Below are 57408 nucleotides of genomic sequence, written 5' to 3'. Positions count from 1 at the left end.
ACCCAATGCCGGCATCATGCCCCTGCGTGCAGCGTTTGCCGAGCGGTCCGGCCGGCAGAACGGGGTGGAGGTAGCCCCCGGTCGGGTGTTCGTGACGTCCGGGGCGCAGCAGGGCCTGCATTTGGCGATGAGCATGCTTCTGGACGCCGGGGATGAGATCCTCATTCCCAATCCCGGCTACCCGACCTTCGCTATGACCGCAGAGCTGCTGCACGCCGTTCCGGTGGAGTATCCGCTGTATCCCGAGCATGACTTCCAGCCGCAGATCGCGGACATTGAGGCACTGATTACCCCGCGGACCCGAGTCCTGCTGCTGAACTCACCGTCCAATCCGCTGGGCGCCGTCTTTAGCGAGGATCTGGTGCAGGAACTGGTCCTGCTTGCCCGGCAGCGGGACCTGTGGATCCTCTCCGACGAGTGCTACGAGGCCTTCACCTACGACGTGCCGCACGTCAGCCCGCTGAAGTACGACGGCGCAGGGGCTGGTTCCCCGGCCATCGCCGGCGGGGAACGCGTCATTGTGTCCGTGACGCTCTCCAAGACCTACGGCCTGACCGGACTGCGGATCGGCGCCCTGATCACACCGGCCGGCCTGGAGAAGCAGATGAGCACGGTCATGGAGTCGATCGTGTCCTGCGTGGCCTCGCCCTCGCAGTACGCAGCGCTCTCCGCGCTCACCGGCCCGCAGGACTACGTCACGGAGGCAGCGGCGCACTACCGGGCCAACCGGGACGCCGCCGCAGCAGTGCTGGACGGCAAGGGAATTCCCTACCTGAAGGCACAGGGTGCGTTCTACCTCTGGGCCGACGTCTCCCATGCCACCGGCGGCGACGTGCGGTCCTGGACGCAGAAGTTTCTCGCCGAGCGGAGCGTTGCCGTGGCACCGGGCACAGCGTTTGGTTCCATCGGCGAGGGCTGGATCCGCATTGCACTGTGCGGCGACAGCGGTGAGCTGGTCGCCGGACTCGAGCGCCTTCCATCCCGCCCGCTGGAGTAACGGCCGCCGCTTACGGACCAAATACTCGTCTCCGTCCGGAAGGGCAAAAACCCTTCATCCTGATGTTTACCTGCCAACCAGCCGGACTTAGGCTGTGAATGCCTCGGCCGGGGGCGTGGCTGGGAACCGCGGAGGCCTCGGGGAAAGTCTCGCATTGCACCTGACCAATGCTGAGGAGATCACCGTGAAGAAATCATCGCCCGCCCTTGCCTCCCTGGCCGCAATAGCGGCTCTGGGACTCGTTGCCTCGCCGGCTTCCGCCGGAGGAGGGCACCACCCCAAACCGCCGGCCCCGGCCACTCCCGTCGCAGGAGAGGTCACAACCGTCGCCCAAGGGCTGCTCACTCCCCTGAGCTTTGCCGTCGGTAAGCGAGGAACACTGGATGTAACCCAGGATTTCGCCGGACTGCTCACCCGAATCACGCCCGAGGGCAGCACCGAAATCCTTGATGCCGCAGAGCCCGGCTCCGGCTATTCTTTCGGGGCAGTATCCAGGTCATCGAAGCAGCGCGGCATCACCTACTACACCACGGTCATCGGCGCCGCCACGAACGATCCTGCACAGAACATGTCCGCGCTGAAGTCGATCGATCGGGCCGGCAACATTAGGACCATCGCAGACATCGCCGGCTATGAGTTTTCGCAGAACCCTGACAGCGTCAACCACTACGGATTCGACAGCATCGATGCGGCTTGCGCTGCACAGATACCCGCAGGCATTCCGGTGTCCTATACAGGGTTGGAGGATTCCAACCCTTACGCTTCGCTCCCGGTGCGCCGCGGTGTGATCGTTGCTGACGCCGGCATGAACTCCCTGATTCGGGTGGACCGTAACGGCGGCATCTCAACGGTTGCAGTGTTGCCTCCGATTCCCCTCGCCCTGACCGCTGAGATAGCGGAAGGTCTCGGCCTGCCGCAGTGCACCGCAGGACTCACCTACAACTTGGAACCGGTACCGACCGACGTCGAACGGGGTCCGGACGGCTATCTGTATGTGACTTCGCTGCCCGGGGGCGGCGGGCTGAACAACGGGTCCGTGTTCAGGGTGAACGAACGCAACGGCGAGTCAGAACTGGTAGCCACCGGATTCGCAGGGGCAACAGGACTGGCAGTGACCAACGACGGCGATCTTTTCGTCGCCGAACTGCTGGGCAACCGGATTTCGGTAGTGCCCGCCGGATCCGACACACCGGAGCTCTTCTATGAAGTGAACCAGCCCGCAGCCCTGGAGCTCCACGACGGCGCTCTCTACGCCTCGGTGGATGCGCTTCCCCCCGGCGGAGTCCAGGAGCCGGACGCTGAGGAGCCGCCTGTCGTTGAACCGCCCGTCGACCCGGGTCCCCCGGCTGGACGAATCATCCGCATTGGCTTCGAGGACAACTGCGGCGGCGGTCGCGGCCACCACGGCCACCACGGCCAGCAAGGATCCGTTGCTGACTCGCTGGATGGGGAGCAGGAAGACCAGTAGAACCGCAGACAGACACGAAGAGGGCGGTTCCCCCGCAGGGGAACCGCCCTCTTCACTTCAATTCACTGCAAAGAACTACTTGGCGTCGGAGCCGGCCGGAGTTTCCTCGTCGGCTTCGTCCTCTTCCTCGTCGAAGTCCTCATCCTTGCGGTACGGATCAGCGTCACCGGCGTAGGTGGCGCCCTTCTTGAGGGCTTCGAGCTCTGCATCGCGGGCCTTGGCGGCACGGATCAGTTCTTCCAGGTGGCTGGCGTTCACGGGGATTTCGTCAGGGACGAATTCCAGCGTGGGCGTCAGGCGCACCGTGATGTTCTTGCCCACCTCGGCGCGCAGGATTCCGCGGGCGGACTCCAATGCGGCCTTGGTATCGGCCTGCTGCGCTTCGTCACCGAAGACGGTGTAGTACAACGTTGCATGCTGCAGGTCATTGGTGACGCGGGCGTCGGTGAGGGTCACAAACCCCAGCCGGGGATCCTTGATCCGCCGTTCCAGCGCCTGGGCAACCACAACCTTGATTCGGTCAGCGAGCTTTGCAGCGCGTGCTGGATCTGCCATTACCTCTCCTTAACTCAGATTCTTGGGATCGCACACGACGACGGCGCAGGCCGGCTCATCGTGTACGTCAGGTGTCGGTCAGGGCGCCGGGAAACGGCGGGCCGGGCCGACAGTCCTCAGCGGAGGCCGACACCGTGGTGCCGGCCCAACCGCCGGGGGCGGGGCCGCCGGAATACCGACGGCCCCACCGGGTTACTGCTAGACGCGCGGCTTCTCCCGCATTTCGAAGGTTTCGATGATGTCACCTTCCTTGACGTCGTTGAACGAGCCGAGGCCGATACCACACTCGAAGTCCGTGCGGACCTCGGTGGCGTCGTCCTTGAACCGCTTGAGCGAGTCAACGGTGAGGTTGTCACCGATAACCTTGCCGTCGCGGGTGACCCGTGCCTTGGCGTTGCGCCGGATAACACCGGAGCGGACGATCGAGCCGGCAATGTTTCCGAACTTGGAGGAACGGAACACTTCGCGGACCTCGGCGGTGCCGAGCTGAACCTCTTCGTACTCCGGCTTGAGCATGCCCTTGAGTGCAAGCTCAATGTCATCGATTGCTGCGTAGATGACGGAGTAGAAGCGCATGTCCACGCCTTCACGCTCGGCCAGGTCGGCAACGCGCTCGGCCGGCTTGACGTTGAAGCCAATGATGACGGCGTTGTCCACCGTCGCCAGGTTGACGTCGTTCTGCGTGATGGCACCGACGCCGCGGTGGATGACGCGCAGCTGCACGCCTTCGCCAACGTCGATCTTGAGCAGCGAGTCTTCCAGGGCTTCCACGGCACCGGAAACGTCACCCTTGAGGATGAGGTTAAGGGTGTCAACCTTGCCGTCGGCGACGGCCTGGTCGAAGTCCTCGAGGCTGATGCGCTTGCGGCGCTTGGCCAGCGCAGCGTTGCGGTCCGCAGCTTCACGCTTCTCAGCGATCTGGCGGGCGGTGCGCTCGTCGTCGGTAACGAAGAACGTGTCACCGGCGCGGGGAACGTTGGACAGACCCAGCACCTGGACCGGACGGGAAGGTCCGGCTTCGGTAACGTTTGCACCGTTCTCGTCGAACATGGCGCGGACGCGGCCGTGGGCCGTTCCGGCAACGATCGTGTCGCCGACCTTCAGGGTTCCGGACTGGACCAGGACGGTTGCAACTGCACCGCGGCCCTTGTCCAGGTTGGCTTCGATCGCGATACCGCGGGCGTCCTTGTTCGGGTTGGCGCGCATGTCCAGGGCAGCGTCCGCGGTGAGCAGCACGGCCTCGAGCAGGGCGTCAATGTTGAGGTTCTGGCGTGCAGAGACCTCCACGAACATGGTGTCGCCACCGTATTCTTCGGGAACCAGTCCGTATTCGGTCAGCTGGCCGCGGACCTTCTCCGGGTTGGCGCCTTCCTTGTCGATCTTGTTCACTGCGACCACGATCGGCACATCTGCTGCCTGGGCGTGGTTCAGCGCTTCAATCGTCTGCGGCATGACGCCGTCATCGGCTGCGACAACCAGGACCGCGATGTCGGTTACCTTGGCACCTCGTGCACGCATGGCGGTGAACGCCTCGTGGCCCGGGGTGTCAATGAAGGTGATCGGACGCGTGGTGCCCTCGTGATCGAACTGGATCTGGTAGGCACCGATGTGCTGGGTGATGCCGCCGGCTTCACCTTCAACAACCTTGGTGTTGCGGATGGCATCCAGCAGGCGGGTCTTACCGTGGTCAACGTGACCCATGATGGTGACTACCGGAGGACGTGCTTCCAGCTGGTCGTCGCCTTCGGCTTCAAGCTCGGCGTCGAAGTCGATGTCGAACGTGCTCAGCAGTTCGCGCTCTTCGTCTTCCGGCGAGACAACCTGGATCTTGTATCCCAGTTCCGAACCCAGGACACCGAAGGTCTCCTCGTCCAGGGACTGCGTGGCCGTTGCCATTTCACCGAGGTGGAACAGTACGGTCACGAGTGCTGCCGGGTTGGCCTCAATCTTGTCAGCGAAGTCCGTGATGGACGCGCCGCGGCGCAGACGGACAACAGTGTTGCCGTCACCGCGGGGTACTGAAACGCCGCCCAGCGACGGAGCTGACATCTGCTCCAGTTCCTGCCGCTTTGCCCGCTTCGACTTGCGCTGCTTGCCGCGTCCTGCGCCGCCCTTGCCGAAAGCACCGGCTGTGCCGCCGCGTCCGCGGCCGCCCTTACCGAAGCCGCCGCCAACGGGTGCGCCGCCGCCTGCACCGGGAGCTCCGCCCGGAGCGCCGCCCGGTCCCCTGCGGGGTCCGCCACCGGCACCGCCGCGTGCCGGGGCTGCCGGACGCTCGGTGCGGTTGGGCATCATGCCCGGAGTGGGACGGGGGCCGCCGGGGCCTGCAGGACGTGCCGATGCCGGACGCGGGGCGCCCGGACGGGGTGCACCCGGACGCGGTGCGCCCGGACGGGGACCACCGGAACCGGCTGCGGGACGGGGACCGCCGGCGCCTGCTGCTGCGGGACGCTCGGTGTTCTCGTCACGGCGGCCCGGACGGGGCATGCCCTGGGACGGAGCAAACGGGTTGTTACCCGGACGCGGTGCGCCCGAACCACGCTCGTTCTCGCCGCGGCCACGGGGGCGCGGCATGCCCTGGGAGGTTGCAAACGGGTTGTTGCCCGGCCGTGCTGCCGGACGCGGAGCGCCCGGACGGGGCGCGTTGCTGCGTCCGCTGTCGCTGGAAGCGGCAGGCTTCTCAGCCTCCGGAGCCTTGGGGCCCGGACGTGCACCGGGCTTGGCGCCCGGCGACGGAGCGGCAGCGGCGTCTGCTGCGGGAGCTGATGCTGCCGGAGCTGCCGGTGCCGGGGCTGCGGGAGCAGCTGCTTCGGCGGGGGCCGGTGCAGCGGGAGCCGGAGCAGCCGGAGCGGATGCAGCAGGTGCAGGCGCAGAGGGAGCCGGAGCGGGTGCGGCCGGTGCCGGAGCAGCGGGTGCTGCCGACGGGCGGGGGCCGGGTGTTCCGGCCTTCTCGGCCGGCTTGGATTCGGGCTTCGATGCGGACGCCGGGAAAGCGCCGCGAAGCTTCTTGACTACGGGTGCCTCAATCGTTGATGAGGCGGAACGGACGAATTCGCCCAGTTCCTGCAGTTTTGCAACTGCGTCCTTCGAGGTGATGCCGAGCTCTTTGGCGAGCTCGTGTACGCGGACCTTGGCCACATTTCTCCTGTCTCGGTCCGCACCGAGCCAGGTACGAACCGTCTATTTCCTGCGGGCTTCCACTGCAGGTGCAGCAAAGCCCATCACAGAGCACAACAAAGCACTCATCGCTGGGTACTCATCGGGTTTCCATCAGATTTCTGACCCGCTTTCAGGTTGGACGGTTTCGAGTCCGCTCCCGGTCGGAGCGTCCTCAAGAGCCTTGAACCAAGCTTCCGCATCTGCCGTGTCAGCCGGCCCCCGAAAGGCCCGGTTGAACGCATGCCGCCGAAGCGCTGCTGCAAAGCATGCTGATCCGCGGTGCACCCAGGCCCCGCGGCCAGACATACGACGACGTTCGTCAACCCGGACGGCAATCCTGCCGTCCGTGCCAACTGCTGCCAGTCGCACCAGAACAGCCTGGTCATCCGTTTTCCTGCACCCTATGCATGTCCTTTTCGGGACGTGCGCTGCAGCGCCTGAGGCTGCAGGGGACAAAAAGAAAGCGGACGGTGACCCGGCCTTGTCCATTCTAACGCGTTTCTCTCCCTGTGCCGCATCCACGCGCAAGACCCTCGCGCTTAGGCGCTCTTGGCGTCGGAAACGATGTCGATCCGCCAGCCGGTCAGCTTGGCTGCCAGGCGGGCATTCTGTCCTTCTTTACCGATGGCCAGGGAAAGCTGGTAGTCGGGAACAACAACCCGCGCCGAACGCGTGTCTTCGTCGGTAATGGTGACGGAGTTCACGCGCGACGGCGAGAGGGAATTGGCGATGAAGGTCGCCGGATCTTCATCGAAGTCCACAATGTCGATCTTCTCGTCATGCAGTTCGGTCATGACCGCGCGGACCCGCGAACCCATCTCGCCGATGCAGGCACCCTTGGCATTAATACCCGGGACGTGTCCCTTGACGGCGATCTTGGTCCGGTGGCCTGCTTCGCGGGCCAGGGCAACAATCTCGACGCTGCCGTCGGCGATCTCGGGGACCTCCAGCTCAAAGAGCTTGCGCACCAGACCCGGATGGGAACGGGAAAGCGTAATGGACGGACCCTTGAAGCCGCGGCGCACGTCGACGACAAAGGCACGCAGCCGGGAACCGTGGGTGTATTTCTCGCCCGGTACCTGCTCTGTGGGAGGCAGCAGCGCCTCAACGGAACCCAGGTTGACCTGGATCATGTGCGGGTTGTTGCCCTGCTGGATCTGTCCGGAGACGATTTCGCCCTCGCGGCCCTTGAACTCGCCCACGATGGCGTCGTCTTCGACGTCGCGCAGCCGCTGCAGGATGATCTGCCGTGCGGTGCTTGCGGCGATGCGGCCGAACCCGGTGGGAGTGTCATCGAACTCGCCCACGGCCTCGCCGTCGTCGTCCAGCTCCGTGGCCCAAATGGTGACGTGCCCATTCTTGCGGTCCAGCTCTGCGCGGGCTTTGTCCTGCGCCCCGGCTGTCTTGTGGTAAGCCACCAAAAGCGCCTGCTCGATGGTCGGAATCAGCAGATCCAGGGGGATCTCCCGTTCGCGTTCCAGCAGCCTCAGCGCACTCATATCAATATCCATTTAGGCCTCCTCAGCTGTGGTTTCTTCATCGCTGTCGGCATCGCCGTCCAGCGGTACGTCGTCTATGTGCGCAAATTCAACTTCAACGCGTCCCTTGCGGATGTTGCCGAACGGCACAGTGGTCTGCGCGCCCTGCTTGGGCTTCATGCCCTTTTTGACCGGCAGTTCCGGGATCAGCGTGATTCCGGTGTCCTCAACTGAGACCAGGCGGCCCATCACGTCGTCGCCGTCCACAATGTTCACGCTGACCATGCGCCCGACATTGCGGCGCCAGTGGCGCGGCTCGGTCAGCGGGCGGGACACACCGGGAGAGGAAACTTCCAGGTGGTAGGGGCGTCCGTCGTCGTTGGGGTCCGCGTCCATGGCTTCGGAGACTGCGTGGGCCACGTCAGAGATCCGGTCCAGGCTTACGCCGCCGGCCTCTCCTTCGGGGAGGTCCACGATAACGTGCACCGTGCGGGTGACGCCGGCCATTTTGATCTCGATGTCTTCGAGGAAAAGCTGCTGCTGTTCAACCGTGGGGGCGAGGAAGTTCTTGAGACGCTGGGTTTCAGCGGTGATTTCTGCGTGCATGGCCTTCTTGCGGTAATCCGATGACGTGTCTTTTTTGGGGCTGGGCCGAACCGCCATAGGTGCCTCCCACTAGATGATGTTGTACGTACTAGCGTACCGACTTTCCTGAGTCCCCACGGCATCGCAGCAGACGGGGGCCCGTTTCATGGCATCATCGAAGGTAGTGAATAAGCCCCCGTCCCGCACAGCGCCCGCGGCCGGCCGCGCCGGACGGGCGACGGCGGTCCTGGGCGGCGTGAGGCGTACCACTGTTCTGCTGGTCCTGGCAGCCGTGGTCCTCAGTTTCAATATGGTCGCCGGAAACGGTACCTCAGAGGATCGTCCCGCCAGTTTTTCCGAGGTTGCGCAGACCGACGCGCGTGCCGCGGCAATGGAGCTGGCCCGGCAGGCGCGTGAGCTGTCCGATTTTTCATCCGAGGATTCCCCCGAGGCCGGGCTGTCCCGCCGGGAGGCCAAGGCCCTGACTGACGAGTTCGGCGGGCAGGCCGATGTTCTCGCTGAGCAGTCGGCTCTCCTGACCCGCACCGGCAGCCTCCGGCGCGGCAGCCCGCCCTCCGCGGTTTCGACCGCAGGATCGGCATCCGGTGCGGACGCCCACCCTGCTGCCGCATATGTGCAGGCGCTGGCGGCATCTGCCCGGAGCAGCCTGGATGCGGCGATGCGGGCCGACGGCGGCACCGCACGGTTGCTTGCCTCCACCGGCGCCGCACAGCAGGTCCTGGCCCGACGTGCAGCCGAGGCTGCGGGCCTGGATGTCCCCGAGGAATGGGAACCTGCCTCAGTTGTCAGCGCGAGCAGCAAATGCACGGACGCAACAACAGGCTCCGCCGGCCGTGGCAGCGTATCGACGCCGGCATCAGGTGTTGCTTCACCGGGGGCGAAGGAGTCCCCGGAAACCGCACGGGAGGACCGGCCCGATGCAGCCGGCGCCCTCCAAAGTGCCGTCGACACGGAGTACGGCGCTGCGTACGCCTACGAGGTTGCCATGGCACGCACTTCCGACGCAGATTCCCGTGTGGCCCTGGCTACGGTCCGCGAAGACCATCTGGCTGCCGGTGAACAGGGTGTGGAGCTGCTGCCCGAACTTTGCCTGCCGGCGCTTACCCCGGCACCCGCATACTCCCTGCCGGCGTCGTTCGGCGATGATCCTGCCGAGGCCCTGGCGGATCTGGAAGCATCCCTGCCGGCCGTTTATGCCGACCTGGCCGGGCTCGGCACGGGCAATCTCCGGGGTTGGGCCATTGACCGGCTGGCGGAACTGAGCACGGATCTCTACGGAAAGGGAACCTCCGTGCCGGCAACCCCGGGCTTGGATGCCGGACCTGAGGGGCTGCCGCGGGCAGCCGGCACCCCTTAGCCTGTAGTCATGCCAGAAAGCTCGCCTCTTTTGTCCGACCCCGCTGCCGGCGGGAAGCCGTGACGTTGCCCGTTTCCATTCCCGCTGCGCTGCGGCGGCAGTACAGCAGCTCCAGGGCCGGCCGTGACTGGCTCTCAGGGCTTCCGCAGACGATTTCCGAGGCAATGGAGCGTTGGGAGCTCTCCTCGGATCTGCCCTCGGGAACCGAACCGTGGCACGGCCACGGAGCGCTGGTGCTTCCGGTGTCCTCTCCCTGCGGTCCCGCCGTCCTGAAAGCCGCCTATCCGCACCCGGAAGCACTCACCGAGCCTGCAGCCCTGGGCTTATGGTCCGGACACGGCGCGGTGCGGCTGCATGCCAGCCATTCCGACAGCGGCACGCTCCTGCTGGAGAGACTGAACCAGCGGCGGAGCCTCACCGGAACAGATATGGACACCGCTGTGGATGTCTGGGGCCAACTCGTGCGGAAGCTCTCCCTGCCGGCGGGGAACTCCCCCGACTGGGCCGGCGTTCCGTCATTGGCGGAACGCGTCGAACAGCTGTCCGACGAGCTGCCCGCTGACTGGGAAGACCTGGGACGGCCGTTTGACCGGCCGCTGCTGGAAGCGGCACTGGAAGTGTCCCAGACTCGGGGAGCCGTGGGTAGGCGCAGCAGCAATGACGTGCTGATCCATACCGACCTGCACTTCGAGAACATTCTGTACCGCGACGGCGGTTCCGGCGGAGAACGTGGTTTTGTCGCCATCGATCCGCAGGCCATGGTCGGTGAGCCGGAATTTGCGGCCGCTCCGATGCTCTGGAACCGCATGGAGGAGCTGGACCGGGGCCAGCCCCGGGCAGCGCTGCGGCGGCGGCTCGCCCGGCTGTGCAGCGCTGCCGGACTGGACTACGAGGTTGCCCGGCAGTGGAGCGTGCTCCGGGAGGTGGCGAATGCCCTGGAGTACACCCGGACAGGACAGCGGGACAGCGCCGGCCGCTCGGTCTGGGTGGCTTCCACGCTCGCGGCCTGACCATCGATAGTACAGACGGTAGGGCTCCGAGCCGCGGAGAGCTGGGCCAAAGGGACACTCGCGCCGATCCTAGCCGCGAATGTTCTCCACCCAGACGTCATAGCCGAGCTTGCAGATCAGCGCACTGACCACCACCAGGAACACGATGCGGATGAACTTGCTGCCCTGTTTCACGGCCATCCGCGCGCCGATGTAACCGCCGATCATGTTGGAAAAGCCCAGGACCAGGCCGATTCCCCACAGCAGCGCACCGTTGGGCAGGAAGAAGGCCAGCGCCCCCAGGTTCGTCGCCATGTTCACGATCTTGGCCTTGGCGCTGGCCGCCAGGAAGTTGTAGCCCAGGAATGTCACCATGGCGATAATCAGGAAGGAACCCGTGCCCGGGCCGATCAACCCGTCGTAGAACCCGATCGCCAGGCCGATGCCGGCCGCGGTTCCGTAGTGCCGCCGGCCGGTGTGCCGCAGCTTGGTCAGCTCCCCCACCGTGGGCCGCAGGGCAGTGAAAACAGCCACCGCGATCAACGCGATGACAATGATTGGCTTAAACACCGAGGACGGCAGCGAAACAGCCAGCGCCGCTCCCCCAAAACTGCCGACCAGCGCGACGGCAGCCATGGGCAGGGCAGTTTTCAGGTCCGGGTGGGCACGGCGGTAGTACGTGATGGCGCTGGTCGTGGTGCCGAAGATGGAGCCCATCTTGTTCGTTGCCAGTGCCTGTACCGGGGTGATTCCCGGGATCAGCAGCAGGGCGGGGAGCTGCAGCAGCCCCCCGCCTCCCACTACTGCGTCAATCCAGCCCGCAGCAAGGCCCGCCACCACCACAAGGAGGATGGTGGCGAGCTGGATCTCCTCGAGACCGGAGACCATGCGGCGTCGTTACTGTGCAGCTGCGCGGCGCACGTATTCCACCGCTTCAGCCACCGGAACGTTTTCGGCATTACCGGTGGCACGGTCCTTGATTTCCACGACGCCGTCAGCCAGGCCGCGGCCGACCACCAGGATGGTCGGAACGCCGATGAGCTCGGCATCGCCGAACTTCACGCCCGGGGACACCTTGGGGCGGTCGTCGTAAATAACTTCCAGTCCCGCGGCTTCCAGTTCTTCGGACAGCTTGGCAGCTGCTTCGAAGATTTCCTCGCCGCGCCCGGTGGCTACCACGTGGACATCGGCCGGTGCGACTGAGCGCGGCCAGACGATGCCCTTGTCGTCATGGTTGGACTCCGCCAGGGCTGCGACGGCGCGGGTGACGCCCACACCGTAGGAGCCCATGGTCACGGTGACCAGCTTGCCGTTCTTGTCCAGCACCTTCACTCCGAGCGCCTCAGCGTACTTGCGGCCGAGCTGGAAAATGTGACCCATTTCAATGCCGCGTGCGGCTTCCAGCGGGCCGGTTCCGTCCGGAGCCTCGTCACCCTCGCGGACCTCAACGGCCTCGATGACGCCGTCCCAGGTGAAGTCGCGGCCGGCCACGAGGCCGATGACGTGCTTGCCGGCGGAGTTGGCGCCGGTAATCCAGCTGGTGCCGGAAACCACGCGCGGGTCCACCAGGTACAGCAGGCCGGTGGCTGACTCGGTGCCAAGGACCGGCTCCTCCACGGACAGTCCCGGGCCGATGTAGCCCTTGACCAGACCCGGGTGCTTCTTGATGTCCTCGTCGGTGGCGGCCTCCACCTCCAGTTCACCGCCGATTTCAACGTGCGCGGCAATGTTGGCTTCGATGCGCTTGAGGTCCACGGCGCGGTCGCCGGGAACGCCGACGACGACGATCCGGCGTTCGCCGGTGGGCAGCGTCACGGCCAGGACCACGTTCTTCAGGGTGTCAGCGGCAGTCCACTCGCCGGATTCGCGGCCAAACCGTTCGTTGGCCACAGCCACCAGGGTTTCGATGGTGGGCGTGTCCGGGGTGTCCACCACTTGGGCTGCAGGGGCACCGGAGTAGTCGATCTCGGACGGGGACACGGTGGTGACGGCTTCGACGTTGGCCGCATAACCGCCGGCGGAGCGCACGTAGGTGTCCTCGCCGACCGGCGTCGGGTGCAGGAATTCCTCGCTCTTGGACCCGCCCATGGCGCCCGAGACGGCGGACACCACAACGATTTCCAGGCCGAGGCGCTCGAAGATCCGGAGGTAGGCGCCGCGGTGTGCCTGGTAGCTGGCCTCCAGTCCGTCGTCGTCAATGTCGAAGGAGTAGGAATCCTTCATGATGAACTCGCGGCCGCGCAGCAGGCCGGCGCGGGGGCGGGCTTCGTCGCGGTACTTGTTCTGGATCTGGAACAGCGAGACCGGCAGGTCCTTGTACGAGTTGTACAGGTCCTTGACCAGCAGGGCGAACATTTCCTCGTGCGTGGGCGCCAGCAGGTAGTCCCCGCCCTTGCGGTCCTGCAGCCGGAAAAGGTTGTCGCCGTACTCGGTCCAGCGGTTGGTCGCTTCGTACGGTTCGCGCGGCAGCAGGGCCGGGAAATGAACTTCCTGCGCTCCGATCGCGGCCATTTCCTCGCGGATGATGGTTTCGACCTTGTTCAGGACCCGCAGGCCCAGCGGCAGCCAGGAATAGATGCCGGGAGCGGCGCGGCGGATGTAACCGGCACGCACCAGCAGGCGGTGGCTGGCGACGTCGGCGTCGGAGGGGTCTTCACGCAGGGTGCGCAGGAAAAGAGTGGAGAGTCGAAGGACCACGCTGGGTATCCGTTTCTGCAGCCGGTGGCTGCATTCATGCTGGGACAAATGAGGGAAATACTGCTCCCCTCTAATCTAACGCCTGCCGCCCCCGCTGCCGGACAAGCGGACGACGACGGCGGGGCCGGACCCGCAGCGCAGGTCCGGCCCCGTTCGGGCGGGCAGAGACCGCGGCCCCCGCCCGGAGCCCTTACTTCTCCAGCTCGGCGAGCACTTCGTTAATGATCGTCTCCGCCTGGGCGATTGCTTCCTCGGACTCCGCAGCAGTCGTAAGATTGCCGGTCATGCTGACCTGGACGTTGGTCGTGCCGGACACTGCACTGACCTGAACGGTGTCAGTTACCTGCTCAGCGGCGGTAATAGTCGTTCGGAACGCCTGGGTTTCCTGTCCGTCTGTGGACGCGTCGAGGGAATCAACTTCAGCGCTGATGACCTGCCCGCCGGCTTCCATCTGGAACTGCGCACAGTCCTCCAGCAACCGGGTGTTGTCTTGAACCTGCTTCTCCAGGGTGGACGCACTCGGGTGGCTGGCAATAGTGAGGGTGTCCGTTTCGCTGAGCATGACCATGGCCATATTGGCACTGTCCAGCGTGGCGGCAATGTCAGCGGACGCCAGGACATCGCACTGCTCCGGAGTGATAACCACCCCGGCCAGCTGATCAGGCGCACCTTCAAGCATGGGAGCCAGGTCCTCCTGGGTGATGACTTCACCCGCCATGCCCCGGTCAGCCAGAATGGCGGCCAAAGCGGTTTCAAGCTCAGCCGGCGTGTACTGCTCCTGCCCCACGGCCAGCGTTGGCGTGGGAGTGGGCGTGGCCGTTGCCGACGGCGAGGATTCGGACGCGGCTTCACTACCCTCGTCCGAGCTGCCGCAGCCGGAAAGTGCAAAAACGCCGGCCACAAGCAGTGCTCCGGCCTTCATGGATTTATTCATGGTTGATCCCCCAATATTCTGCTGCCCGGGTTGTTCCCGCCAGCGCTGATGGTTCCGGTACCTTCTGCCTGCGAAGCTACCGGGAGGCTTATTCGGTGCTTTACTTCTCCAGCTCCGCAAGAACCGCGTCAATGAGTTCCGCGGCCTGGGCTGAAGCTTCCTCCGGGTCCGCTGCGTTGCTGTTGGTGACAACGATGTTGGTGGTACCCGTTGCGGCGGAAACCTTCAAACCGCTCAGGGTAGTGCCCTCAGCTGTCATCGTCAGGCTGAAGGCCTGAGTCTGCGGTGCCCCGGTGGACACATCGAGGCGCTCAGTGGTGCCGGCGGCGGTGAATTCCTCGTCGCCCATCTCGAACTCGGCACATTCGCCCAGCAGGCCGTCGTTGTCCTGCATCTGCGCGTCAAGGGCTGAGGCTTCCGGATGGCTGACCACCGTGAGCTTCTGATCGGAACCGAGCTTTACGGACGCAAGGTTGGCCTGGTCAACGTCGCCGAAGAAGTTCGCAAAACCCGCGATTCCCTCACACTCGGCGGGCTTAGCCGTGATGCCCTCGGGCAGCGACTGATCGGTCAGGTACTGACGGAAGGTCGCGTCGTCGGATACTTCACCGGTTCCGCCCTGCGCGGCGTTCACGGCTTCGATAGCCGCCAGGAGCTCATCCGCCGTGTACTGCTCCTGCCCGACGGCCAGCGTGGCCGTGGGAGACGGCGAAGCGGACGCCGCCTCTGAGTCCGAGGCGGAAGCCGGCTCATCGGAGCTGCCGCAGGCAGAAAGAGCCAGCATCCCCGCAAGCAGCAGGGCGCCGGCTTTCATGGTGTTCTTCATTTTCCCCCCAGGGTTGCACCATTGCCGGCCAAACCGGCAACGGAACTTGATAGTCAATGCACCTTCTTATGGGCAGTGCACTGATGATCCTAGGGTGGTGATGCGCTTCACGCGAAATCGCCGGTGTGTACTTCGAAGAGGATTAGAAGAGGATGGTGGCGAAGGTGCCAACCTGTTCGAAACCTACGGCTTCATAAGTCGCCCGTGCCGGTGCGTTATAGGAGTTGACGTACAGGCTGACCAGCGGCGCCACCTGCCGGGCTGCCTCAACAACGGCGGACATGTACGGCGCGCTGAGTCCCTGTCCGCGGTAGGCGGGGTTCATCCACACGCCCTGGATCTGAACGGCGCTGCTGGAGACCGTGCCGAGTTCAGCTTTGAAGACCACACGGCCGGAGGCATCGAAGTCCACCAGGGACTGCCGGCGCGCGATCAGGGACTTGACCCGCTGCCGGTAGTGGTGGCTTCCCCCGGAGATGGGTGAATAACCCACTTCCTCTTCGAACATGGCAGCGCATGCGGGCAGGAGGACATCCAGCTCCGAAGGCTGGCTATAGCGGAGCCCGGGAGCGGGCTGCACCTGGGACACTCCGGTCATCTGCAGCAGTGGCTGGTCGCTGCGCACATCGAAGGGCTGAGGGCTGGAGTGCTGCAGCTCCGACCAGATGGACAACACTGCTTCCGCCGGACCGAAGATGGAGGAATAACGGTTTCTGGACCGGCAAAGGAACTGGCCAATCTCCGGACCGTTCTCCGCCGTCACCCCCACCGGAACAACGTTCACTCCCGCCCAGCAGGCGGCACTGAGTTCCCCGCCGTCGAACACTCCCACAATCCGCCCGCCGGCGGACGTGGGCGCTGCGGTACCCGTCGCCTCAAGGTGGGACAACATAAAGATGTTGGCCACCGGATCCTGCTCGGCAAGTTCCCTGAGGGCAGCGGTGTCACCTTTGCCCAGAATGCGCAGCTCACCGGAACTGCCGCCGCGGACGTCGCGTCCGCTGCGGTCAGTCGTCACGGTTTTAGCCGACGGTAACCATGGGGCCACCCGTGCCAGCATTTTCGCCATCGGACTCCCCCATGCTCTCTGCGATCTTCATAGCTTCTTCAATGAGGGTCTCAACGATCTGATCTTCGGGAACAGTCTTGATGACTTCCCCCTTCACAAAGATCTGGCCCTTGCCGTTTCCGGAGGCCACCCCGAGGTCCGCTTCACGGGCCTCGCCCGGTCCGTTGACGACGCAGCCCATGACCGCGACGCGGAGGGGAACTTCCATGCCCTCGAGTCCGGCGGTGACCTGCTCTGCGAGAGTGTACACGTCCACCTGGGCGCGGCCGCAGGAGGGGCAGGACACAATCTCCAGCTTCCGCGGACGCAGGTTCAGCGACTGCAGGATCTGGTTGCCCACCTTGATTTCCTCCACCGGCGGGGCCGACAGGGACACGCGGATGGTGTCGCCAATGCCCTTGGACAGGAGGGCCCCGAAGGCGGTTGCGGACTTGATGGTTCCCTGGAACGCGGGACCGGCCTCGGTCACGCCCAGGTGGAGCGGCCAGTCGCCGCGTTCTGCCAGCAGCTCGTAGGCACGCACCATGACCACCGGGTCATTGTGCTTGACCGAGATCTTGAAGTCGTGGAAATCGTGCTCCTCAAAGAGGGACGCTTCCCAGACTGCCGATTCGACCAGGGCCTCAGGGGTTGCCTTGCCGTACTTGGCCAGCAAACGGGGATCCAGGGAGCCCGCGTTGACACCGATGCGGATGGATGTCCCGTGGTCTTTGGCTGCCTGCGCGATTTCCTTGATCTGGTCATCGAACTTGCGGATGTTGCCCGGGTTCACCCGTACTGCGGCACAACCGGCGTCGATGGCTGCAAAGACATACTTCGGCTGGAAGTGGATGTCCGCGATCACGGGAATCTGGGACTTCTTCGCGATGATCGGCAACGCCGCAGCGTCATCGGCACTGGGGCAGGCAACGCGGACAATGTCACAGCCCGACGCCGTCAACTCCGCGATCTGCTGCAAGGTGGCGTTGATGTCCGTGGTGGGCGTGGTGGTCATGGACTGGACGCTGATGGGGAAATCGGATCCGACTCCCACGGAGCCCACTTTGATCTGGCGGGTTTTTCGCCGCGGTGCCAAGGTGGGCGGCGGTGCTGCTGGCATTCCAAGGTTGACCGAGGTCAAAACGTCCTCCATGTGCCTTATCGGCATGTATTCGGCAAAAGTGCGGTACGGATCCGCGCTAGTCCATTATCCACCCGGACGGGCGCCGGGGGTACGAATATCGTTCAGGGCTTAGACAAGGTGAGCGAAGGCACCTACTGCAGGTGACCACTGAGTGGTCTTCATCCCGGAAATAGCCCCGACCGAGGCAAAGGGGTCCTGCTTGAGCAGGGAGAGCAGGTCCGACTCGTCTTCGGCGGTGAAAATCAGCAGCGCTCCCGCTCCGTCCGCGAACGGACCCGATGCGAGCACGCGGCCCTCTTCCACCAGGCCGGACAGCCACTGGCGGTGGCGGGGACGGTGCTCCTCGCGGATGGAGGCGGAATCGGCGTCGTACACGTATTCAACTGCGAAAATGCTCATTAGCCCAGCCTACGGGATGCCTTTCTCACAGCAGGAAGGCGCGCGCTGCCGTGGCCACCGCCACAGCCCACAGCATGGAGGTCAGGGTGCCGATGATGAAACGCTCGGCTGCCGCGGGTGTTTCCTTCAGCTCGGCATACCGTCCCAGGCCCTTGATGGCCACCACATAGGCGATCGCCACCGGTTCGGAGGCGAGGATGGCACCCGCGACGGCCAGCCGTTCGAGTACACCGATCACCAGTCCGCCGCGGAGCACGGAACCCGGAGCCGGGGTGCTGCCTGCCCGTACCCGGGGGCCGGCTGCCGACCCTCCGGACCGGATTCCGCCCGGGGCTGCCCGGCTGCCTGCCACGAGTTCGGCATCGAGGTTTTGATCGGCCGCCGGATCGGCTTCGGAGAACGGCGGTCCGGAATTTTCCACGGCACGGGCCAGCCTCAGCACGGCGGCTGTGACCGGCCAGCCCAACGCTGCTGTTGCCAGCAGGGTCAGGACAACCCACAGAAAGTCCATCATGGGAGCACTCCTTCGCCGGTTGCCGAACCCGGCGCCATGGTAGGGCGGGCCAGGTCAGCAGGGCGGGCCAGGTCAGCAGGGCGGGCCGGGTCAGCAGGGCGGGCCGGGTCAGCAGAGCGGGCCGGGTCGTCCGGCCCGGCCTGTTCATCGGCGCGGGCCAGCAGCACGGCTGCTGCCGGACGGGCGGCCCATTCTTCCTGCCATCCGGCGCGCGCCGTCGTCTTCCCCACGGACTGCGGGCTGATCCCGAGCTTGCGGGCGGCTGCACTCTGGGAGCCCCAGGTTCCGGGTTCCACATGCTCCAGGATGCGCCACTGCTCGGGGGTGCGGTCCCGGATCAGCCGTCCAATCAGCACCAATACGGCTTCAGCCTCAGCTGCTCCCGGCGCTCCGGCGACTGCCAGGGGCGGGCGGTCGCCGGTCTTCTTGGCCCGGTCCACGGCTTCACGTGCTGCCACAAAGGCGGGGCCCGAGGCTTCCCGGGTACTGGCCGGCAGGGGCAGATCAACCGCCCCGACCCCGATTCCCACAGACCAGTGGCCGTTGCGCAGGGCGAGCAGGGCGGCTTCCACCGCCGCACCGGCATCATTGGTGATGCCCTGGACTTCATCGCCGACCGACCGCTCAAAGGGCCGGTCCATCGGCACCGTCCCGAGCAGCTCCAGCAGGTCCGGCACCCGGTCCCGGCCCTTGCGGCTGCCTTTTTGATCGATCGTCAACACAAACATATTGAAACCGTATACGGTTGTAATTGAAATAACAACCGTATTCGGATTCAATTCTCCGGCGACCCGGCGCAGGTGTTCCTGGGTTGGCACACCCTAGTTGAAGAGGCTTACCGGTTTCACGATGTCCGCGTAGATCAGCAGCACACTCATCCCCATCAGCAGGGCAAACACCACGTAGGTTACGGGCAGCATTTTCGCCAGGTCGAAGTGGCCGGGGTCCGGACGCTTGAACAGCTTCGCTATGCGCCGGCGCAGCCCCTCCCAGAGGGCTCCGGCCACGTGGCCGCCGTCCAGCGGCAGCAGCGGAATCAGGTTGAACACGAACAGGGCCAGGTTAACGCTGGCCACCAGGCCAACGAGGGTGGCCACCTTGCTGGCTACCGGAACTTCCTCCAGGGCTGAGATTTCACCGGCAATCCGGCCGACCCCCACCACGCTGATCGGCCCGTTCGGGTCACGTTCCTCGGAGGAGAATGCTGCCTGTGCCACGTCCACCACCCGCTGCGGCAGGTTAATAACCACACCCGCAATGCTGCGCAGGTTGTCCCCGACTGCAGGCAGGACCTCAGTACCAGGTTGCCGGACCAGTTCCGTGGCGGCAGCCACGCCGATAAATCCGACTTCCTTGGTCACCGGGTTGCCTGCGTCGTCGGTGACGGGTGCGCCGTCGTCGTCCGTCACGGGACGTTCGGTCAGCAGCGGCGTGATCATCGTGTCCTGCTCCACGCCGTCGCGCACGTAGGTGACGGGCACCGACCGGCCGGCCGCTTCCTTGATGCGAGCTGAGAGATCGTTCCAGCCGTCCACCGGCTGTCCGTCAAAGGCGGTGATGGTGTCCCCGGGCAGCAGCCCCGCTTCATAGGCCGGTGCGGCCGGGTCCGCGTCGGTGCATTCCGTCTGTCCCTGGGCGGCTTGGTCGGAGGTGATCACGCACTGGTTGACCTCGGCGAGCCGGGTGGTGCTCTGGGCCGTCCCGAACCCCATGAGCAGCACGGCGAAAAGCACGACGCCGATCAGCAGGTTCATGAAGGGCCCGCCGAGCATGACGATGATGCGCTTCCAGATCGGCAGGTTGTAGAACATGCGGTTTTCGTCGCCGGGCTGAAGCTGCTCGGCGGCCGCTGCACGGGCATCGGTGGCCAGCTGCTGAAACATACCGGTGCTTGAACTGCGGACCGTGCCATCGGCGTCGTCGGCCTTGTTCGGCGGGTACATGCCCACCATCGAGACGTAACCGCCCAGCGGCAGTGCTTTGACGCCGTATTCTGTTTCACCGCGGCGCCGGGAGAACACAGTAGGACCGAAACCGATCATGTACTGCGTCACCCGGACCTTGAAGGCCTTCGCCGGCACCAGGTGGCCCACCTCGTGCAGCGCAATGGACACGGCGATACCCACCGCCACGAACAAGACGCCCAGGATGAAGAGCAGAACGGTCAACGGATTTCCTTCGCTTCAGCGGAACTGCGGGTCATGGCTTTAGCGTCCGCACCGTTTGCGTGCGGCGGTGCGGGCCCATTCTTCGGCTGCCAGGACCGACTCCAGCGTCAGCGGCGCAGTGTCGGTGTGTTCAGCCAGTACGGCGGCGATCGTATCAACGATGTCTGTGAATCCGATGAGACCGTCATGGAAGGCATCCACGGCTTCCTCGTTGGCGGCGTTGTAGACCGCCATTCCGGTTCCTCCGCCCGCCGCGGTGCGCTTGGCCAGCGCGACGGCGGGGAAGGCCTCCTCATCCAGCGGCTCGAAGGTCCATTCCGCGGCCCGGGTCCAGTCACAGGGTTTTGCCGCTCCGGGAACGCGGTGCGGCCAGCCCATGCCCAGCGCGATCGGCAGGCGCATGTCCGGGGGCGACGCCTGGGCAATGGTGGAACCGTCCACGAACTGGACCATGGAGTGCACCACGGACTGCGGGTGAACAACGACGTCGATCCGCTCCAGCGGGATATCGAAGAGCAGGTGGGCTTCGATGACTTCCAGTGCCTTGTTGACCATGGATGCCGAGTTGGTGGTGACCATCCGGCCCATCTTCCACGTGGGGTGGGCCAGCGCCTGATCGGGGGTGACGTTCTGCAGTTCCGCACGCTTCATGCCGCGGAACGGTCCGCCGGAGGCGGTGACCACCAGCCGGTCCACTTCCTCCGGTGTGCCGGAACGCAGTGCCTGGGCCAGGGCGGAGTGTTCGGAGTCCACGGGGACCAGCTGTCCGGGGGCGGCGGCCTTCTTGACCAGCTCTCCCCCGACAATCAGGGATTCCTTGTTGGCCAGGGCCAGCAGGTGTCCGGCGGCAAGGGCCGCGAGGGTGGGTTCCAGGCCGATGGAACCGGTGATGCCGTTGAGCACCACTTCGGCTTCGGGCCAGGCGGCAATGGCGGTGGCAGCCGAGGGGCCGGTAAACAGTTCCGGATCATAGTCCGTGACGCCGGCGGCGCGGGCGGCGTCCTGCACGGCTTGGTGCAGGGTGTCGTTGTCCGCCAGGGCGCAGCCGACGGCGGCGGCCCGGGTGTGGACGGCCTGCCGGGCCAGCAGCTCGATATTGGACCCGCCGGCTGCCAGCGCAACAATGGTGAAGCGGTCCGGGGCGGCGTCCGCCACATCGATGGCCTGGGTGCCGATGGAACCGGTGGACCCCAGGAGCACTACGCGGCGGGGCACGCCCTCAGTGCTGCCGAAGGGGCGGACGGTGGCTGCGGACGGGGTGCCTGAAGTTCCGGGAAGCTGCATGCTTCCAGTATCGCCCACCAGGGCGGTCCGGCGCGGATGGGAAGGGACGGGAGTGCCTGGAAGCAGCCGGAACGGTCCGGAAGCCTTCGATGACTCTGTCGGAAGGGACGGCCCGGACGTGCGGCGGCTTCCCGCGGAACCGTCGTGCAGATAACGGGCTCAAACGGGCACCGCACCAATCCTTCGTGCAGATGACGGGCCCAAACGGGCACCGCACCAATCCTTCGTGCAGATAACGGTCTCATTCATGGGCATTCGGCCCGAATAAGCCCCTGATCTGCACGAAGGATTTTGGCAAAGACCGTTATCTGCACGAAAGATCCGGCACAGCCAACGAGGGTGCAGCTGCGGCGGCTTCCCGCCATTCGTAGTCGCCATATCTGTACACAGGTTGGATGGCTGCGCCCAGCATCGCGGCACATCTGCGCACACGTGGCCTGACAGCGCAGGAACGCTGCTAGAGAGTGATGGGCAGCGACGCCACAGCGTCCGGAATGTTCGACGTTCCGGACGCCACTTCCAGGACCTGCCGGCTTCCGCGGCCGCTGTTGATCAGCTCCGCCAGGACGGCGGCGACGTCGTGACGGGGAATGCTGCCCTGCTCCACCGAAGGCGCCAGATCCACCCGCCCCAGTGCCGGGTCATTCGTCAGCCGGCCGGGCCGAAGGATGGTCCAGTCCAGGTCCCGGGTCATCAGGTCCTCCTCGGCTGCCAGCTTCGCGGTGAGGTAGGCATACATGACGTCGTCCAGACCCTCCGGCCGGGCACCATCGCGGACCGCGTCCAAACCCACGGAGGAGATTTGAACGAACCGGACCACACCGGCCTGCTCTGCTCCCTCGGCCAGCAGCACAGCGGCGCCCCGGTCAACGCTGTCCTTCCGCTCCGCCCCGCTGCCCGGTCCCGCACCGGCGGCGAACACGGCCGCATCGGCTCCGGTCAGCACCTGGATGACATCGTCCAGGATGCTGTTCTCCAGGTCGATCACCACTGGCGCCACTCCGTCGGCCTCAAGGTCCCCTGCCTGATCGGGGTTGCGGATCAGACCGGCCACATCGTGGTCATGGGCGACGAGCAACCGGCCCAGTTCGCGGGCAATCTGTCCATGGGCTCCTGCAATGACTATGCGCATCTTTCGAAGGTAGCGCAGCGCACCGCAGGTGTCCCGGGTGGACATCGCAAATCAGGTTCAGGTACCGCAGACGTTCACAGGCATCTGAGCCGGCGAAGGTGGGGACAGGATCAGCGGCCGGCCCGGTCCAGGGTCTGGCGTGCCTGCTTCAGCAACGGGCCGTCGATCATCTCGCCGCGAAAGTTAAAGACTCCTCCGTGGTTAGCGGCTTCGGCAATCACGTCCGCGGCATAAGCCACCTCATCTGCGGACGGGGCATAGGCTGCCCGGACCGCTCCCACCTGGCCGGGATGGATGCAGGCCTTGGCGGCGAACCCTGAGGCGACGGCGTCGCGTGCTTCCACTTCCAGGCCCCGGGTGTCCGCAATGTTGCCGTAGATCGAGTCGATGGCTCCCTTGCCGAACGCGCCGGCGGCCAGCAGCACCGCGGCGCGGGCGTGCCGGGCAACACCGCGGTAGGTGCCGTCCGGACCGCGGCTGGAGTCTCCGCCCAGGGACGCCATCAGGTCCTCGGCGCCCCACATCAGAGCGGCAACACAGGACAACTGGGCAATCTCTGGTGCCCGGACCACACCGAGGGCGGTTTCCAGCAGCGCGACGACGGTGAAGTCCGCGAGCGCCTGTCCCATGGCGGACGCGTCTTCGGATTTGGCGACCATCAGGGTCCGGTACGGAGTCTGGCGCAAAGCCGCCAGGTCCTTTTCGAAGTCTTCGGTTCCCACGGGATTGACCCGCACCATGGTGGTGGCCGGATCAAGAGTGGAAGCGATGAGGTTCCTGCGGGCGGCGTCCTTGTCTGCGGGGGCGACGGCGTCTTCCAGATCCAGGATCACGGCATCTGCCCGGTCGGCCGCCTTGGCAAACCGGTCCGGCCGGTCCGCCGGGCAGAAAAGCAGTGCAGGTCCCATGGGGAATGTAGTCACGCGGAGATCTCCTTGAGTTTGGTTCGTTGCTTCAACCTATCTCAGCGCCCGTTCCGGCGGCCCGGGTCCACACCAGGGCGGTCCGGGTACACCGTCCCACCACCTCGCCGTCCTGGTTCCTGCCCGTGTGGGCCAGGGTGACAATCCCCTGCCCCGGCCGGGAACCGGAGAGCCGCTTGTCCAGCACCTCGGTTTCCGTATACAGGGTGTCACCGTGGAACAGCGGATGCGGGAAGCTGATATCCCCCAGTCCCAGCTGCGCCACGAGAGTACCCTGGGTCAGCTGCCCCACGGATTGTCCCACCATGGTGGCCAGGGTAAACATGGAGTTCACAAGCCGCTGTCCAAACGGCTGGTCCGCACTGTAGGCAGCGTCCAGGTGCAGTCCCTGGGCGTTCATGGTCAGGGTGGTGAACAGAACGTTGTCCGCCTCGGTGACCGTGCGGCCCGGCCGGTGCCGGTACACCGTGCCCGGCTCGAATTCCTCAAACCAAAGACCGCGCTGCTCAACGACCCGCGGCGCCATGGTCCGCTCCTCGGTGCCGGCGTCCGGTTCCTCATACGTCAAGGCGAACCTCCAGAAGTGCACCGGTGGCGGCAAGGACTTCGTCCACGCTCACTCCGGGTGCGGTTTCGCGCAGTATCAGTCCCTCCGGGCCCACCTCGATGACGGCGAGGTCGGTGACGATCAGGTTCACGCAGGCTCGGCCGGTCAGCGGCAGGGAGCACTCAGAGACGATTTTCGGATTGCCGCTGCGGTCCGTATGGTCCATCATCACGATCAGCCGCTTGGCGCCAAACACCAGATCCATGGCGCCGCCCATCCCTTTGACCATCTTGCCGGGAATCATCCAGTTGGCCAGGTCTCCGTTGGCAGCCACTTCCATGGCTCCCAGCACGGCCACATCCACGTGCCCGCCGCGGACCATGCCAAACGAGGCCGCGGAATCGAAGAACGAGGCACCGGCGTTCACCGTCACGGTTTCCTTGCCCGCGTTGATCAGGTCCGGGTTCAGGTCTTCTTCCAGCGGATAGGGCCCGACGCCGAGCACACCGTTCTCGGAGTGCAGAACCACTTCCACTCCCTCGGGAATGTAGTTGGGAATGAGGGTGGGCATGCCGATGCCGAGGTTGACGTACTGTCCGTTTTCCAGTTCGCGGGCCACCCGGGCGGCCAGTTCTTCACGGGTCAGGGCCATGTCAGACCTCCTTCGGGGAAGTTGAGGCAGCTGCTGGGGTCACGGTGCGTTTTTCAATGCGTTTTTCTCCCGGCCCCACCTCCACCACGCGCTGGACAAAGATTCCGGGAACGTGGACGGATGCAGGGTCCAGCTCTCCGGGCTCCACCAGCTCTTCAACTTCGGCGATGGTGATCTGCCCGGCCATGGCGCAGAGCGGGTTGAAGTTCATGGCGGTGGCGGAGAACACCAGGTTTCCGTGCCGGTCCCCCTTCCAGGCATGGACCAGGGCGTAGTCCGGGGTGAGGGATTCTTCCAGCACAAACGGAGCGTCCCGGAAGGTGCGCACCTCCTTGGGTTCCGATGCCTGCAGAACCGCGCCGTCGGCGTCGTACCGCTGCGGCAAACCGCCCTCGCTCACCTGGGTGCCCACTCCGGCGCTGGTGTAGAAGGCGGGAATTCCGGCGCCGCCGGCCCGCAGCTTTTCGGCCAGGGTTCCCTGCGGTGTCAGGACGACTTCCAGCTCCCCGGCCAAAAACTGGCGGGCGAACTCCTTGTTCTCTCCGACGTAGGAACTCACCGTGCGGCGGATGCGGTGATCGGCGAGGAGCCGGCCCAGGCCCCAGTCATCCACGCCGCAGTTGTTGCTCACCGTTTCCAGGTCGGTGGCCCCCTGATCATGCAGGGCGTCGATCAGCGCCACGGGGATCCCGCACAGCCCAAAGCCTCCCACAGCCAGCGACGCACCGTCGGGGATATCGGCCACGGCTTCGGCGGCCGTGGCTATCACCTTGTCAATCATGAATTTGTCCGTTCGTTAATCGTCCTTGACCAACCTGACCTGCACCCCAACCGGAGTGTTCCGCCTATCCTAGAGCCCCAGTTCGCGGGCAATGAGCATCAACTGGACCTCTGTGGTGCCCTCGCCGACTTCCAGGATCTTGGAATCGCGGTAGTGCCTGGCCACACGGTACTCGTTGATGAAGCCGTAGCCGCCGAAAATCTGCGTGGCGTCGCGGGCGTTGTCCATGGCCGCCTCACCGGCAACCAGCTTGGCCATGGCAGCCTGGGTCTTGAACGGCTTGCCGGCCAGCATCCGCGCCGCTGCGTCATAGTAGGCCAGACGGGCGGTGTGGGCCCGGGTCTGCATGCGGGCGATCTTGAAGGAAATAGCCTGGTTGGTGCCGATGGCGGCGCCGAATTGTTCCCGCTCCCTGGCGTAGCGCAGTGACTCCTCCACGCAGCCCTGTGCCGCTCCCGTGGCCAGTGCCGCAATGGCGATGCGCCCTTCATCGAGGATCTGCAGGAAGTTCGCATAACCGCGCCCCTCGGCGCCAAGCAGGTTTGCTTCCGGGACGCGCACGTTCTCCAGCGTCAGCGGATGGGTGTCCGAGGCGTTCCAGCCGACCTTGTTATAGGCCTTTTCCGCGGTGAATCCCGGCGTGTCAGTGGGGACCAGGATGGTGGAGATCTGCTTTTTGACCCGGGTTCCGCCCTGCCCGTCCGGGACTTCGGAGGTGTCGGTGACGGCGGTGACGGTGACCAGGCGCGTGATGTCGGTGCCGGAGTTGGTGATGAACTGCTTGCTCCCGTTGATCACCCATTCTCCGTTGTCCCGGTAAGCCTTGGTCCGGGTGCCGCCGGCATCGGAGCCGGCTTCGGACTCCGTCAGGCCAAAACCGGCGAGCGCTTCACCGGAGGCCAGCATGGGCAGCCACTGCTGCTTCTGCTCCTCGGTGCCGAACCGGTAGACGGGCATGGCGCCCAGGGAAACGCCGGCCTCCAGGGTGATGGCCACCGATTGGTCCACCCGGGCCAGCTGCTCCAAAGCCAGGGCGAGGGCAAAGTAGTCGCCGCCCATGCCGCCGTATTCCTCCGGGAACGGCAGGCCGAACAGGCCCATCTCACCCATCTGCGCCACCACCTTGTAGGGGAAGCTGTGTTCCTCGTCGTGCTGGGCGGAGACGGGGGCCACCACGGTGTCCGCGAAGTCACGGACCATGTCCACCAGGTCCTGGTGGTCCTCACTCAGTTCAAAATCAGGCATGTCCTGCTCCTTCGAGCGGTTCGGCGGTCCCGGCGGCGGAAGCTGCGGCCGGGGATGCTGGGGATGTTGCGGGTTCTTCGGGTACTGCGGGTTCGTCGGGTTCAACAGCGTCAGGATCGGGCGTTACCACGGCCAGCACCTGGTCGGCCTTGACCAGGTCTCCGGGGCGCAGGTTCAGGGAGACGACGCCGTCTGCCGGAGCAACCAGCTGGTGCTCCATCTTCATGGCTTCCACGCTGAGCAGCGGCTGGCCGGCGGTGACCCTGTCGCCGTCGGCTGCTGCCACGGCCACCACGGTGCCGGGCATCGGCGAGCGCAGCACCGGATCGGCGGCGCCCTCCGCCCTGCCGGCCGACGCCCGGTCCGCAGCCAGCAGTTCAGTGCGGGTCCTGCGCCGCAGGGGTGCGGCGTAGCCGGCATCGGCGGTCCAGAGCGTCGATGTTGCGCCGTCCTCGCCGGGAAGAGAGGCCAGCATCAGCGGATGCACGACGCCGTTCAGCGTCACCAGGGCATGGTGCCCGTCCCGGCGCAGCGAGGCACTCCGCTCCGGTCCGCCGTTGACGGTGACGGTTGCGCTGCCCCCGGCGGGGTTGCCGAGCACGGTCACCTCGTCGTCGGGGTGCTGAGGATCTGCGGCGGCGAACACCAGGGCCAGCGGGGCATGGGCGCCCACCCGCCAGCCGTCACCGCGGCGCCACGGCGACGGGGACGCCGAGGGGTCCGGAGCGGCGAGGTCAGCCGCCGTCGCCAGTGCTGCGGCAGCCAGTTCAGCCTCGCCGGGCCGGCGGAAATCCAGGTCCGGAAGCTTGCGCTCGATCATGGTGGTATCCAAGCGCCCGGCCCGCACATCCGGGTCATTAATCAGCAGGCGCAGGTATTCAATGTTGGTGCCGATGCCCAGGATGACCGTCTGTGCCAGAGCCGCGTCCAGCCGGCGCAGCGCTGTGTCCCGGTCCGGCCCCCAGGCGATGATCTTCGCCAGCATCGGATCGTAGCTGGAAGACACCGTCAGGCCGGGCAGCAGGGAGGAGTCCACCCGGATGCCCTCCCCCGCCGGCTCCTGCAGGACATGCACCTTACCGGAGGTGGGCAGGAAGTCCCGGGCCGGGTTTTCCGCGTAGACCCGTGCCTCCACGGCGTGCCCGTCCAGGCGGATCCCGGCCTGGTCAAGATTCAGCTTTTCCCCGGCAGCGACGCGCACCTGCCATTCCACCAGGTCCAGTCCGGTAACCATTTCAGTCACCGGATGCTCCACCTGGAGCCGGGTGTTCATCTCCATGAAGAAGAACTCACCCGGCGCGGCATCAGAGACCAGGAACTCCACCGTGCCGGCACCGGTGTAATCCACCGACCGGGCGGCGTCGCACGCGGCCTCTCCGATGCGGGCACGCGTGGCCTCATCCAGCAGGACGGAGGGCGCTTCCTCAATGACTTTCTGGTGCCGGCGCTGCAGCGAGCACTCCCGCTCCCCCAAGTGAATGACGTTGCCGTGCGTGTCCGCCAGGATCTGGACCTCGATGTGCCGGGGCACCGCGATGAGCCGTTCCAGAAAGAGAGTGTCATCGCCGAAGGCCGAAGCCGCCACCCGGCGTGCGGTGGGCAGCACAGCGGGGAGCTGCTCCGCCCGCTCCACCACGTGCATGCCCTTCCCACCCCCGCCGGCGGAGGGCTTGATCAGCAGCGGGAACCCCACCCCTGCCGCAGCCGCGATGAGCTGCTCATCGGTCAGGCCGGGCTCGGCGATGCCGGGAACCACGGGAACCCCGTGGGAGGAGACATGGTTCTTGGACCGGATCTTGTCCCCCATCAGTTCCAGGGCCTTTACCCCGGGGCCGATGAACACGATTCCCGCCTCCTCCAGCGCGCGGGCGAAATCCAGGGACTCGCTGAGGAAGCCGTAGCCGGGATGGACCGCCTGCGCGCCCGCGGCACGGCAGGCGGCCAGGACGGCCTCCACGTTGAGGTAGCTCTCGCGCGGCGCGGCCGGGCCCAGCCGCACGGCAACGTCCGCTTCGCGCACGTGGCGGGCGCCGGCGTCGTCGTCGCTGTAAACGGCGGCGGAACGAATGCCCATCCGCCGCAGGGTGGCGATGATGCGGCAGGCAATTTCGCCGCGGTTGGCTACCAGGACGGTGTCAAAGCGCTGTTCAGTCATTAGTGGCTCACATCCGGAAGAGGCCGAAGGAGGTCTCCGGCAGCGGGGCGTTGGCGCAGACATCCAGGGCCAGGCCCAGGACGGTGCGGGTGTCCGCCGGGTCGATGACGCCGTCATCCCACAGCCGGGCCGTGGAGTAGTACGGGCTGCCCTGGGTTTCATAGGTGTCGCGGATGGGCGCCTTGAACGCTTCTTCGGCGTCCGCGGCCCATTCCTCGCCGCGGGCTTCAAGCTGGTCGCGCTTGACGGTGGCCAGGACCGAGGAGGCCTGCGCTCCCCCCATGACCGAGATGCGGGCGGCGGGCCACATCCACAGAAAGCGCGGTGAGTAGGCACGGCCGCACATCGAGTAGTTGCCCGCGCCGAAGGAGCCGCCCACAATCACGGTGAGCTTGGGAACTCTGGCGGTGGCCACGGCGGTGACCATTTTGGCGCCGTTCTTGGCAATGCCGCCGGCCTCGTAGTCCCGGCCCACCATGAACCCGGAGATGTTCTGCAGGAAGATCAGCGGGATGCCGCGCTGGTCGCACAGTTCAATGAAATGCGCGCCTTTGAGTGCTGATTCGGAGAACAGGACCCCGTTGTTGGCCACGATGCCCACGCGGTGTCCGTGCAGCCGGGCAAAACCGGTGACAAGGGTGGCTCCGTACTCCTTCTTGAACTCGGAGAACTCGCTGCCGTCCACCAGGCGGGCAATCAGTTCCCGCACGTCGTAGGGGGTCTGCAGGTCCGCGGGCACCGCCCCGTAAATCTCCTCTTCGGAGTACGACGGCGGCCGGGTCGGCAGGATTTCCCAGGCCGGGGTTTGTTCGGGCAGGGTTTCCACGATGGTGCGCACGATCTCCAGTGCGTGGGCGTCATTGTCGGCCAGATGATCGGTCACTCCGCTGATACGCGAGTGCAGGTCTCCTCCGCCGAGCTCTTCGGCGGTGACGATTTCGCCGATGGCTGCCTTCACCAGGGGCGGTCCGCCGAGGAAGATGGTGCCCTGGTTGCGCACAATCACGGTTTCATCGCTCATGGCCGGGACATAGGCCCCGCCGGCGGTGCAGGAACCCAGCACCGCAGAAATCTGCGGGATCTTCCGGGCGGACATCTGCGCCTGATTGAAGAAGATCCGGCCAAAATGCTCCCGGTCCGGGAAAACATCGTCCTGCTTGGGCAGGAACGCACCGCCGGAATCCACCAGGTAGATGCACGGCAACCGGTTCTCCAGCGCAATCTCCTGGGCGCGCAGGTGCTTCTTGACCGTCATCGGATAGTACGTGCCGCCCTTGACGGTGGCGTCATTGGACAACACCATCACGTGGCGGCCCTGCACGAGGCCGATCCCTGCGATCAGGCCTGCCCCCGGGCATTCGTCGTCGTACATGCCGTTGGCTGCCAGCGGCGAAATCTCCAGGAACGGGCTTCCTTCATCCAGCAGCCGGTCCACGCGTTCACGCGGCAGCAGCTTCCCGCGTGCGGCATGGCGTTCCCTGGACCGAACCGGTCCGCCCAGAGCAGCCTCCGCCAGCCGTTTGCGAAGGTCCTCGGCAAGCTCAGCTTGGGCAACGGCGTTTGTCGAGTAGTCGGGTGAGGCGGGATCCAGCCGGGTTGCAAGGGTCTCCATTGACGTCTCTCTGCTTGGTGCGGGCAGCTGTTCGGCACATGTGCCGGAAGCTCCATCGCCAGTTAATGACGGCTAACTCAAATCAGGTTATTGGTTATTAACTCAGCTGTCCACCACAATGGAAGCTGTTTGTGAATCGAATCTGCCGGAAAGGTTGGCATGAACGCAGCCAAAGAAGGAACAACCCCAGCAGCCCCTTCGAAACACGGAAAACCTGTGTCCGCCGCCCGAACCACCGGACGCAGCCTCGCCAAGGCATCCCGCAGGGCAGCCATGCTTGAGGCCGCCGCTTCGCTTTTCGCTGAACGCGGCTACAACGGAGTTTCCATTGAAGAACTCGGTGCAGCCGCCGGTGTCAGCGGTCCGGCCGTGTACCGGCATTTCAGCGGCAAACCCGCTGTTCTGTCCGCATTGCTCGTGGGAGTGAGCGAGGACCTCTTGGAGGGCGGAAAAGCTGTCATGGCCGAGTCCGCCACCGCCGAAGCAGCGTTGCGGGGACTGGTGGAATTCCAGGTGGACTTCGCCCTGCGACAGCCCAACGTGATCCGGGTCCAGGACCGGGACCTCAACAGCCTGCCCGCCGAGGATGAACGCACTGTGCGGTCCCTCCAGCGCCAGTATGTGGAGGTGTGGGTTGATGCACTCTCCGCCCTGCACCCCGACTGCGGCCTTCCGCTGCTGCGCCACCGGGCCCAGGCGGTCTTCGGACTGATCAACTCCACCTCGCATACCCTGCACGACAAGATGAAGCCCCGGGAGACGCTGCGGCTTCGTTCACTCCTCGAAACAATGGCTTGGGCCGCCCTGAATGCCTAGTAGTCTGATTCAAACCCCTCGAGCAGAAAGACCTGCTGTGATTGAGCTTCGTGCCGTAGTTCCCGCCGACCTGGATGAATTCTTTTCCCATCAGCTGGACCCAAGTGCCAACCATATGGCAGCGTTCGCCGCCAAGAATCCGTCAGACCGCGGTGTGTTTGACCACCACTGGCAGACCATCCTGAACGATCCCAGCGTGACAGTCCGCACCATCGTTGCCGACGGTGACGTGGTTGGCGGCATCATGGCCTACCGCGACGGCGGCGTCCCGGAGATCAGCTATTGGATTGACACCGACCGTTGGGGCCAGGGCATCACCACCAAGGCTGTTGGGCAGTTCCTCGAGGAATTCTCGGAGCGGCCCATCCGGGCCCGGGCTGTGGCGGACAACGCCGGCTCCATCGCCATCCTGGAAAAGTACGGCTTCACCGTGGTGGGCGAGGCCCAGGGTTTCTCCAATGCCCGCGGCGCCGTGGTGCGCGAACTCGAGCTCGAACTGCGCTAGCCGCACCGGCAACAACCAAACAGAAACCCGCAGCCCTACCAGGGGCTGCGGGTTTCTGCTGTCCTGCGGAGCTACATCAGCGCGAGCGCCATCGCCGGTTCCTCCAGCACCGCTCCCACATCGCTCAGGAAGCGGGCACCCTGTTCGCCGTCCACCAGCCGGTGGTCAAAGGACAGGCTGAGGGTCATGACCTGGCGCACTGCGAGCGCACCGTCATGCACCCAGGGCTGCTGGCGGACGGCGCCGAGCGCCAAAATGCCCGCTTCCCCGGGATTGAGGATGGGTGTACCGGCATCAATGCCGAAAACCCCCACGTTGGAAATCGAGAACGTTCCGCCGGAAAGGTCCGCCGGCGTCGTTTTGCCGGCCCTCGCGGTCTGCGCCAGCGTTCCCAGTGCAGCGGCCAGCTCACGCAGCCCCAGCGCCTGGGCATCCTTGACGTTGGGAACCATCAGTCCGCGCGGCGTGGCCGCCGCGATCCCGAGGTTCACGTACCGGTACTGCACGATGTCCCGGGCAGCCTCATCCCACCGCGAATTCAGCGACGGATGCCGCTGAAGCGCCAGGCACACGGCCTTTGCCGCCAGTGTCAACGGGGTCAGCTTGACGCCCTCAAACGTCTTCTGCCCGCGAAGCCGCGCCAGCAGCTCCATCGACTCGGTGACATCAACGGTCAGGAAGACGGTTACATGCGGGGCGGTGAAGGCACTGGCAACCATGGCCGCAGCAGTGTGTTTGCGCATCCCGGCAATGGGAACCCGCTCCTCGCGTACGCCGGACGTTCCGCCCCCGGGCGCCGGACCCGGGTCAGCCGACGACGGCGGCAACAGCTGGGCGCCAACGTTCGGCTGGGCCGCATCCCCCAGCACATCGGCTACATCGGCTGCGTTTTCTTCCGCCGCACGGGTGACGTCGGAGCGGACGATCAGACCGTGGGGACCCGTTCCGCTGATGTCCGCCAGGTCGATCCCCAGGTCCCGGGCGAGCTTGCGCACCGGAGGGGTGGACCTCGGACGTTCAGCTGTCGGTGACGCCGAAGACTCTGCCACGACGTTCGGCTCCGCTGCGCCGGCGTTCGGCGAAGCGGGCGCTGGCGCGGGTGCTGAAGCAGCCGCCGCAGGAGCCTGCGCCTGGCCGTCAGTCAGCCAGCGCCGGCGGGCCGGCCGGCCGGTCCTTTCGGGCACGGCGCCGTAACCCACGAGGTTGGGCGTACGCTTTTGCGGTTCCTCCGGGGAGAACGTGGCAGGAGCAGTGCCCCCGGCTGTTGCACCGGACGCACCGGCCCTGCTGCCTGCATCGCCTCCGTTGCCCGTATCGGTTCCGGCTACCTCGAAGGACACAATGGGCGCGCCCACCTCCACCACGGTGCCGGCCTGTTCATGCAGCTGGGCAACCCTTCCGGCATAGGGTGAGGGCAGTTCCACCACGGCCTTGGCGGTTTCGACGTCGGCAATGACCTGATTCAGGGTGACGATGTCGCCCACGGCCACGTGCCAGCTGACGATTTCAGACTCGGTGAGGCCTTCGCCCAAATCGGGCAGCAAAAATTCCTTGATCACAGACCGGCCCCTTCCAGAGCGGGAGCGGCGGCGGCACCGAACGGACTCTGCGAGTTGGGCCGGCGCATGGCGCGGTCCACGCCGTCCAGAATCCGGTCCAGGTCCGGCAGATGGTGGTGCTCCAGCTTGGAGGACGGGTACGGAACATCGAAACCTGTGACCCGCACTGGAGCGTGTTCAAGATAGTCGAAGCAGCGCTCGGTAATGCTGGCGGAGATCTCCGCGCCCACGCCGCCGGACTGGCCGGCCTCATGGGTGATGACAAGGCGCCCGGTTTTGCGGACGGATGCCTCCACCGTGGCGAAGTCCACCGGCGACAGCGACCTCAGGTCGATGACCTCTACGGAAACGCCCTCGTCCGAGGCTGCCACCGCCGCGTCGACGGCGGTCATGACCAGCGGACCATAGGTCACCAGGGTGACATCGGTGCCCTGGGCAACAACGCGTGCCGATCCCAGCGGCATCGCGCCGTCGAGCGTCTCATTGACTTCGCCCTTGACGTGGTACCGGCGCTTGGGTTCGAAGTACAGCACCGGATCATTCGAGGCGATGGCCTGCTGGATCATGGTGTACGCGTCCTGGGGGTTGGACACGCTGACAACGCGCAGGCCCGAGGTGTGGGTGAAATAGGCTTCCGGAGATTCCGAGTGGTGCTCGGGCGAACCGATGCCGCCGCCAAACGGCACCCGGATGGTCAGCGGCATGTTGACCGTTCCGCGGCTGCGGTAGTGCATCTTGGCCACCTGGCAGACAATCTGGTCGAAGGCCGGATAGATGAACCCGTCAAACTGGATTTCCACCACCGGGCGGTAGCCGCGGAATGCCAGTCCGACGGCGGTTCCCATGATCCCGGATTCCGCCAGCGGTGTGTCGATCACCCGCTGTCCGCCGAAATCCTTCTTGAGTCCGTCGGTGATGCGGAAGACTCCGCCCAGGGTGCCAATGTCTTCACCCATCAGGACCACCTTGGGATCGGCATCCATGGCGGCGCGCAGGCCGGCATTGATGGCCCGGCCAAATGTCATGGTGCTCATGCTGATTCTCCGTTCGCTCCGGCGTGCCCGGCCGGGGTGGTGCCGCCGTCCCCCTCCGCGCCGTACAGGGCGAGGTACCGTTCGTAGTCCGCCCGCTGGGTTTCCAGCCAGGAGTTGGGCTCGGCGTAAACGTGGGCAAAGATGTCCAGCGCCGGTGGCGCGGGCATGTTGATGCAGGAGCTGCGCAGTTCGGCGGCGACGGCATCAGCCGTGGCGGCCACAGAGGCCGCGAAATCGTCGGTGAAGTGACCATCGGCCCGCAGCAGCGCTTCGATCCGGCTGATGGGATCTTTGGCACGCCATTCCTCCAGCTCGGCGGCGTCACGGTACCGGGTGGGGTCATCCGCGGTGGTGTGCGGACCCATCCGGTAAGTCACGGCTTCGATGAAGCTGGGGCCGCCCCCGGTGCGTGCCCGGTCCAGGGCTTCACGGGTCACCGCCATAACGGCAAGGACATCGTTGCCGTCCACCCGGACGGAGGGAATCCCGAAGCCCGGAGCACGGTTGGCGATCGGAACCTGTGCCTGCAGCCCCACCGGCTCGGAGATGGCCCACTGGTTGTTGGAGCAGAAGAAGACGACGGGCGTGTGGAAACTGGCCGCGAAGACCATTGCCTCGTTCACGTCTCCCTGGCTGGTGGCTCCGTCACCGAAGTAGGTGATGACGGCGTCGTCCGTTCCGTCCGCAACCACGCCCATGCCGTAACCGGCGGCATGCAGTGCCTGCGCACCGATGATTACCTGGGTGGGAGCCATGTTGACGCTGAAGGGATCCCAGCCGGCGGCGGCATTGCCGCGCCAGACGCGCATGAGGGATTCCGGGTCCACGCCGCGGCACCAGGCAACACCGTTTTCACGGTAGCTGCCAAACACGAAGTCGCTGGGGCGAAGGGTGCGTGCAGAGCCAATCTGGGCGGCTTCCTGGCCGAGCAGCGGCGGCCAGAGGCCCAGCTGGCCCTGGCGCTGGAGCGCTGTGGCCTCCGTGTCGATCCGGCGGATGACGACCATGTCCTCATAGAGGCTGCGCAGCTGATCGGCGTCGACATCGGACACCCAGTGGTCGTACGGGGAGGGTGTCCGGGAGCCGTCGGGGCGAACCAGCTGGACGTAGGGGCCGGCCGCGGTGGCGCCGGCATCATGTGGGGGTCGAACAGGAGTATGCAGAGACACGTCGGTACGCATCCTTCCGTGTTGGGCCCCAGGGGTGGCGGGACCGAACCGATGCCCGGGCGACGTTGCCCGGATAGGTGTGACACTACTCACACTCATCAGGTGGCACAACCATCAGCGCTATTGCTGAGCACTATGCCCTACGAGTCACTGGCGGGCCGTGCTAATCTTTCGCACTATGCGCCTGCTGGACAGTACCGACACCCGACTGCTTCTGGCGATGGCAAAGGATCCCCGGCGCACTGTCGTTGCGCTGGCCACCGCCCTCGGCATCTCCCGCAACACCGTCCAGGCGCGGCTGACGCAGCTGGAAAAGAAGTCGGTGTTCCTGTCCTTCGAGCGCCGGATCAGCCCGGCTGCCCTGGGCTATCCGCTGATGGCCTTTGTTCACGTGCACGTGCAGCAGCAGCGCCTCGCCGAGATTACGGCGCAGCTGGCCGGCGTCCCCGAGGTGGTGGAAGCGCACGGCCTGACGGGCGATGCAGACATCCTGCTGCGGGTGGTGGCCGAAGATGCCCAGGACCTGTTCCGAGTGAACAAAGCGATCCTGGCTGTCCCCGGCGTCGAACGCTGCGACACGAACCTCGCCATGGGCGAACTCATTCCCTTCCGGGTGGCGCCGCTTCTGGAGCGCGGCCAGGCCGGGGCCTGAACCCAAAACACCCGGGTTCCGTACCGAAGTACGGAACCCGGGTGCCCCCCAACGTTTTGCGGCCGGACCGGGTTAGTGGTCCACTGCCTTTTCCGCGCCGACGCCGGTCAGTGAGCGGACTTCCATTTCCGCCTGCTTCTGCGGCGACTCGTCGTCCTTGCCCAGGACAGTTCCGAGCCAGCCAAGGAAGAAGGCCAGCGGGATGGAAACCAGTCCCGGGTTGTTCAACGGGAAGATGGAGATGTCGATGCCCGAAACCATGGACGTCTCGGCACCGGAGAAGACCGGCGACAGAATGATCAGCACAATGGCCGAGATCAGCCCGCCGTACATGCTCCAGATCGCGCCCTGGGTGTTGAAGCGGCGCCAGTAGAGCGAGTACAGGATGGTGGGCAGGTTGGCGCTGGCCGCCACGGCGAAGGCCAGGGCCACCAGGAAGGCAACGTTCTGCCCCTGGGCGCCGATGCCGCCGAGGATGGAGACTATGCCGATCACCAGCACCGTGCGGCGGGCAACCTTAACCTCGCCGTCCGCGTCCACTTTGCCCTTGCGGATGACGTTGGCATAAATGTCATGGGCAAAGGATGCCGCCGCCGTGATGGTGAGCCCGGCCACCACGGCCAGGATGGTCGCGAAGGCCACTGCGGAGATCAGTCCCAGCAGCACCGGGCCGCCGAGGGCGAAGGCCAGCAGCGGAGCAGCCGAGTTCACGCCGCCCGGAGCGGAGGTGATGGTTTCCGCCGGGATCATGGCAGCAGCGCCGTAGCCCAGGACCAGAGTGAACAGGTAGAAGATGCCGATCAGCCAGATGGCCCACACCACGGAGCGGCGGGCTTCCTTGGCTGTGGGCACCGTGTAGAAGCGCATCAGCACGTGCGGCAGGGCGGCGGTTCCCAGCACCAGGGCCATGCCCAGGGACACGAAGTCCAGGCGGGTGGTGCCGGTCTTGCCGTAGGCCAGGCCGGGGTTGAGGATATCCGGGTTGCCGGACATTTCCACTGCGGAACCGAGCAGCTCGGACAGGTTGAAACCATTGATCGCCAGGACCCAGATGGTCATGATGCCGGCGCCGGCAATGAGCAGGCAGGCCTTGATGATCTGCACCCAGGTGGTGCCCTTCATGCCGCCGATCAGTACGTAGATGATCATCAGGGCGCCAACCACGGTGATGACCAGGGACTGGCCGATCTTCGAGTCGATGCCCATCAGCAGGGAGACCAGCCCGCCGGCGCCGGCCATCTGGGCCAGCAGGTAGAAGAAACAGACGGCGAGCGTGGTGATGGCGGCAGCAATCCGGACCGGGCGCTGCTTCAGGCGGAAGGACAGCACATCGGCCATAGTGAACTTGCCGGTGTTGCGGAGCATTTCGGCCACCAGGAGCAGAGCCACCAGCCAGGCCACCAGGAAACCGATGGAGTAGAGGAAGCCGTCATAGCCGTTGATGGCGATGGCTCCCACGATGCCCAGGAAGGACGCCGCGGACAGGTAGTCGCCGGCGATGGCAGTGCCGTTCTGGGGTCCGGTGAAGGACCGGCCTGCAGCATAGTAATCGGCCGCAGTCTTGTTGTTGCGGCTGGCCCGCAGTACGACAATGAGCGTCACTGCCACAAACAGGCCGAAGATCAGCATATTCAGCCAGCCGGTTTCCCGGACGGCCTCGGCGGACACCTCGGCCGCCATAATGTTCACCGTGCTCATTTGGTCTCCTCCGGACGGCGGACGCCCTTGGCCTCAAGTTTTTCGCGCAGGTCCGCAGCAATGGGATCCATCCGGCGGTTGGCGTAGCTGACGTACCACATGGTGATGCCGAAGGTTGTGACGAACTGCAGCAGGCCCAGGATCAGCCCGATGTTGATGTTGCCCCAGACCTGGGTGGACATGAAGTCGTGGGCGTAGTCCGCCAGCAGCACGTACGCGAAGTACCAGAGCAGGAAAACCACGGCCATCGGGAAAATGAAACTGCGCTGCCGCTTGCGCAGCTCCTGCAGCTCCGGAGATTTTTGAACCTCCGTGAAATCGACCGGCGCCGCATGGGCGCCGGATCCGGCGGGTTGCTGTTTTGCCATCGCTCCTCCTTGAGTTGGGCACGTCCCGGCAACCGCCCCCTTGGGACAACCGGCTCCGGACAGCACGCACGTACAAATTGTGATCAGCATCACCCTGCTACGAATGGCGCCGGTGCACCAGATTCTCCGGCACTGCCTCGCTGAACGGTCATTCCCCTGCGGTAAGCGGTCCGGCCTGCCGCGGCGAGCGCTTCTGCCGGCGCCGGCGGCTAGGCTAAAGGGCATGTTCAGCCCCGCCGTCGATATTGCCTTGATCTGCGCCTTCGCGGTGCTCACGGTGGCGGCCATCGCTGCGCTGGGCTACCGCCTCAGCCGCTCACAGCGGGACCTCGGCTCTGATACTGAACGGGCCGCCTATGCCGCGCTCCACACCGCCACCCTGGCCTCGCGCCATCTGCGCACCGGACTCACGGCCTCCGGCGCCGGCAAGGCGGCCCGGCATCTGCGCGCACTGCTGGGCTGCGACACGCTGATCCTTGCCGACGCGGCTGCCGTCCTGGCCTGGGAGGGAACACTGCCGGACGGCCCTGCCCCACGCGCCCGGCTGCTGGCAGCCTCCGCCGCGGTGCTGGAGAGCGGCCGCACCCGGGTCTTCCGCGGCGCATCACTGCGCACGCTGGGGTTCGACGAGGACACCGGACAGCTGCTGCTGTGCCCCCTGCAGGTAAACCGGCAGACCGTGGGCACGCTGGCCGTTTTTGCGCCCGCTGTGAGCGCCGGACTGGTCCGGGCCGCCAACGACGTGGCCGGCTGGGTGGCTGCCCAGATGGAGCTGGCCGAGCTGGACACCTCACGCACCCTGCTGATGGAGGCGGAGGTGCGCGCGCTGCGGGCGCAGATCAGCCCGCACTTTATCTACAACTCGCTCAACGCGATTGCCTCCTACATCACCACGGATCCGGTGCGGGCGCGGGAGCTGGTGGTGGAGTTCGCGGATTTCACCCGCTATACGTTCCGGCGCAGCGGAAACTTCACCACTGTCGCCGAAGAGCTGCAGGCGATCGACCGCTATCTGCTCCTGGAGCGTGCCCGTTTCGGTGAACGCCTGAAGATCAGCCTGCAGATCGGCCAGGAGGTCCTCGGCACCGTCATCCCTTTCCTGTCCCTGCAGCCGCTGGTCGAGAATTCGGTGCGCCACGGACTTGAAGCCGCCGACGGCGAGGGACACATCACGATCACGGCCACGGATGCAGGCGCGATGGCGGTCATTACCGTCGAAGACAACGGCGTAGGCATGGACCCCGATTATCTGCGGTCCGTCCTCGCCGGGCATGCGGAGGGCGACCACGTTGGCCTGCGCAACGTCGACGTCAGACTGCGCCAGGTATACGGCGAGGATCACGGGCTGGTCATCGACACCGCCCCGGGCGCCGGCACCCTGATTACCATGCGCATCCCCAAGTCGCAGCCGGGCCACCGCACCCGAGTCTTGTAACCTGATTCACATGTCAGCTCTTGGTAAACCCGGTTCCCGGCAGATTTCCGTGGTTGTGGCCGATGATGAACTGCCTGCCGTCAACGAGCTGGCGTTCCTCCTGGGCAAGGATTCCCGGGTGGGCGAAATCCACCGGGCCTCCAGCGGCGCCCAGGCGCTGAAACTCGTGGAAAGCCATGCCGTGGACGCGGTGTTCCTGGACATTCACATGCCGGCCTTGTCCGGGCTGGATATTGCACGAGTGCTCGGGGCCATGGAACGTCCGCCGGCACTCGTGTTTGTCACGGCGGATGAGGAACAGGCGCTGGCCGCCTTCGACCTCGCCGCTGTGGACTACCTGCTCAAGCCGGTCCGGCCGGTGCGCCTGGCTGAATCGGTGCGCCGAATCTGTGACCTGGTGGCGGAAGCGGCAGCCGGGGACAGCGACGTCGTCACGGTGGTTCAGGGCGGCACCACCCGCATCATCCGCCGCGAAGACATCCTGTATGTGCAGGCGCAGGGCGATTACGCCCGGCTCCACACGGACACCGCGTCCTATCTGATCCGGGTTCCCCTCACTGAGCTTGAAGAACAGTGGGCAGAGGCGGGTTTTGTCCGCATCCACCGCTCCTATCTGGTGTCCCGCGCGCACATCCGGCAGGTGCGGGTAGCCGGCGGCCGCGCCGGCATCACTGTGGGATCTACCGAACTGCCGGTCAGCAGGCGCCACCTGCCGGGAGTGCGCAGCACGCTCTCCGCCAGCCGGGTGCGTGCCCGCTCATGAACAGTGAACCCGCCGCGGACACATCCGCTTCCTCCACGAACGCCTCCCCCGCGGCCGGCGGACAACCTCAGCGTGTGCGGGTGAGGGCTGCGCGGTCCGCTCCGGCTTCCGCTGCGCCCTACACCGTCGCGCGGGAACTGGACGAGCAGACCGAAGTGGGTGAGCTGTTTATCGGCTCACTGATCCGTTCCCAGCTGCGGCTCGCGCTGGTGGTGGGTGGGGGTTTCATGGTGATCCTGCTGGGCGTGCCGGTGCTGCTGGCGTTCCTCCCGGTAGTTTCCGGCCTAACTCTCTTCACTGTCCCGCTGCCCTGGTTCCTGCTCGGGGTGGGTGTATACCCGCTCGTGATTATCTGCGGCGCACTGTATGTCCGCAGTGCGGCCCGGAACGAGCAGCGGTTCCTGGATTTGGTTGATGATGCCTGATGCCGGTGCTTTCTAATCCAGGACGAGCGGCGTGAACCCGGCGGCAGGGTATGCGGCCCTGGCAGCGGTCACCGCCGCCACGCTGCTGATCGGTGTCTACGGGCTGCGCATTTCCCGCACCACGGGGGACTTCTATGTTGCCTCCCGCACCGTCCGTCCGTGGTGGAATGCCTCGGCCATCGGCGGCGAGTATCTGTCGGCCGCGAGCTTCCTGGGTGTGGCCGGACTGATCCTGGTCTCCGGCGTGGATGCCCTCTGGTTCCCCATCGGCTACACGGCCGGCTACCTGATGCTGCTGCTGTTCGTAGCCGCACCGCTGCGCCGGTCAGGGGCGTACACCATCGCCGACTTTGCCCAGGCCCGGCTCGAATCGCTGCCCGCCCGCCGCATCACCACTCTCCTGGTGATCGCCGTCGGCTGGCTGTACATTGTGCCGCAGCTGCACGGAGCGGCCCTGACCATCCGGATCACCACCGGGCTGCCGGGATGGGTGGGATCCGTGGCCGTGGTGGTGGTGGTCTGCCTGAGCGTGATGACCGGCGGAATGCGCTCCATCACCTTTGTCCAGGCCTTCCAGTACTGGCTCAAGCTGGTGGCCATCGCGGTGCCCGTTCTCTTTGTCCTCTTTCGGCTTTCCCGCGAAGGTCTGCCCTGGACCGACGGCGGTGCGGCCTTTGCCGCCGCACTGGACCCACAGACGCATGCGTCCCTCTACCGGAACATTTCGCTGAGCATCGCACTGCTCTGCGGCACCCTCGGCCTGCCGCACGTCTTGGTGCGTTTTTACACGAACCCCGATGGAAGCTCGGCCCGGCGGACCACTCTGATCGTGCTGGGGCTGCTCTCGCTCTTCTACGTGTTTCCCATCATCTATGGGGTGCTCGGCCGCATCTACACTCCGGATCTGGCCGCCGGCGGTTCGGATTCCACAGTGCTGCTGCTGCCGGGCCGGGTGTTCGACGGCGCCCTGGGAGACCTGCTGTCGGCACTGGTTGCGGCGGGGGCCTTTGCGGCCTTCCTGTCCACCACAAGCGGGCTCGTAGTGTCACTGGCCGGAGTGCTCAGCCAGGATCTCTTCCGCGGCAGTGTTGGCGGGTTCCGGCTCTCAGCTGTTCTGGCCGCCGTCGTACCCCTGGGGCTGGCGCTGCTGACCAGCTCGCAGGCACTGGCGGGCAGCGTGGGCATGGTGTTCGCTTTCACGGCATCAACCCTGTGTCCGCTGCTGGTGCTGGGCATCTGGTGGCGGGGGCTCACCGCCCCCGGAGCCGTGGCGGGCATGGTCACCGGAGCGGTGCTGTGCGGAGGCGCCATGGTGGCCGGCGGCGTGCTGGCCACTGCCGGCGGGCCGGTGCCGGTGTGGCTGGAGCAACCGGCGGCCTGGACCGTGCCAGCTGCGTTTCTGATGGCCGTGGTGGCCTCCAGGCTGCGGCCGGACCTCGCACCTGCGGGTGCCGCGAAGATCCTGGCACGGCTGCACACGCCGGAACGGCCGCATGCCCCTAAGCGTCGGGGCTGAGGGCGGAACTGCGGCGGCGGACCAGCCGTTCCGCCGCCCTTTAGGGGAAGCTAGTCGATCGACGCCATCAGTTCCACAACGCGGTCAAGGAACACGTCAACCTGCGTTTCTTCATACCCTTCGGGGCCTTTGGCCTCGCGGAAGACGGCACGCCGCACCACGTCGACGCTCAGGGGCTTGTCATTTTCAAAGTATCCGAGCAGTTCGTTGCAGAGCGCATCGACGTCCTGCACGTTGTAGCTGGGCACCTTGCGCCGGCTGGGGCGGCGGAACCGTTCCCCGGGCTTGCGGTGAAGCCGGCCCCGCAGGACGGCCGAGGTGCGGCCAATCTGCATCAGCCAGGCTTCTTCACCCTTGTCCTGAATCAACTCGTCTCTTTCACGCTGTGCAAAGACGTCTTCGAGCCGGTCCAGCGCGGCGTCCACGGCCTGCGGTTCGTATCCGGCCTTGGCCGGATCAAACGCCATGGACCGGACGTTACGGCTGGTGATGGCCGTTGCGGCTGGACTTTCGCCGTTGTAGTAGCTGCGGGCCTTCGCCAGAAACTCGTCAACCTGACGTGTGTTGTACCCGTATTCCCGACGCCCCACACGCTCGAAAGGGGCGCTGGCCTGCCGCGCTTCGTCCATGTCTTACTGTTCCTCTGTGGTCATGCCGCTTGCCGAGACTGATGGAAAACCTGTCACTATCCTACGTTGCCGCACCTCAGGGACCTGTTCGGCCCGCCACAGGTGCCTGATGGCTGCGGATCAATCCGCTGCCGCTAAGCCCCCGGCGCCAGCAGCACCGAAAGCATGAAGACCACGGGTGAGGCAAAGACCACTGAGTCCAGCCTGTCCATGATGCCTCCGTGCCCGGGCAGCAGGTTGGACATGTCCTTGACGCCGAGTTCGCGTTTGATCATGGACTCGGAAAAGTCTCCCGCTGTTGCCGCGGCAACCGTGGCAACGGCGAGGACAAGGCCAAACCACCACGGCTGGTCCAGGAAATAGAGCGCAGCAATAATGCCCACTACGGTGGCGCCGGCGGCGGAGCCCGCAAATCCCTCCCAGGACTTTTTCGGACTGATCTTGGGGGCCATCGGGTGCTTTCCGAAGATTGCCCCCACGAGGTATCCGAAGGTGTCGTTGGAAACCACGAGCAGCAGCAGCACGGCTACACGGACCTGGCCGCCGGGCTCCCCCAGCAAAAGCATGGCGAAGCTCAGCATGAAGGGCACCCAGAGCAGCACGAAAACGCCGGCGAGGATGCTGCGCACGGCGTCGTCCGCGGTGTCGATGGTGCGCCAGAGCAGGAGGGCGACGACGGAGGCCACAAGGGCAAAAGCCAGCGCCTCGCTGCCGCCGAAGTAGGCAGCAAAGGGCAATGCCACGGTTCCGACCAGGACCGGAACCATGGGCACCTTGATGCTCCGGACTTCCAGCGCCCGGCTCACCTCCCAGACGCCCACGGCGGCAAAGACCGTGGCGATGGCTACGATCGCGAAGGGGAAGAAGAGCAGACCGGCCAGCAGCGCTCCGAGCAGAACGACGCCGACCCCAATGGCGGCCGGCAGGTTACGCCCGGCTTTGGAAGGCTTCGCCGGGGCCTTGGGCGTTTTGCCCCGTCCGCGCTTGGATGGCTTTCCCGGTTCAGAAGAACCGGTTCCTTCGGTAGCACTCATGTCCGTGGCCTTTGCTGCCGGATCAGTCTCAAGGGACGCACCGCCAGCCTTGCTGGGAGGCTGGTCGTTGCTCATCAGACCTCGAGCAGCTCGGCTTCCTTGCGCTTGAGCAGATCGTCGATGGCCTCGGTGTGGGCCTTCGTCTGCGCATCGAGGTCCTTCTCGGCACGGGCGCCGTCATCCTCGCCAATTTCGCCGTCCTTGACCAGGCGGTCCAGGGCATCCTTGGCCTTGCGGCGGATGTTCCGGACCGAAACCTTGGCGTCTTCGCCCTTGGTCTTCACGATCTTGACGTATTCCTTGCGGCGGTCCTGCGTCAGCTCCGGCATGACAACCCGGATGACCTTGCCGTCATTGGACGGGTTGGCACCCACCTCGGAATCGCTCAGTGCCCGCTCAATGGCCCGAAGCGCAGTGACGTCGTAGGGGGTGATCAGCAGGGTACGGGCATCAGGCGTCGCGAAGGACGCCAGCTGCTGCAGCTGGGTGGGAGATCCGTAGTAATCCACCAGAACCTTGGAGAACAATGCGGGGGTGGCACGGCCGGTGCGGATCGTCGAAAAATCCTCCTTGGCCACTTCCACCGCCTTGTCCATTTTGTCGGTGGCCTCTTTCAAGGTTTCGTCGATCATGGTGTCTCCTAACACACAAAAAATGTCCACGCTGTGGTGGCTGGGCTCTCTTATTCATCCTAAGCCAAAAGGGTCAGGGTTCCCTGCACCGAGCTTGCCCTCAAGCCGGCGGGTGGGCAGCATGACTGCCGACGGGTCCCGTAGGGACCTGGAGGAAGGCGGCTTTATTATTCCGGAGGCCGTCCGCGGCCGAGGGAATATCGTTGCCGCCGTTCCAGGTCCCGAAGGGACACCACCGGGCACAGCAGGCTAGTTCGAAACGACGGTGCCGATCTTCTCGCCGCGGATGGCGCGGGTGACGTTTCCTTCGCCTTCCATGCCAAAGACCACCATGTTCAGGTCATTGTCCTTGCACATGGTCATGGCCGTCTGGTCCATGACGCGGATGTCCTGGCGCAGGGCGTCGTCGTATGTCAGCGTTTCCAGGCGGGTGGCCTCGGGATCCTTGTTGGGGTCCGCGGTGTAGACACCGTCCACCCCGCTCTTGGCCATCAGGACCTCGTCGGCGTGCACCTCAAGGGCCCGCTGGGCCGCCACGGTATCGGTGGAGAAGTACGGCAGCCCCGCTCCCGCACCGAAAATCACCACGCGGCCCTTTTCCAGGTGCCGGATGGCGCGCCGCGGGATGTAGGCCTCGGCAACCTGGCCCATGGTGATGGCGCTCTGGACACGCGTTTCGACGCCGGCCTGCTCCAGGAAGTCCTGCAGAGCCAGGCAGTTCATGACGGTGCCCAGCATGCCCATGTAGTCCGCACGCGAGCGGTCCATGCCGCTCTGTGAGAGTTCAGCGCCACGGAAGAAGTTTCCCCCGCCCACAACGATGGCGACTTCCACTTCACCGACCGTGGCGGCGATCTGCTTGGCTACGGCGCGCACCGTGTCGGGGTCGACACCCAGCTTCCCTCCGCCGAAGACTTCCCCGGACAGCTTGAGCAGTACGCGTCGTCGCGTCAAATCGGTGTCTTTCAGGACGTGGGCCATGGTGCCTCCCGGGCTTAGGAAAGTTCTTAGTACAGAATTTTGAGAAAGGTTTTGGGCAAACAAAAGGGGCGGCCACCTTGGTGACTGCCCCTTTTGCTCATGATGACGTGTCCGTCAGGTCCAGTGCCTTGTGGGCTAGGCGCCTACGCGGAAACGGGCGAAACCGGACGGTGCGGTTCCGGCCTCTTCGAGGACCTTCGCAACGGTCTTCTTTGCGTCCTTCGCGAACGGCTGGTCCAGCAGGACGATTTCCTTGAAGAAACCGGTCAGGCGGCCTTCGACGATCTTGGTCAGCGCGGCTTCGGGCTTGCCCTCGGCGCGTGCCGTCTCGTCTGCGATGCGGCGTTCGTTCTCCACGGTCTCGGCGGGGACTTCGTCCCGCGTCAGGTAGGTGGGAGCGTAAGCAGCGGTGTGCACGGCGATGTCATGTGCAGCAGTCTTGGCAGCATCGCTGTCGCCGTCGACGGCGAACAGGACGCCAACCTGAGCAGGCAGATCCTTGGAGGTCTTGTGCAGGTAGGCATCAACGGCCTTGCCCTCGATGCGTGCCACGCGGCGGACGACAACCTTTTCGCCCAGGATTGCGCCTTCTTCGACAACAACCTCGGACAGCGGCTTGCCGTCAACGTTGTAGGCGAGGAGGGTTTCGGCGTCGGCAGCACCGGACTCAACAGCGGCAGCCAGAACCTTGTCGGCCAGTTCGATGAACTTGGCGGACTTGGCAACGAAGTCAGTTTCGCAGTTCAGCTCGATCATGACGCCGACGGTGCCGTCGATAACCTTGGCAGCAACCAGGCCCTCTGCGGTGGAACGGCCTTCGCGCTTGGTTGCGCCCTTGAGGCCCTTGATGCGGATGAGCTCCATGGCCTTGTCGGCATCGCCGTTGGCCTCGTCCAGAGCTTTCTTTACATCCATCATGCCGGCGCCGGTGCGCTCGCGCAGTGCCTTGATGTCAGCAGCGGTGTAGTTCGCCATTTGGACTCCAGTCCTCCCGTTATAAGTTTTGGTGAGATTCCGCCAGAGCGGCTGGCCGGAAAGTTCCGGCCAGCCGCGCCAGCAGATACCCTTGGGTTCCCGCTGGCAGGCAGCCGGAACCCAAGGAACTTCTATTTACTTCTCTGTTGCGTCCGCGGCGGGAGCTTCGGCAGCGGCCTCGGCCGGAGCTTCTTCAGCAGCCGGTGCGGCCTCAGCCGGAGCGGCTTCGGCGGCGGGTGCTGCTGCGCCTTCGAGGAGCTCGCGCTCCCACTCAGCCAGCGGCTCAGCCGCAGCTTCCGTGTTGCCGGACTTGTTGTGGCGGGCGATGAGGCCCTCAGCAACAGCGTCAGCGATAACGCGGGTCAGCAGGTTGACGGAGCGAATGGCGTCATCGTTGCCCGGGATCGGGAAGTCAACGTCATCGGGATCGCAGTTGCTGTCCAGGATGGCAACAACGGGGATGTTCAGCTTCTTGGCCTCGTCAATGGCGAGGTGTTCCTTCTGGGTATCAACGATCCAGACCACGGACGGAGCCTTGGTCAGGTTGCGGATGCCGCCGAGGTTGGTCTGCAGCTTGGTGAGCTCGCGCTTCAGCAGCAGCAGTTCCTTCTTGGTGTGGCCGGAGCCGGCAACGTCGTCGAAGTCGATCTCTTCGAGTTCCTTCAGACGCTGGATGCGCTTGGCAACGGTCTGGAAGTTGGTGAGCATACCGCCGAGCCAGCGCTGGTTCACGTACGGCTGGCCAACACGGGTGGCCTGCTCGGCGATGGCTTCCTGAGCCTGCTTCTTGGTACCGACAAACAGTACGGTTCCGCCGTGGGCAACGGTGGCCTTGACGAATTCGTAGGCGCGGTCGATGTAGGACAGCGACTGCTGGAGGTCGATGATGTAGATGCCGTTGCGCTCGGTGAAGATGAAACGCTTCATCTTCGGGTTCCAGCGACGGGTCTGGTGTCCAAAGTGGACGCCGCTGTCGAGCAGCTGGCGCATTGTAACGACGGGCATGTCGTCACTCCTTCCGGCAGCGGATCGGCGTGCCGAAGCACGTGTTCCCTGCTGCCAATTGACGGTTGATAGCTGTACACCCGGGCGGGCGAAGCTCCTGGTGCCCATCAGCTGGAACAGCATGCATCTCCTGCCGGCTTACCGGACCGATGGAGAGGCACCCCGGCTTTTCCATGGGAAAGGTCGGGATAATTGGGGCACGCGTAGTCAGATTCCAGTGCCGGACACGCGCTTGGGTTTCGGTGAAACACGGGCGGCATCCCCCCTGCGGGCAGGGAACATGGCACAGCAAACTGCTTCGTCAACTATACACCAGCTGCGGGGACGTTCGGTCCTCCCCAAGAGCCGGCACCGCGGCCGGAGCGGCAGGGTTTTCCACCGCCGCCCAGAAAGCCCCCGACGGCGCCTGGCCGCCGGTTCATGATGGGGCATGATCACTCGATCCCGGCGCTGCAGCTTACTGGTTGCTCTTCTCATACTGCCCGTGTCCGCCTCGATGCCGGCCCAAGCACTGAGCCTTCCGATGCCGGCTGCAGAACCCCGGGCCGGCGCCTCCCGTGTCGCCACGACAGCCTACGAGCCTGCGTGGAGCTGGCCCCTCTCCCCTGTCCCGCAGGTTATCCGGGCTTTCCGGGCGCCGCCGCAGCGCTGGCTGGCCGGTCACCGGGGAGCTGACCTGGCGGCACTGCCCGGGGCGCAGATCCTCAGCCCGTCTGCAGGGACCGTGGTCTTTGCCGGCTGGGTGGTGAACCGGCCGGTCATGACGGTTGATATGGGCGAAGGGCTGCTGGCGAGCTTTGAACCGGTGGACGCTTCCGTGTCCGCCGGGGACTCGGTCACTGAAGGCGAGGTTATCGGCGTGCTGGCCGAGGCACTTCCTCCGGGCCACTGCGCGGTGTCCTGCCTGCACTGGGGCGTGCGGCTGAACGGCGAGTACGTCAATCCGCTGATCTACGTGACGGACCGCAGACCTTCAGTGCTGCTGCCGCTGCAGCGGGGCCCCTGACCGGTCCGCTTCGAGGGAGGACTGATCCGTTAACGCAGTGTGGCCAGCCCCCGGAAGGACTGACCACACGTCAGGTACAGCGCCAGGCCGGAAGATTTCCCGGCGGAAGACCCCGGCCCCGGACCACCCGCAGCATCGGCCTTTAGACGAACGCGGCTACCCCGGTGATGGCACGGCCGGTGACCAGCGTGTTGATCTCGTACGTTCCTTCGTAGGAGTAGATCGCTTCGGCATCGGCGAAGATCTTGGCCATTCCGTAGTCCGTAACGATTCCGTTTCCGCCGAGGATGCTGCGGCCCAGCGCCACCGACTCGCGCATGCGTGCCGTTGTGAAGGCCTTGGCCAGCGCGGACTGTTCATCCTTTGCCCGGCCCAGGTCTTCCAGCTGCGCCAAACGGACCATCATGCCCATGGAGCTGACGGTGTTTCCCAGGATCTTGACGAGCTGCTCCTGGACGAGCTGGAAGGACGCAAGCGGCTTTCCGAACTGCTGACGCTCCACGGCGTACTTGCGGGCCACATCGAAGGCGGCCATTTGCTGGCCTACAGCCTGCCATGCCACGGCAAGCCGGGTGACCTTGAGGACCTTGTTGGTGTCCTTGAAGCTGTTGGCTCCCTTCAGGTGGAAGTCATCGCTAACCACCACGTTGTCCAGGACAATATCGGCATTCTGCACCGTGCGAAGGGCAATCTTGTTCTCGATCTTGGTAGCGCTGTAGCCCTCGGTCTTGGTGTCCACGAGGAAGCCCTTGACCTGGTTGTCTGCAACGTCGCGGGCGTAGATGACCACCCAGTTGGAGAACGTGGCGTTGCCGATCCAGCGCTTTTCGCCGTTCAGAATCCAGTTGTCGCCGTCGCGGCGGGCCGTGGTGCGGGTACCGCCGGCAACATCGGAGCCGCCCAGCGGCTCGGTCAGTCCGAAGGCGCCGATCTTCTTCATCGCATAGATGTCGGGCAGCCAGGCAGCCTTCTGCTCCTCTGAAGCCAGCGCTTCGATGGAGCCGGTGAACAGGCCGTCGTGCACGCCCAGGAATGTTGCAAAGGAGGTGTCGGCACGGGTGAACTCGGCGTGGCAGAGACCTGCGAAGAGGTTGGAGTGGCCCTGGCGGTAAACCGGGCTCATGACGTCCAGCTCGGCGATTTTCGGGATCATGTGGTGCGGGAATTCACCGGCATTCCACCAGTCCGCAGCGTGCGGAGTGACCTCTGCCTTCAACCAGGCGCGGACCTCAAGGAGGCGGTCCCGCTCCTTGTCCGAGAGGAGCTCTTCAAATGCGTAGAAGTCGCCGTCCGCGTACGGGAGATTGTCGACGTCGATAGTTGCCATGGAAATATCCTTCGCTGCTGATCATCAGTGATCTGTAGGCTGTGAAGCCGGTCTCATCCATGTTACCCATCAGTAACATGATGTACAACACGATTGCCTTCTGCGGGGACAGGACTGCCGGCCTGCGGTGCAAAAGAAAACACCCCGGTCCGAAGACCGGGGTGTTACCTATGTCGCGACTCATCCGGAAACGATGTCTCGACTCATCACACAAGTAGGGCTGGTGGGGCTTGAACCCACGACCCACGGATTATGAGTCCGCTGCTCTGACCAGCTGAGCTACAGCCCCTCGACGCCCACAAGGGCAGTGCTGCGACGAACGCAACATGGACATCCTAGTGGCAGGCATGTCCCTCCCACCAATCAGGCGGAAGGGACACACGGCGAACTAGAGGGTTCCCTGGCTTAGAGGCCGCCCGTAGTACAGGTCCTCAAAGGTGGACAATGTGGCGTCCAGGCTGTGGCGCTCCACCATCGAGCGGCTGTGCGCGCCCATTGCGGCCCGCTCGGCGGAGTCCAGTTCGAGGATGGATGTCAGCCGGTCGCTGAGTTCATCGCTGTTGCCTGGTTCAAACAGGTAACCGTTGCGCCCCGGGTCCACGAGGTGCGGCAGTGCCATCGCATCGGCCAGCAGTACCGGGGTGGACGCCGACATCGCCTCAAGGGTCACCAGCGACTGAAGTTCAGCGGTCCCGGGCATGACGAACACATCGGCCCGCTGATAGGCCCGCCGCAGGTCAGCGTCGGAAACCAGGCCGTGGAAGACCACCCTGCCCTCCAGTCCCAGCCGCTTCACCTGCGCCTGCAGACTGCTCTTGACCTCGCCGCCGCCAATAATGTCGGCGCGGACGTTCAAATGGGCCGGCACCTTCGCCACGGCATCGATCAGCACGTCAACGTGCTTTTCCTCCGCCAATCGGCCAACAAAAAGCACGGTGGGGTGTTCGTGCGGTTCGATTGTCTCGCCGGGCTGCAGTTCGTAGACCGATGCATCGATGCCGTTGGACAGGGGCAGCACGTCGGACAGGAAGGCATGGTCATGCATGGCCTTCGCAGCCAGCGGCGTCGGGGTGGTGACAACCGCGGCACGGCCCATGACCTTGCCCATGTCCTTCCAGGAGTTCTTGGCAACGATGTCCTTGAACCAGCGGGGGAACGGCAGGAAAGGGTCGAGGTTTGCGGGCATGAAGTGGTTGGTGGCAATGACGCGGATACCCCGCTTTTCCGCCTCGTACAGCGTGTACTCCCCCACCATGTAATGGCACTGAATATGGACCACATCGGGCTGCACCCGGTCGAAGAGCAGGCTGATTTCCTTTTTGATCTCCCACGGCAGGCAGATGCGCCAGTACTCGTGGGTGGGGACACCGTGTGACCGGAGCCGGTGCACGGGCCAGTCTCCGTCCAGGTCGCTGCGGCTGCCGCCGTCGACGTCGTTAGGCGCGAGAACGTGCACGTCATGGCCGCGTCCGTTCAATCCGCGCGCCAGCCGGTAGCCGAACTGGGCGGCACCGTTCAGGTGCGGCGGGTAGGTGTCGCACGCAATGAGGATGGTCAGCGGTTTGTCGGCCGATGCGTCGTCGGTCACAGGGAGCCCCTCTTTTGGTCTTTCGAAGTTTTTGCGGCACCTTGCTTTTGCCGGCGCCGTGCCTCTGCCCGCCTTTGAATGACATCCGGATGGTACCGGGACAGGGCAACGACCCCCACGATAGCAATCAAAGCTGCGACCCCCATGGCAACGGCCGCAACAGCAGGTACATCGGGCACCAGTTCATGAAGCACTCCGATGCCGATGGCGATGCCCACCATCGGATCGATCACCGTCAGCCCGGCAATCACAAGATCCGGCGGGCCGCTGGAGTAGGCGCTTTGCACAAACCAGGCCCCGAGCCCGCCGGCGACGGCGATGCCCAGAAGCGTGTACCACGGGACGTTGAACAGGAACCGGCCGTTGGGATTCAGCAGATCCGCCGCAATGACCTTGGTCAGTACCGCCACAAAACCGAACAGGACTCCGGCGCCCACGATGAAGCCGATGGCGCCGATCCGCCGCCCGAACAGTGCATTCAGTGTGCCGAAGAACACCACGGCCACCGCGAGGATCAACACGATGGTCAGCTCCTGTGCGGGCCGCACCTCCTGCTGGTCCCGGGTGACGCCGACGGCGAGGGAGACAAACAGGGCGCTGCCCACCACGCACGCCACGATTGAGACGACGGTAATGCGGTTCATCCGCAGGCCCTGGTCCCTGGAATTTACGATGGTGGTGATCACCAGCGCGATGGAGCCGATGGGCTGGACCACGGTCAGCGGAGCCAGTGTCAGCGCAGTGACATTCAGGGCGGTACCCACCCCCAGCAGGAACAGTCCCAGCAGCCAGCGGGGATTGCGCAGCAGCCGCAGCAGCTGCGAAGACTGCAGCTCCAGTCCGCCCGTGTCGGCGCTGACCGCGCTTCCCTGGCGCTGGGCACCAAAAGCCAGGAACACCGCGCTGGCCAGGGCACACGTGATGGCGATGCCGACCATTAGCCGTTCCCGGCCGCAGCGCGTTCCCGGGCATGCTTATCCCAGGACGCGCGCAGATAACCTGCCGCTGCAAGAATGTGGCCAATGCAGCCGAGCAGAAGCACGGCCGTCCCCGCCGCGGACAGCCAGGCGTAATCGAATCCCGGGACCCGCTGGAGCAGCAGCATCGGGGCGCCGAGCAGAAGCAGGGCAGTCCGTATCTTGCCGATGTTGCTTACGGGGAGATTGGGACTGCCCCGAAACAGCACGAGGGCGTTGATGATGAGGACGGCGTCCGGAATCACGATGGCCAGGACCAGCCATGACGGCGCAATTCCGTCCACCACGAAAGTTACTGCAACAACGATCAGGGCCAGACGGTCAGCCACCGGGTCCAGCCATTTGCCCACCCGGGACACCTGCCCCAGCCGGCGCGCCAGATATCCGTCCACCCAGTCGGTGGAACCCAGGGTCACGAGGGTGATGAACGCCGGCCCGTACTCGTCACGGACGATGAACCAGACAAACAGCGGCACTCCGAGAAAGCGAAGGACCGTGATCAGGTTCGGAAGGGTCCAGAAAGTGTCCAGTTCCGCTGGCGCACGGCCCGGACGCGTTCCCGCTCCGATCACTCTGATCACGGCCCACTCCCCTTGTCAGCGATGATGGGACCTATTTTTGCGAGAGCCTGCGCATCATGATGACCATGGCCAGCAGTGATGCCGCCAGCACCGTCAGCGGCTGCCAGCGTTCCTTGATCAGGGCCATGATTTCGTCGCTGGACGACCCGGCGCCCTGCCCGTCGGTGCCGGAGCTGCGGTGCTGAGCGGCGCGGCGCGCCTTGAGCTCCCGGATCTGTTCCTTGACGTCGGCTTTCTCGCCCAGCCCGTCCCGGACGGCGGCCATGTGCTCGCGGCGCTGCCGGGTGCGGGTGCGCAGTTCCTCGGGTGTGGCCTGCTTGGGGGCGTCGTCGTCGTTCTTCTTCTTGTCTTTGTCCTTGTTCTTGTCCTTGGGCTCCGCAGGTTTCTTCTCCAGCGTGGCCGGGTCGAAGCTGCGTCCTTCCTTGAGGACCCCAAGGTCATACCGAAGGCCATAGATGGCTTCCTCGGGAAGCAGCGGCAGGGTCTTCTTGAACCGGCTGTATCCGATCAAACCACCCACTGCGGCGATGATCAGGAACAGCAGGGCCACCAGCAGCGCGGCAAGCCACCCCGGCATGATGGTGCCCAGGCCAAGGATCGCGGCGACAACCAGCGCAACGGCCAGACCGGCGATGAAGAGCAGCGCAATCACCATGAATGCTGCGGCGATTCCGGCCTTGATGCCCTTCTGCTTCATTTCGGCAGTGGCCAAACCAAGCTCGTCCGTCAGCTGGCGGGGGGTCAGCCGGGCCATTACTTTCGCTAAACCGACCAGCGAGGAGTTCCCTGCGGTCCTTCTTGTACTAGCGGAGCGTTTCATGCGCCCAGCCTCCGTCCCCTGATTATTCTTCGCCGTTGCCATTACCCAAAATTACCATTGTCCTCACCTTTCACATTGTGAACAGGGGGAACCCGCCTACGTGGTTTCCAGACCTTCCCGATCTTCGAGGTCCCGGCCCGAGAACTCCGGCAGCTTTGTCTTGACGAACCAGAACGAGATCACGGCAAAGATGGTGAAGATGGCGTACATGATCCAGACCCCAAAGTTGTCGCTCACCCAGGGGAAGGAAAGGGTGACTATGAAGTTGAAGATCCAGTTGACCATCGCTCCCAGCCCAAGGGCCAGCGAGCGGATGTTGTTCGGGAAGACCTCGCCGAGGGTGACCCACATGACCGGTCCCCAGGTAGCGGCAAAGAAGATGACGAAGAGGTTCGCGCCCACGAGCGCCACGGGTCCCCAAATACCGGTCAGTTCCACGCTGTCGCCAATACCTTCGGCCTGGGAGAAGGAGACCGTTGCCATCAGAAGGCCCACGAACATGCCCGCGGAACCAACCATCAGCAGCTTACGGCGACCGATCCTGTCAACGAAGGCAATGGCCACGATGGTCATGACAACGTTGATAACGGAAGTGATAACCGACGTCGTGAACGAGTCGCTTTCGCTGAATCCCACGGACTTCCACAGCGTCGTCGAGTAGTAGAAGATGGCGTTGATACCCACCAGCTGCTGGAATGCGGCAATGGCCATGCCCACCCAGAGAATAGGCTGGAGTCCGAACTTGGGGCCGCGCAGATCCTTGAACGTGGGTTTTTCGGTGTTGAAGCTCTGGCGAATCTGCCGGATTTTCAGGTCAGTGTCCTGCACCCCGGAGACGGTGCGCAGCACCCGTGCGGCGTCCTCGTCCCGGTTGTGGCGCACAAGGTACTGCGGGGATTCGGGAATGGTCAGGGCCAGCACCCCGTAAACAATGGCGGGGAAGACGCCTACCAGCAGCATCCACCGCCAGGCGGCCAGTCCCCACCAAAGCTCTCCGAGAGCGCTGCCCGCCGAATCGGCAAGGAACGCGTCGGACAGCAGCGCGGCAAAGATGCCGAGGGTGATCGCCAGCTGCTGGACGGATCCCAGCGCCCCGCGCCATTTGCTCGGGGCGACCTCTGCGATGTATCCGGGTGCAATGACCGACGCCGTGCCGATGGCGAGGCCGCCGACAAGGCGCCACCACATCAAGTCCCACTCGCTGAAGGCGTAGGCGGAACCCACTGAGTTGGCGGCAAAGAGTATCGCCGCAGCCACCATGACCTTTTTGCGTCCCAGTCTGTCCGCCAGCTGACCGGCGAACCAGGCGCCCACGGCGCAGCCGAGAAGGGTGATGGCCACCGTGAAGCCCAGGACACCCGGGCTCAGGGTGAATTCTTCGCCGATTGCGTCCACAGCACCGTTGATGACCGCGGTGTCAAAGCCAAACAGCAGGCCGCCCACTGCTGCCGCCACCGTAACTGCGATCACCTTAAACGGGTGGGCCACCTTCTCGGATTCGCCCGGATTAGGCCCTGGCTGGCTTGCGCCCATGGAAGGTTCCTCTGTCTCTCGTAATAGTTATGTGAAGTCCCGCCCCAAACCTACTAATCCTACGCATAACCCTAGGCACGGAAGGCCTACGTGGGAACAGCGCGGAAGGCAGACCCATTCTCAGCACAGAATTCCACAACCTCCAGGGCAGACATGGAGATTGCCGGCGGTTCCGTGCGGCGGCCTCCGACAGGGCGGTCCGTCCGGCTAGCTGTCCCGGGCAGCGGCAGCTACTGCTGCCGCGACGGCCGGAGCAACACGGGGGTCCAACGGGCTGGGAACAATGCAGCGGGCGTTTAGCTCGGCACCCACCAGGTCAGCAATAGCCGCAGCAGCAGCCATTTTCATGGCCGAAGTGATTCGCCGCGCGCCGCTGTCCAGGGCACCGCGGAACACCCCGGGAAAGGCCAGCACGTTATTAATCTGGTTCGGGAAGTCACTGCGCCCGGTGGCAACCACCGCAGCGTAACGCGCGGCCACCTCGGGATGGACCTCCGGATTGGGATTGGAAAGCGCAAATATCACCGCATCCGCGGCCATGGTGGCCAGCACAGTCTCATCGACTGTGCCGGAGGACACTCCGATAAAGACGTCCGCATCTTTGAGGGCTTCGGCAGCTGTGCCGTCCACCCCGCGGGGGTTGGTGCTGGCGGCCAGCTCAGCCTTGACCCCGGTGAGATCCGTTCGTCGCTCAGAGAGGATCCCGCGCGAATCGAGTACCACAACGTCCCGGATGCCGGCCTCCAGCAAGATGTTGGCGCAGGCGACTCCCGCGGCGCCGGCGCCTGAGATAACTACCCGCAGGCCCTCCAGCGGGCGGTCGACGACGCGCGCAGCATTGCGCAGAGCGGCGAGAACCACGATCGCGGTGCCGTGCTGATCATCATGCATGACGGGGCAGTCCAGGGCTTCGATGAGCCGTTGCTCCAACTCAAAGCAGCGCGGTGCGGCAATGTCTTCGAGGTTCACGGCACCGTAGCTGGGCCGCAGCCGCACCAGCGTTTCGACAATTTCATCAACGTTGGTGGTGTTTAGAACCAGCGGGATGGAATTTAGCCTGCCAAAGGCTTTGAACAGTGCAGATTTTCCCTCCATCACCGGCAGGGAAGCAGAGGGGCCGATGTTCCCGAGTCCCAGCACCGCCGTACCGTCGCTGACCACAACCACCAGCCGGGAGGCCCAGGTAAAGGTGTCCGCCAGTCCGGGATCTGCGGCGATCGCCCGGCTCACCTCGGCGACTCCGGGGGTGTAGGCGATGGACAGGTTCCGGATGCTGTCCAGCGGAAGCCGTGATTCAACGGATAGCTTGCCACCCTCATGCGAACCAAAGATGTCCCCGGTGCTGATGGGCTGCCGGGCGTGTGCGTGTGCTGTCATGACGAGTCTCCTGGCGAGATTGCCGGAAAAGGCAGTGAGACAGCCGGCGGGATAGAACCCGGGGGTGCTCACGGCGGGAATCCGGACCTGAAATCCGGATTCGAGGCAACAGGATGTTTTGCCTGCCGCAGGCCGGTGGCGGTCCCCGGGGAATGTCCGGGACTGGCCGTCGTCGGCAAACTACCGGCTCAGTGTAACCGCCGAAGATATAAAAAATGACCCCCTGTGAGGCATTTTCAGCCTCACAGGGGGTCTCTTGCTCCTCCGACTGGACTTGAACCAGTAACCCTTCGATTAACAGTCGAATGCTCTGCCAATTGAGCTACGGAGGAA

54 protein-coding genes and 2 tRNA genes (1 of these 56 cut by a window edge) are annotated in these 57408 nt (G+C 65.0%); 12 read left to right on the top strand and 44 right to left on the bottom strand.

Going from position 1 to position 57408, the window contains the following annotated elements; genetic code table 11:
* On the top strand, positions 1–997 hold the 3' portion of the coding sequence (locus CXR03_RS15425; protein ID WP_104104582.1) for a pyridoxal phosphate-dependent aminotransferase. The gene continues 182 nt to the left of window position 1, outside the view; 997 of the gene's 1179 nt are visible here — the last part of the coding sequence; its start codon lies beyond the left edge, outside the window; the stop codon is at positions 995–997.
* Between the two features lie 184 nt (positions 998–1181).
* Positions 1182–2465, top strand: a complete 1284-nt coding sequence (locus tag CXR03_RS15420; RefSeq protein WP_181034635.1) for a ScyD/ScyE family protein — start codon at positions 1182–1184, stop codon at positions 2463–2465.
* 75 nt (positions 2466–2540) lie between these two features.
* On the opposite strand, the gene rbfA is transcribed toward CXR03_RS15420, so the two are convergent.
* The 5 genes from rbfA to rimP form a co-directional block, all read right to left on the bottom strand.
* Complete coding sequence (rbfA, locus tag CXR03_RS15415; RefSeq protein WP_104104580.1) at positions 2541–3020, bottom strand: 30S ribosome-binding factor RbfA; 480 nt, start codon at positions 3018–3020, stop codon at positions 2541–2543.
* A 198-nt stretch (positions 3021–3218) separates the two neighbouring features.
* Positions 3219–6158 (bottom strand): translation initiation factor IF-2, encoded by a 2940-nt coding sequence (gene infB, locus CXR03_RS15410; protein WP_104104579.1) that lies wholly within the window; start codon positions 6156–6158, stop codon positions 3219–3221.
* A 132-nt stretch (positions 6159–6290) separates the two neighbouring features.
* Complete coding sequence (locus CXR03_RS15405; RefSeq protein WP_104055378.1) at positions 6291–6668, bottom strand: YlxR family protein; 378 nt, start codon at positions 6666–6668, stop codon at positions 6291–6293.
* A gap of 50 nt (positions 6669–6718) precedes the next feature.
* Positions 6719–7690 (bottom strand): transcription termination factor NusA, encoded by a 972-nt coding sequence (nusA, locus tag CXR03_RS15400; protein ID WP_104055377.1) that lies wholly within the window; start codon positions 7688–7690, stop codon positions 6719–6721.
* Complete coding sequence (gene rimP, locus CXR03_RS15395) at positions 7691–8320, bottom strand: ribosome maturation factor RimP (protein WP_104104578.1); 630 nt, start codon at positions 8318–8320, stop codon at positions 7691–7693.
* A 106-nt stretch (positions 8321–8426) separates the two neighbouring features.
* On the opposite strand from rimP, the gene CXR03_RS15390 reads away from it, so the two are divergent.
* Positions 8427–9620, top strand: a complete 1194-nt coding sequence (locus CXR03_RS15390; RefSeq protein WP_181034634.1) for a DUF4439 domain-containing protein — start codon at positions 8427–8429, stop codon at positions 9618–9620.
* Between the two features lie 59 nt (positions 9621–9679).
* The gene (locus CXR03_RS15385; protein ID WP_104104576.1) at positions 9680–10630 is read left to right on the top strand and encodes an aminoglycoside phosphotransferase family protein; all 951 of its coding nucleotides are present in this window, start codon (positions 9680–9682) and stop codon (positions 10628–10630) included.
* 69 nt (positions 10631–10699) lie between these two features.
* Here CXR03_RS15385 and CXR03_RS15380 read toward each other — a convergent pair whose 3' ends face one another.
* From CXR03_RS15380 to CXR03_RS15290, 19 genes are all read right to left on the bottom strand, one after another.
* Entirely contained in the window at positions 10700–11497 is a 798-nt protein-coding gene (locus CXR03_RS15380; protein ID WP_104055373.1) for a TSUP family transporter, read from the bottom strand.
* Between the two features lie 9 nt (positions 11498–11506).
* Entirely contained in the window at positions 11507–13306 is a 1800-nt protein-coding gene (locus CXR03_RS15375) for a proline--tRNA ligase (protein WP_104104575.1), read from the bottom strand.
* 190 nt (positions 13307–13496) lie between these two features.
* Entirely contained in the window at positions 13497–14240 is a 744-nt protein-coding gene (locus CXR03_RS15370) for a hypothetical protein (protein ID WP_104104574.1), read from the bottom strand.
* Between the two features lie 100 nt (positions 14241–14340).
* Positions 14341–15066, bottom strand: a complete 726-nt coding sequence (locus CXR03_RS15365; protein ID WP_104104573.1) for a hypothetical protein — start codon at positions 15064–15066, stop codon at positions 14341–14343.
* 142 nt (positions 15067–15208) lie between these two features.
* Positions 15209–16084: a GNAT family N-acetyltransferase gene (locus tag CXR03_RS15360; protein WP_308470589.1), complete on the bottom strand. Its 876-nt coding sequence runs from the start codon at positions 16082–16084 to the stop codon at positions 15209–15211.
* 4 nt (positions 16085–16088) lie between these two features.
* Positions 16089–17255: a flavodoxin-dependent (E)-4-hydroxy-3-methylbut-2-enyl-diphosphate synthase gene (ispG, locus tag CXR03_RS15355; protein WP_104055583.1), complete on the bottom strand. Its 1167-nt coding sequence runs from the start codon at positions 17253–17255 to the stop codon at positions 16089–16091.
* Positions 17256–17366: 111 nt separating this feature from the next.
* On the bottom strand, positions 17367–17657 hold the full coding sequence (locus CXR03_RS15350; RefSeq protein WP_104055368.1) for a YciI family protein: 291 nt from the start codon (positions 17655–17657) through the stop codon (positions 17367–17369).
* 25 nt (positions 17658–17682) lie between these two features.
* A complete protein-coding gene (locus CXR03_RS15345; protein ID WP_308470588.1) occupies positions 17683–18171 on the bottom strand; it encodes a hypothetical protein in 489 nt (162 codons plus the stop codon).
* Positions 18168–18899, bottom strand: coding sequence for a MarR family transcriptional regulator (locus tag CXR03_RS15340; protein ID WP_308470587.1), 732 nt, complete (start codon positions 18897–18899; stop codon positions 18168–18170). Before CXR03_RS15340 ends, CXR03_RS15345 begins: the two co-directional genes overlap by 4 nt.
* A gap of 93 nt (positions 18900–18992) precedes the next feature.
* Complete coding sequence (locus tag CXR03_RS15335; RefSeq protein WP_104104571.1) at positions 18993–20339, bottom strand: RIP metalloprotease; 1347 nt, start codon at positions 20337–20339, stop codon at positions 18993–18995.
* Between the two features lie 39 nt (positions 20340–20378).
* On the bottom strand, positions 20379–21623 hold the full coding sequence (dxr, locus tag CXR03_RS15330) for a 1-deoxy-D-xylulose-5-phosphate reductoisomerase (RefSeq protein ID WP_104104570.1): 1245 nt from the start codon (positions 21621–21623) through the stop codon (positions 20379–20381).
* Positions 21624–22080: 457 nt separating this feature from the next.
* Positions 22081–22800 (bottom strand): NAD(P)-binding oxidoreductase, encoded by a 720-nt coding sequence (locus CXR03_RS15325; RefSeq protein WP_258073680.1) that lies wholly within the window; start codon positions 22798–22800, stop codon positions 22081–22083.
* Positions 22801–22865: 65 nt separating this feature from the next.
* On the bottom strand, positions 22866–23663 hold the full coding sequence (locus CXR03_RS15320; RefSeq protein ID WP_104104569.1) for a CoA ester lyase: 798 nt from the start codon (positions 23661–23663) through the stop codon (positions 22866–22868).
* A 46-nt stretch (positions 23664–23709) separates the two neighbouring features.
* The gene (locus CXR03_RS15315) at positions 23710–24204 is read right to left on the bottom strand and encodes a MaoC family dehydratase (protein ID WP_104055578.1); all 495 of its coding nucleotides are present in this window, start codon (positions 24202–24204) and stop codon (positions 23710–23712) included.
* Between the two features lie 31 nt (positions 24205–24235).
* Positions 24236–24877: a CoA transferase subunit B gene (locus CXR03_RS15310; RefSeq protein ID WP_104104568.1), complete on the bottom strand. Its 642-nt coding sequence runs from the start codon at positions 24875–24877 to the stop codon at positions 24236–24238.
* A 1-nt stretch (position 24878) separates the two neighbouring features.
* A complete protein-coding gene (locus CXR03_RS15305) occupies positions 24879–25658 on the bottom strand; it encodes a CoA transferase subunit A (RefSeq protein ID WP_104104567.1) in 780 nt (259 codons plus the stop codon).
* Between the two features lie 69 nt (positions 25659–25727).
* A complete protein-coding gene (locus CXR03_RS15300; RefSeq protein WP_104104566.1) occupies positions 25728–26903 on the bottom strand; it encodes an acyl-CoA dehydrogenase family protein in 1176 nt (391 codons plus the stop codon).
* A complete protein-coding gene (locus tag CXR03_RS15295) occupies positions 26896–29058 on the bottom strand; it encodes a biotin carboxylase N-terminal domain-containing protein (protein WP_104104565.1) in 2163 nt (720 codons plus the stop codon). The genes CXR03_RS15300 and CXR03_RS15295 overlap by 8 nt, the downstream gene beginning before the upstream one ends.
* A 7-nt stretch (positions 29059–29065) precedes the next feature.
* Positions 29066–30670 (bottom strand): carboxyl transferase domain-containing protein, encoded by a 1605-nt coding sequence (locus CXR03_RS15290; RefSeq protein WP_104104564.1) that lies wholly within the window; start codon positions 30668–30670, stop codon positions 29066–29068.
* Between the two features lie 273 nt (positions 30671–30943).
* Between CXR03_RS15290 and CXR03_RS15285 the strand changes: the two genes are divergently transcribed.
* On the top strand, positions 30944–31486 hold the full coding sequence (locus tag CXR03_RS15285) for a TetR/AcrR family transcriptional regulator (protein WP_258073706.1): 543 nt from the start codon (positions 30944–30946) through the stop codon (positions 31484–31486).
* A gap of 37 nt (positions 31487–31523) precedes the next feature.
* Positions 31524–31991 (top strand): GNAT family N-acetyltransferase, encoded by a 468-nt coding sequence (locus CXR03_RS15280; protein ID WP_104055357.1) that lies wholly within the window; start codon positions 31524–31526, stop codon positions 31989–31991.
* A 71-nt stretch (positions 31992–32062) separates the two neighbouring features.
* Here the strand turns inward: CXR03_RS15280 and CXR03_RS15275 are convergent, their stop codons facing one another.
* Genes CXR03_RS15275 through pdhA form a run of 3 tightly spaced genes read right to left on the bottom strand, consistent with a single transcriptional unit; the run spans position 32063 to position 35747 of the window.
* Positions 32063–33550 carry a dihydrolipoamide acetyltransferase family protein gene (locus tag CXR03_RS15275; RefSeq protein WP_104104562.1) on the bottom strand — a complete coding sequence of 496 codons (1488 nt, stop codon included), beginning with the start codon at positions 33548–33550 and terminating at the stop codon, positions 32063–32065.
* Complete coding sequence (locus tag CXR03_RS15270) at positions 33547–34584, bottom strand: alpha-ketoacid dehydrogenase subunit beta (protein WP_104055355.1); 1038 nt, start codon at positions 34582–34584, stop codon at positions 33547–33549. Before CXR03_RS15270 ends, CXR03_RS15275 begins: the two co-directional genes overlap by 4 nt.
* Entirely contained in the window at positions 34581–35747 is a 1167-nt protein-coding gene (gene pdhA, locus CXR03_RS15265) for a pyruvate dehydrogenase (acetyl-transferring) E1 component subunit alpha (protein WP_258073705.1), read from the bottom strand. The genes CXR03_RS15270 and pdhA overlap by 4 nt, the downstream gene beginning before the upstream one ends.
* A 184-nt stretch (positions 35748–35931) precedes the next feature.
* Here pdhA and CXR03_RS15260 point away from each other — a divergent pair, with 184 nt between their 5' ends.
* Complete coding sequence (locus CXR03_RS15260; RefSeq protein WP_104104560.1) at positions 35932–36405, top strand: Lrp/AsnC family transcriptional regulator; 474 nt, start codon at positions 35932–35934, stop codon at positions 36403–36405.
* 72 nt (positions 36406–36477) lie between these two features.
* Here CXR03_RS15260 and CXR03_RS15255 read toward each other — a convergent pair whose 3' ends face one another.
* Positions 36478–38103 carry a cation acetate symporter gene (locus tag CXR03_RS15255; protein WP_104104559.1) on the bottom strand — a complete coding sequence of 542 codons (1626 nt, stop codon included), beginning with the start codon at positions 38101–38103 and terminating at the stop codon, positions 36478–36480.
* Positions 38100–38471, bottom strand: a complete 372-nt coding sequence (locus CXR03_RS15250) for a DUF485 domain-containing protein (RefSeq protein WP_104055351.1) — start codon at positions 38469–38471, stop codon at positions 38100–38102. The genes CXR03_RS15255 and CXR03_RS15250 overlap by 4 nt, the downstream gene beginning before the upstream one ends.
* A gap of 223 nt (positions 38472–38694) precedes the next feature.
* On the opposite strand from CXR03_RS15250, the gene CXR03_RS15245 reads away from it, so the two are divergent.
* From CXR03_RS15245 to CXR03_RS15230, 4 genes are read left to right on the top strand one after another with little or no spacing between them, the layout of a single operon-like run.
* Positions 38695–39906 (top strand): sensor histidine kinase, encoded by a 1212-nt coding sequence (locus CXR03_RS15245; protein WP_104104558.1) that lies wholly within the window; start codon positions 38695–38697, stop codon positions 39904–39906.
* Positions 39907–39916: 10 nt separating this feature from the next.
* Entirely contained in the window at positions 39917–40669 is a 753-nt protein-coding gene (locus CXR03_RS15240; RefSeq protein ID WP_104104557.1) for a LytTR family DNA-binding domain-containing protein, read from the top strand.
* Complete coding sequence (locus tag CXR03_RS15235) at positions 40666–41094, top strand: hypothetical protein (RefSeq protein ID WP_258073679.1); 429 nt, start codon at positions 40666–40668, stop codon at positions 41092–41094. Before CXR03_RS15240 ends, CXR03_RS15235 begins: the two co-directional genes overlap by 4 nt.
* A gap of 31 nt (positions 41095–41125) precedes the next feature.
* On the top strand, positions 41126–42610 hold the full coding sequence (locus tag CXR03_RS15230) for a cation acetate symporter (RefSeq protein WP_104104556.1): 1485 nt from the start codon (positions 41126–41128) through the stop codon (positions 42608–42610).
* A gap of 50 nt (positions 42611–42660) precedes the next feature.
* Here the strand turns inward: CXR03_RS15230 and CXR03_RS15225 are convergent, their stop codons facing one another.
* The 6 genes from CXR03_RS15225 to rpsB all read right to left on the bottom strand — a co-directional run bounded on the left by CXR03_RS15225 (position 42661) and on the right by rpsB (position 47866).
* The gene (locus CXR03_RS15225; RefSeq protein ID WP_104104555.1) at positions 42661–43239 is read right to left on the bottom strand and encodes a DivIVA domain-containing protein; all 579 of its coding nucleotides are present in this window, start codon (positions 43237–43239) and stop codon (positions 42661–42663) included.
* A gap of 134 nt (positions 43240–43373) precedes the next feature.
* Positions 43374–44273, bottom strand: coding sequence for a phosphatidate cytidylyltransferase (locus CXR03_RS15220; RefSeq protein WP_258073678.1), 900 nt, complete (start codon positions 44271–44273; stop codon positions 43374–43376).
* A 74-nt stretch (positions 44274–44347) separates the two neighbouring features.
* The gene (gene frr, locus CXR03_RS15215; protein WP_104104553.1) at positions 44348–44905 is read right to left on the bottom strand and encodes a ribosome recycling factor; all 558 of its coding nucleotides are present in this window, start codon (positions 44903–44905) and stop codon (positions 44348–44350) included.
* A gap of 249 nt (positions 44906–45154) precedes the next feature.
* The gene (gene pyrH, locus CXR03_RS15210) at positions 45155–45886 is read right to left on the bottom strand and encodes a UMP kinase (RefSeq protein ID WP_104055344.1); all 732 of its coding nucleotides are present in this window, start codon (positions 45884–45886) and stop codon (positions 45155–45157) included.
* 135 nt (positions 45887–46021) lie between these two features.
* The gene (gene tsf, locus CXR03_RS15205; protein WP_104055343.1) at positions 46022–46861 is read right to left on the bottom strand and encodes a translation elongation factor Ts; all 840 of its coding nucleotides are present in this window, start codon (positions 46859–46861) and stop codon (positions 46022–46024) included.
* Between the two features lie 135 nt (positions 46862–46996).
* Positions 46997–47866, bottom strand: coding sequence for a 30S ribosomal protein S2 (gene rpsB / locus CXR03_RS15200; RefSeq protein WP_104055573.1), 870 nt, complete (start codon positions 47864–47866; stop codon positions 46997–46999).
* 484 nt (positions 47867–48350) lie between these two features.
* On the opposite strand from rpsB, the gene CXR03_RS15195 reads away from it, so the two are divergent.
* The gene (locus tag CXR03_RS15195) at positions 48351–48872 is read left to right on the top strand and encodes a M23 family metallopeptidase (protein WP_258073677.1); all 522 of its coding nucleotides are present in this window, start codon (positions 48351–48353) and stop codon (positions 48870–48872) included.
* A 142-nt stretch (positions 48873–49014) separates the two neighbouring features.
* Here the strand turns inward: CXR03_RS15195 and CXR03_RS15190 are convergent, their stop codons facing one another.
* The 9 genes from CXR03_RS15190 to CXR03_RS15150 all read right to left on the bottom strand — a co-directional run bounded on the left by CXR03_RS15190 (position 49015) and on the right by CXR03_RS15150 (position 57407).
* Positions 49015–50199: an acyl-CoA dehydrogenase family protein gene (locus CXR03_RS15190; protein WP_104104551.1), complete on the bottom strand. Its 1185-nt coding sequence runs from the start codon at positions 50197–50199 to the stop codon at positions 49015–49017.
* 215 nt (positions 50200–50414) lie between these two features.
* Positions 50415–50488: transfer RNA gene (locus CXR03_RS15185), tRNA-Ile, on the bottom strand.
* Positions 50489–50587: 99 nt separating this feature from the next.
* Complete coding sequence (locus CXR03_RS15180; RefSeq protein WP_104104550.1) at positions 50588–51787, bottom strand: glycosyltransferase; 1200 nt, start codon at positions 51785–51787, stop codon at positions 50588–50590.
* Entirely contained in the window at positions 51784–52725 is a 942-nt protein-coding gene (locus CXR03_RS15175) for a DMT family transporter (RefSeq protein ID WP_104055339.1), read from the bottom strand. The genes CXR03_RS15180 and CXR03_RS15175 overlap by 4 nt, the downstream gene beginning before the upstream one ends.
* The gene (locus CXR03_RS15170) at positions 52725–53345 is read right to left on the bottom strand and encodes a CDP-alcohol phosphatidyltransferase family protein (protein ID WP_104104549.1); all 621 of its coding nucleotides are present in this window, start codon (positions 53343–53345) and stop codon (positions 52725–52727) included. Before CXR03_RS15170 ends, CXR03_RS15175 begins: the two co-directional genes overlap by 1 nt.
* Before the next feature lie 31 nt (positions 53346–53376).
* The gene (locus CXR03_RS15165; RefSeq protein ID WP_181034633.1) at positions 53377–54165 is read right to left on the bottom strand and encodes a phage holin family protein; all 789 of its coding nucleotides are present in this window, start codon (positions 54163–54165) and stop codon (positions 53377–53379) included.
* Positions 54166–54261: 96 nt separating this feature from the next.
* Positions 54262–55698 (bottom strand): sugar porter family MFS transporter, encoded by a 1437-nt coding sequence (locus tag CXR03_RS15160; RefSeq protein ID WP_104104547.1) that lies wholly within the window; start codon positions 55696–55698, stop codon positions 54262–54264.
* A 207-nt stretch (positions 55699–55905) separates the two neighbouring features.
* Complete coding sequence (locus tag CXR03_RS15155; protein WP_104104546.1) at positions 55906–57075, bottom strand: NADP-dependent malic enzyme; 1170 nt, start codon at positions 57073–57075, stop codon at positions 55906–55908.
* A gap of 259 nt (positions 57076–57334) precedes the next feature.
* Positions 57335–57407: transfer RNA gene (locus CXR03_RS15150), tRNA-Asn, on the bottom strand.
* Between the last annotated feature and the right edge of the window lies 1 nt (position 57408).

Source organism: Arthrobacter sp. 08Y14, assembly GCF_002929455.1.
GTDB lineage: Bacteria > Actinomycetota > Actinomycetes > Actinomycetales > Micrococcaceae > Arthrobacter_B > Arthrobacter_B sunyaminii.
The sequence above is the reverse complement of the archived record's forward strand: the minus strand, read 5'-3'. Positions and strand labels throughout refer to the sequence as shown.

Excerpts from the sequence above, each read along its gene's own strand:
- CXR03_RS15235 (WP_258073679.1), top strand. The coding sequence starts at position 40,666 with ATGAACAGTGAACCCGCCGCGGACACATCCGCTTCCTCCACGAACGCC.
- CXR03_RS15260 (WP_104104560.1), top strand. The coding sequence starts at position 35,932 with ATGCGCCTGCTGGACAGTACCGACACCCGACTGCTTCTGGCGATGGCA.
- CXR03_RS15255 (WP_104104559.1), bottom strand. The coding sequence starts at position 38,103 with ATGAGCACGGTGAACATTATGGCGGCCGAGGTGTCCGCCGAGGCCGTC.
- CXR03_RS15320 (WP_104104569.1), bottom strand. The coding sequence starts at position 23,663 with ATGGGACCTGCACTGCTTTTCTGCCCGGCGGACCGGCCGGACCGGTTT.
- CXR03_RS15155 (WP_104104546.1), bottom strand. The coding sequence starts at position 57,075 with ATGACAGCACACGCACACGCCCGGCAGCCCATCAGCACCGGGGACATC.
- CXR03_RS15285 (WP_258073706.1), top strand. The coding sequence starts at position 30,944 with ATGCTTGAGGCCGCCGCTTCGCTTTTCGCTGAACGCGGCTACAACGGA.
- CXR03_RS15325 (WP_258073680.1), bottom strand. The coding sequence starts at position 22,800 with ATGTCCACCCGGGACACCTGCGGTGCGCTGCGCTACCTTCGAAAGATG.
- dxr (WP_104104570.1), bottom strand. The coding sequence starts at position 21,623 with ATGCAGCTTCCCGGAACTTCAGGCACCCCGTCCGCAGCCACCGTCCGC.
- CXR03_RS15160 (WP_104104547.1), bottom strand. The coding sequence starts at position 55,698 with ATGGGCGCAAGCCAGCCAGGGCCTAATCCGGGCGAATCCGAGAAGGTG.
- CXR03_RS15365 (WP_104104573.1), bottom strand. The coding sequence starts at position 15,066 with ATGAAGAACACCATGAAAGCCGGCGCCCTGCTGCTTGCGGGGATGCTG.
- CXR03_RS15190 (WP_104104551.1), bottom strand. The coding sequence starts at position 50,199 with ATGGCAACTATCGACGTCGACAATCTCCCGTACGCGGACGGCGACTTC.
- CXR03_RS15290 (WP_104104564.1), bottom strand. The coding sequence starts at position 30,670 with ATGGAGACCCTTGCAACCCGGCTGGATCCCGCCTCACCCGACTACTCG.
- CXR03_RS15270 (WP_104055355.1), bottom strand. The coding sequence starts at position 34,584 with ATGAGCACCATGACATTTGGCCGGGCCATCAATGCCGGCCTGCGCGCC.
- CXR03_RS15315 (WP_104055578.1), bottom strand. The coding sequence starts at position 24,204 with ATGGCGCCGCGGGTCGTTGAGCAGCGCGGTCTTTGGTTTGAGGAATTC.
- CXR03_RS15300 (WP_104104566.1), bottom strand. The coding sequence starts at position 26,903 with ATGCCTGATTTTGAACTGAGTGAGGACCACCAGGACCTGGTGGACATG.
- CXR03_RS15380 (WP_104055373.1), bottom strand. The coding sequence starts at position 11,497 with ATGGTCTCCGGTCTCGAGGAGATCCAGCTCGCCACCATCCTCCTTGTG.
- CXR03_RS15345 (WP_308470588.1), bottom strand. The coding sequence starts at position 18,171 with ATGATGGACTTTCTGTGGGTTGTCCTGACCCTGCTGGCAACAGCAGCG.
- tsf (WP_104055343.1), bottom strand. The coding sequence starts at position 46,861 with ATGGCGAACTACACCGCTGCTGACATCAAGGCACTGCGCGAGCGCACC.
- CXR03_RS15250 (WP_104055351.1), bottom strand. The coding sequence starts at position 38,471 with ATGGCAAAACAGCAACCCGCCGGATCCGGCGCCCATGCGGCGCCGGTC.
- CXR03_RS15405 (WP_104055378.1), bottom strand. The coding sequence starts at position 6,668 with ATGGACAAGGCCGGGTCACCGTCCGCTTTCTTTTTGTCCCCTGCAGCC.
- CXR03_RS15225 (WP_104104555.1), bottom strand. The coding sequence starts at position 43,239 with ATGGACGAAGCGCGGCAGGCCAGCGCCCCTTTCGAGCGTGTGGGGCGT.
- rimP (WP_104104578.1), bottom strand. The coding sequence starts at position 8,320 with ATGGCGGTTCGGCCCAGCCCCAAAAAAGACACGTCATCGGATTACCGC.
- CXR03_RS15165 (WP_181034633.1), bottom strand. The coding sequence starts at position 54,165 with ATGAAACGCTCCGCTAGTACAAGAAGGACCGCAGGGAACTCCTCGCTG.
- CXR03_RS15370 (WP_104104574.1), bottom strand. The coding sequence starts at position 14,240 with ATGAATAAATCCATGAAGGCCGGAGCACTGCTTGTGGCCGGCGTTTTT.
- CXR03_RS15240 (WP_104104557.1), top strand. The coding sequence starts at position 39,917 with ATGTCAGCTCTTGGTAAACCCGGTTCCCGGCAGATTTCCGTGGTTGTG.
- CXR03_RS15220 (WP_258073678.1), bottom strand. The coding sequence starts at position 44,273 with ATGAGTGCTACCGAAGGAACCGGTTCTTCTGAACCGGGAAAGCCATCC.
- rbfA (WP_104104580.1), bottom strand. The coding sequence starts at position 3,020 with ATGGCAGATCCAGCACGCGCTGCAAAGCTCGCTGACCGAATCAAGGTT.
- nusA (WP_104055377.1), bottom strand. The coding sequence starts at position 7,690 with ATGGATATTGATATGAGTGCGCTGAGGCTGCTGGAACGCGAACGGGAG.
- pyrH (WP_104055344.1), bottom strand. The coding sequence starts at position 45,886 with ATGGCCCACGTCCTGAAAGACACCGATTTGACGCGACGACGCGTACTG.
- frr (WP_104104553.1), bottom strand. The coding sequence starts at position 44,905 with ATGATCGACGAAACCTTGAAAGAGGCCACCGACAAAATGGACAAGGCG.
- CXR03_RS15340 (WP_308470587.1), bottom strand. The coding sequence starts at position 18,899 with ATGTTTGTGTTGACGATCGATCAAAAAGGCAGCCGCAAGGGCCGGGAC.
- CXR03_RS15350 (WP_104055368.1), bottom strand. The coding sequence starts at position 17,657 with ATGAGCATTTTCGCAGTTGAATACGTGTACGACGCCGATTCCGCCTCC.
- CXR03_RS15245 (WP_104104558.1), top strand. The coding sequence starts at position 38,695 with ATGTTCAGCCCCGCCGTCGATATTGCCTTGATCTGCGCCTTCGCGGTG.
- rpsB (WP_104055573.1), bottom strand. The coding sequence starts at position 47,866 with ATGCCCGTCGTTACAATGCGCCAGCTGCTCGACAGCGGCGTCCACTTT.
- CXR03_RS15295 (WP_104104565.1), bottom strand. The coding sequence starts at position 29,058 with ATGACTGAACAGCGCTTTGACACCGTCCTGGTAGCCAACCGCGGCGAA.
- CXR03_RS15175 (WP_104055339.1), bottom strand. The coding sequence starts at position 52,725 with ATGGTCGGCATCGCCATCACGTGTGCCCTGGCCAGCGCGGTGTTCCTG.
- CXR03_RS15305 (WP_104104567.1), bottom strand. The coding sequence starts at position 25,658 with ATGATTGACAAGGTGATAGCCACGGCCGCCGAAGCCGTGGCCGATATC.
- CXR03_RS15310 (WP_104104568.1), bottom strand. The coding sequence starts at position 24,877 with ATGGCCCTGACCCGTGAAGAACTGGCCGCCCGGGTGGCCCGCGAACTG.